Below are 57,671 nucleotides of genomic sequence, written 5' to 3'. Positions count from 1 at the left end.
GTGGCGTTGTCGAGCAGTTCGGCGAGCAGGTGGATCAGCGGCTCGGCGCCGGGGCCGATCACGGCCACCTCCGTCACCGACTGCAGCTTCACGCGGGGGAAGTCGACGATGCGGGACATGGCGCCGCGCAGCACGTCGTAGAGCGGGATCGCCCTCGACCACTGGCGCCCGGGCCGGGCGTCGCCCAGGACCGCGATGCTGGCGGCGAGGCGGCCGATCAGGGCGTTGCGGTGGTCGATGCCCTGCAGGCCGCGGGAGACCACGAGGTCCGTGCCGTGCTGGATCTGCATGGCGTGCAGGTCCTTGGCGAGCTGGTGCACGATCGCCTGCATCCGGCGGGCGACCGCCACCAGGGCCCGCTGGGACGAGTCCCGGGTGCTCTCCTCGGTCTCCACGGCTTCGAGGAGCACCCGCAGGGCCTCCCGGAGCGCCTCGGCGAAGTCGGGGTCGAGGTGTTCCCCGAACGCGGCCGAGTGCAGGATCTCCGAGGCGGGTTCGCCCTTCTTCAGGCGGGCGACGGCCGCCGGGAGGAGCGACTCGGCCATCCACACGGTGGTGGACCGCTGATCGGCCAGGCGCCCGAGCAGCGCGGCCTCGCGCCCCGCGTAGTACTCCTGGGTGTCGGCGGACGCCCGCGCGTACCGGACCGCCTCCGCCGACCGCAGCCGGTGCACGGTCGCGGCCGAGGTGACGACCGTCAGGGCGACCGCGGCGAGTCCGTACCAGGCGAGCGGTGACCGTATCTGCGCCGGGGAGAAGAGCAGCCCTATGGCGAGGGCGACAGCCAGGGTTCCGGGAGGGATGAGCCAAACCGGAGCCACTGCACGCGGCAGGGCTCTGGAAGTCGAACCTGCACGAACCATCAAGGGGGTCCCTAAACAGTCTGGAAATGAGCGGACTGCGGCGCCTGATTCAGCGTTCATGACTCGCTGTGAGCGCGGCGCAACACATGTGGGGAGCATAGTCAGTTCGGGTTTGACATGTGACCTCGATGGAGGGGAAGCCTCCATCAATCAATTCGGAATCACGAAGAGATGAATTGCGATCTGAAATGGAAAGAAACTGATCAGATTGCGACGCCTGACGGGTGATGATCGCGCGGGTCGGCGAGTGGCCGGGCCATCGCGCGAGGGGGCCCGGCCGATACTCCGGCCATGACACCAGCCCGCACCACCTCGCGGCCGCGCCGCGCCGTCGTCGCCGCACTCACCGCGCTCGTCGCCCTCACCGCCCCGGTCGCGAGTGCCGGCGGCGCGACGGGCGAGGGCGGCCACCACCACCGGCCCTGCACCGGTTCGCGACCGCCCCACGACGGCCGGGCCGCCGAGATCCTGCGGATCGCCGAGAAGGCCAGGAAGGACATGGACCTCAAGTCCGTCATCCTGCGGGTCTCCGTCGACGGCCACGAGGTGATCACCACCGCGCTCGGCGAGTCGATGACCGGGGTCCCGGCCGACCCCGCCATGCACTTCCGCAACGGCAACATCGCGATCAGCTACCTCGGCACGGCCCTCCTGCGCCTGGTCGACCAGGGCCGGGTCGGTCTCGACGACACGGTCGAGCGCTGGCTGCCCGGCCTCCCGCACGCCGAGAAGATCACCCTGCGCATGCTGGGCGCGTCCACCACCGGCCTCGTCGACTACGTCCGCCTCCCCGCGTTCCAGCAGGCCGTCGGCGCGAACCCGTTCCGCCAGTGGACCGCCGACGAGGTGGTGGACCTCGCGACCCACGAGGACCGGTGGTACGACCCCGGGACGAACTGGAGCTACTCCCACGCCAACTTCGTCCTCCTCGGCGCCGCGCTCGAGAAGATCACCGGGACCCGCCTCGACCGCCTGATCCGGCAGGAGGTCACCGGTCCGCTGGGGCTGCGCGAGACCCGCAACTCCTTCACGCCCGACATCCCGGAACCCGTCCTGCACGCCTTCGACTCCGACCGCGGGCTCTACGAGGAGTCCACCTTCTGGAACCCCTCCTGGACCACCGCCCCCGGCGCGGTCGAGACCACCGACATCTGCGACCTCGAACGCTCGGCCGGCGGCCTCGGCTCCGGCGAGCTGCTCTCCCCGTCCTCGTACCGGGAACTGCTGAACCCCGGGACGGTGGGCCTCGGCCACGCCACCAAGAAGTGCCCCGAGGAGGTGTGCCTGAAGCAGACCGAGGCCACCCACGACGGCCTGGGCATCCTCGTCCTCGGCGACTGGATCTCCCAGCACCCGCTGTTCTTCGGCTACTCCGCGTCCATGGCCTACCTGCCGTCCGAGCGCCTGTCCATCGCCGTCTCGACCACCCAGGGCCCCAAGAGCGGGGACGGCCACACCGCCCATCTGATCACCCAGCGCATCGCGGCCGCCCTGACCCCGGGACACCCGATCCCCGACTTCGGGTAGAGCGGGCCGGGACGCCCCCCTCCCGCGGCTGCGGCGCCCTACGGCTGCGGCGCGAGCCGCTGGACCGCGACGAGCGCCGCGTCGTCGCCGAGGTGGCCGCCCGCGTACGCCTGGAGGTCGGCCCGCAGACGGCTCAGCAGCGTCGGCGGGTCCTCCCCCGCCCAGGCCGTGAGCCGCTCCGCCAGCGGGTAGAAGGCGCGTGAGTGGTCGCGGGCCTCGATGACGCCGTCCGTGTAGAGCAGCAGCACGTCGCCGACGCCGAAGGGGAAGGTCTCCACCGTCACGTCGGGGGAGAGGACGTCGGAGAGCCCCAGCGGGGGGCTCGTGTCGGCCGAGTCGAGCGGAACCACCCGTCCGTCGCGCAGGAGCAGCGGCGGCGGGTGGCCGCAGTTCACGAGCCGCACCACCGGCTCCCGGTCCGGGATGTCGAGCACCAGCGCGGTGACGAACGCCTCGTTCGTACCGGCCGCCGCCCCGTCGGCCGCGGGTCCCGTCCCCGGCGCCCCGGCGTCCTCCTCCGCCGAGCCGACGCCCTCCTCCAGGTGCCCGATCAGGTCCGGCAGGCCGTGCTCGCGGCGGGCGGTGACCCGGAAGGCGCCGAGGACGAGGGACGCCTCGCTGATCGCGTCCATCCCCTTGCCCCTGGCGTCCCCGATCAGCAGCCGGGTCCCGTGCGCCGTACGGGCCGCCGCGTACAGGTCGCCGCCCATCTGCGCCTCCTCCTCGGCCGCCAGGTAGACCGAGGCGATCCGCAGCGGGCCGGACCGCTGGGGGAGCGGACGCAGGACGACGCTCTGAGCGGCGTGGGCGATGGACCGCAGCCGGGTCACCCGGCTCTCGTCCCGCTCCCGCAGATGGGCGAAGACGGTCGCGAGGACCGAGATCAGCACCAGCGCGACGATCTGGTACGTGTGGTTCAGGTCCGTGACGGTCGTCCGCGCGACCGCCACCACCGTCTGGGCGACGACCGCGACCGCACCGACGAAGGCCGTCATCCGTGGGCCCGCGAAGGACGCCGTCACCGCGGGCGCGGCGATCAGGAACGGTCCCAGGTGCACGTCCGGAGGGGCCAGGACGTCCACCACGGTGACCGCCACGATGAGCGCGAAGGCCGCGGCGAGCAGCAGCCGTCTGCGGCGCCGGGGAGGGCGGCCGGGAGCGGGGCCTCGCCGGTGGGGGTCCATGTGAAAGGCATACCTCAGGCGACGGGGCATGTCCTGTCGCCCGGTCCCGGGCGCGGCGCGGAGCACCCGGGGCGGCGGCGCCGGCACCGGCGCGCGGGCCGGTGCCGCGAGGCGGCTTTCCGTGTTCGGTTGACCACGCAATCGCGGGGCGGCAAGCTGAGCGCGAGTCAATTCGTGTGACGTGGGGGAGAATTGAGCGGGACAGCACATCACATCGGGCCCGACTCGGCGCCCGATCGTTACCGCCTGCTGCGTTCCATCGGCCGGGGCGGCGAGGCCGTGCTCTATCTCGCGGAGATCGAGCTGGCGGGCGGGACGGAGCCCGTCGTCGTCAAGGTGCTCGACTCGAAGACGACGATCACGCCCGAGCTCTTCGAGCGGGCGAGCCAGAAGTGGAACGAGCAGGCCGAGCTGCTGCGCTTCGTCCACCGGCCCGGCGTCGTCGGCGTACGGGAGCACTTCCAGGGACCGCCGATCCACCGGCCCGGCGAGGCGGGCACGCTCAGCGGGCGGGCGCTCGTCCTGGTCATGAACCACGTCGACGGCCTCGACCTGCGCGACTGGCGGGACGAGCGCACCCTCACCACCCCCGCCGAGCGCCGCGAGGTCATGCGTACGCTCGAACAGCTCGCCGACGTCCTCGACTGGCTGCACTCGGGCAAGGCCACCCCCTCCGGCCGCACCGTCGTCCACGGCGACCTCTCGCCCGGCAACGTGATGGTCGACCGGCACGGCCAGGCCACGCTCGTCGACTTCGGTCTGAGCAAGCTGACCGCCGACCACCAGACCGCCGAGGTCTGGTTCACCCCCGGGTACGCGGCGCCCGAGGTCTTCGAGGGCAAGCGGACGCCCGGCTCCGACCGGTACGCGTTCGGCGCGATCACCTACTTCCTGCTCAGCGGGCAGGCCCCGCCGCCCGCGCCCGAACAGCTGGCGCAGGCGTTCCTGGCCCTCCCGCAGATCGCCGCCCTGCCGGCCGAGCAGCAGGGCCGGATCACCGCCATCACCGCCGCCGATCCCGACCGGCGCCCGCTGAGCCTCTCGGCCTGGGTGAAGGACGTACGGCACGGGGTGGCGTCCACGACCACCGCGTCCCGCGCCGCGGGCGTCCAGGACGCGGTCCCGCCCGCCCCCGCGGCCGTACCGGCGCCGCCGCCCCCGGCCGGCCCGCCGCCGGTCGTCGCCGCGCCCCCGGCCGGCTTCGGACCGGCGTACGCGCCTCCGGAGCCGCCGGGCACCGGGGCTCCGGCCGCCGGGATGCCGACCGCGGGGTTGCCGCAGTACGGCGCGACCGCGGCCACGCCGACGCCCGCGACCGAGCCGCCGCGCCGCAAGCGCCGCGGGCTGCTCCTCGGAGCCGTCGCCGGGGTCGTGCTGATCGCCGTCGTCGCCGTGGTCGGCGTCCGGCTGCTCGGCGACAGGAAGAAGGACGACTCCGCCAAGCCCGGAGACACCCCGACCAGCTCGGCCCCGGCCACCACCGAGCCCACCCCCGATCCGACCAGTGAGAGCCCCACGTCGGAGCCCAGCGACAGCCCCGGCGACACGGGTAGCGCCGACCCGGACACGTCCGGCAGTCCGTCCTACGACCCGGGTTCGCTGCCCGACGTGCCCGTGGCGGACCTGACCACGCTGTCGTCGGTCAGCGAGCCCGACTCCTTCACGGTCGGCCCCGCCAAGATCAATACCAAGGAGTTCGGGGCGGCGCTGCTCGGCGACTGCTACAACGGCGCTTACGTCGAGTACGACCTCAACCGTGAGTGGCAGACCTTCGAGTTCACCGCCGGCATCGACGACGGATCGAAGATCGAGACGGCCCGCATCGTGGTCTCCGTGGACGACCAGCCGGCCCTCTTCAACGAGACCGTGCAGCTCGGCAAGCCGATCTCCCGCACCCTGAAGATCACCGGGGCGCTCCGGCTGCGCCTGAAGGTCGAGTCCTCGTCCTGCTCCGACGAGGGCAACGGCGTGATCGCCGCGCCGACGCTGCGCCGCTAGGGGGTGCCGTCACGGTGCGCCTCCGGACCGTGCCCGGACGCCTCCGGACCGTGCCCGGACCGGCGCAACCGCCGTCTCATATTTCGGCGCCGCAGGCTTGACCGATCGGCCTGCGGCGACGTACTTTCGGCGCACCGACTCGTGAGCCGTGGAAAGGGGGCGAAGTCGGATGTCGATCTTCTCCGACCTGCACCGCCTCGCTCTGCGAACCGCCTGGGTTCCGGGTCGCGTCGCGCATGGCTGCTGAGCAGCCCTTTTCCGGTGTGCCCTCTTGCGGCCCCGGCATTTTCTGATTTCTGTCATCTGATTTCTGGCATCTGACTTCTGTCACCGTTTCCGCACATCCATTCGCCTCCCCGCGTAGCGATGTGCGATCCGGGTTCTTGAGCTGCGCCAGCGAAATAGAAGGCTCCTTAAATGGCGACTAGGCTAATCCGATCGACCGTGCACCGAAATGGGGACATGTCATGGTAGAGGCACGGATCACGGTCAATGGGAAAGAAGCACCGATCTCACCGGCTTCGCCCCACACGACGGTCCTCGACTTCCTGCGCGACCGAGGACTCACCGGCACCAAGGAAGGCTGTGCCGAGGGCGAGTGCGGCGCCTGTTCGGTCCTGGTCGCCCGTCCGGGAGTGAACAAGCCCACCGACTGGGTGGCGGTCAACGCCTGTCTGGTGCCGGTGGCGGCGCTCGACGGCCAGGAGATCGTCACCGCCGAGGGCCTCGCCACGCCCGGCGAGGACGGCACGCCCCCCACGCTGCACCCGGTGCAGGAGGAGATGGCGGTCCGCGGCGGCTCCCAGTGCGGCTACTGCACGCCGGGATTCATCTGCAGCATGGCGTCGGAGTACTACCGGCCCGACCGCTGCGCGCACGGCGAGTCGGACGCGGACGCCGCCGACGGCGTCGACGCCGAGCACGGCCCGAACGGTTTCGACCTGCACTCGCTGAGCGGAAACCTCTGTCGCTGTACCGGCTACCGGCCGATCCGCGACGCCGCCTTCGCCGTCGGCGAGCCCGCCGAGGACGACCCCTTCGCGCAGCGTCGCGACCAGGAGCCGCCCGCCCCGGTCGCCACCGACTACACCCAGGACGGCAGCACGTTCCTGCGGCCCGCCACCCTGGGCGACGCGCTGCGGGTGCTGCGCGAGCGGCCCGACGCGGTGGTCGTCTCCGGCAGCACCGACTTCGGCGTCGAGGTGAACATCCGTTCCCGCCGCGCGGGTTGCGTGGTCGCCATCGACCGGCTGCCCGAACTGCGCGAGCTGCGCGTCGAGTCCGACCACATCGAGATCGGTGCGGCCGTGACGCTCACCGAGATCGAGCGCCGCCTGGACGGCGAAGTCCCGCTGCTCGCCGAGCTGTTCCCGCAGTTCGCCTCCCGGCTCATCCGCAACAGCGCCACCCTCGGCGGCAACCTCGGTACCGGCTCCCCGATCGGTGACAGCCCGCCGGTGCTGCTCGCGCTCGAGGCGTCGCTGGTGCTCGCCGACGCCGACGGCGAGCGCGTGGTCCCGCTGGCGGAGTACTTCACCGGCTACCGGCAGAGCGTGCGCCGTCCCGACGAGCTGATCCGCGCCGTGCGTATCCCGCTGCCGCTGTCGCCCGTCACGGCCTTCCACAAGATCGCCAAGCGGCGCTTCGACGACATCTCCAGCGTCGCGGTCGCCTTCGCGCTCGACATCGAGGACGGCATCGTCCGCAAGGCGCGCATCGGCCTGGGCGGCGTGGCCGCCACCCCGATCCGCGCGCTCGCCACCGAGGCCGCCCTGGAGGGCGAGCCGTGGTCGGCGGAGACCGTCGAGGCCGCGGCCCGTGCGCTGCGCTCCGAGGGCACGCCGATGGACGACCACCGCGCCAGCGCCCTCTACCGCTCCGCGATGCTCGGCCAGAGCCTGAAGAAGCTGTACGCCCAGACCACCGAGGCGGTGTCGTCATGAGTCATCTGTCCGAACGTCCCGAGAAGCCCGTCGTCGGCGTATCGATGCCGCACGAGAGCGCCAACCTGCACGTCACCGGCACCGCGCTCTACACCGACGACCTGGTCTACCGGACCAAGGACGTCCTGCACGCCTACCCGGTCCAGGTCTTCAAGGCGCACGGCCGGATCACCGCGCTGCGCACCGAGCCCGCGCTCGCCGTGCCCGGTGTGGTCCGCGTGCTGACCGGCGCCGACGTGCCCGGCGTCAACGACGCCGGCATGAAGCACGACGAGCCGCTCTTCCCCGACGAGGTCATGTTCCACGGCCACGCGGTGGCCTGGGTGCTCGGCGAGACCCTGGAGGCGGCCCGGCTCGGTGCGGCGGCCGTCGAGGTGGAGCTCGAAGAGCTGCCCTCGCTGATCACCCTGCAGGACGCGATCGAGGCCGAGAGCTTCCACGGCGCCCGGCCCCTGATGGAGACCGGCGACATCGACGCCGGCTTCGCCGACTCCGCGCACGTGATCACCGGCGAGTTCCAGTTCTCCGGCCAGGAGCACTTCTACCTGGAGACCCACGCGGCGCTGGCCCAGGTCGACGAGAACGGCCAGATCTTCATCCAGAGCAGCACCCAGCACCCGTCCGAGACGCAGGAGATCGTCTCGCACGTGCTCGGCGTCCCCTCACACGAGGTGACGGTGCAGTGCCTGCGCATGGGCGGCGGCTTCGGCGGCAAGGAGATGCAGCCGCACGGCTTCGCGGCCATCGCCGCGCTCGGCGCCAAGCTGACCGGCCGGCCCGTCCGCTTCCGGTTCAACCGGACCCAGGACCTGACCATGTCCGGCAAGCGGCACGGCTTCCACGCCACGTGGAAGATCGGCTTCGACGCCGAGGGCCGCATCCAGGCCCTCGACGCCACGCTGACCGCGGACGGCGGCTGGAGCCTGGACCTGTCCGAGCCGGTGCTCGCCCGCGCGCTGTGCCACATCGACAACACGTACTGGATCCCCAACGCGCGTGTCGCCGGTCGCATCGCGAAGACCAACACGGTCTCGAACACCGCCTTCCGCGGCTTCGGCGGACCCCAGGGCATGCTGGTCATCGAGGACATCCTCGGCCGTTGCGCGCCGCAGCTCGGCCTGGACCCCATGGAGCTGCGGGAGCGCAACTTCTACCAGCCGGGCCAGGGCCAGACGACGCCGTACGGCCAGCCGGTCACGCAGGCCGAGCGGATCTCCACCGTCTGGCAGCAGGTCCAGAACGACGCCGGCATCGCCGACCGCAAGCGCGAGATCGCGGCCTTCAACGCCGCGCACCCGAACACCAAGCGGGCGCTCGCGATCACCGGCATCAAGTTCGGCATCTCGTTCAACCTCACCGCCTTCAACCAGGGCGGCGCGCTGGTCCTGATCTACAAGGACGGCTCCGTCCTGATCAACCACGGCGGCACCGAGATGGGCCAGGGCCTGCACACCAAGATGATGCAGGTGGCCGCGACGACGCTGGGCATCCCGCTGCACAAGGTGCGCCTCGCCCCGACGCGTACCGACAAGGTGCCCAACACCTCCGCCACCGCGGCCAGCTCCGGCGCGGACCTCAACGGCGGGGCGATCAAGAACGCCTGTGAGCAGCTGCGCGAGCGCCTGCTGCAGGTGGCCGCCAGCCAGCTGGGCGGGAACGCCTCGGACGTCCGCATCGTCGACGGCGTCGCCCGCGTCCTCGGCAGCGACAAGGAGCTGGCCTGGGACGACCTCGTGCACACCGCGTACTTCCAGCGGGTGCAGCTGTCGGCGGCCGGTTACTACCGGACCGAGGGCCTGCACTGGGACGCGAAGAGCTTCCGCGGCTCCCCGTTCAAGTACTTCGCCCACGGCGCGGCCGCGACCGAGGTGGAGGTGGACGGCTTCACCGGCGCCTACCGCATCCGGCGGGTCGACATCGTGCACGACGTCGGCGACAGCCTGTCGCCGATGATCGACATCGGCCAGGTCGAGGGCGGTTTCGTGCAGGGCGCGGGCTGGCTGACGCTGGAGGACCTGCGCTGGGACACCAGCGACGGCCCGAACCGCGGCCGGCTGCTGACCCAGGCGGCGAGCACGTACAAGCTGCCGAGCTTCTCCGAGATGCCGGAGGAGTTCAACGTCACGCTGCTGGAGAACGCCACGGAAGAGGGCGCCGTGTACGGCTCCAAGGCCGTCGGTGAGCCTCCGCTGATGCTCGCGTTCTCGGTGCGGGAGGCGCTGCGGCAGGCCGCCGCGGCGTTCGGGCCCGCCGGCGTCAGCGTCGACCTCGCCTGCCCGGCGACGCCGGAGGCGGTGTACTGGGCCATCGAGGCGGCCCGTGAGAGCGACGTGCGGGGCGGCGAGCCCCGTACGGAAGCAAACGCCCTGAGCCATGCCTGACATGACCTGGGTCGCCGCGGTCGCGCGGTTGCGAGCTCGCCGGGAACCCGGCGTGCTCGTGACCGTCGCGACCGTGCGCGGTCACGCACCACGCAAGGCCGGCGCCAAGCTCGTCGTGGGCCGCACCGAGGCCTGGGGCTCCATCGGCGGCGGCAACATCGAGGCCGTCGCGATCGACCGCGCCCGCGAGCTGATCGAGAAGTCCGACGCGGAGCCGGAACTCATGGAGTTCGCCCTGAACGACAAGGTCACCGGCCGGCACGGCGTGCAGTGCTGCGGCGGCGCCGTCTCCGTCTTCCTCGAACCGCTGCCGGTGGTCCCGGCGGTGGCGATCTTCGGCATCGGGCACGTCGGCCTCGAACTGGCCCGCCTGCTGGCCCGCCACGACATCGACCTGCACCTGACGGACAGCCGGGCCGAGATGCTCGCCGAGGAGCGGCTCGCCGTGCTCACGGCGGACGCGGTCGCGCAGGTCCACGTGCACCACACCCCCCTCCTCCCGGAGGAGGTGCTCGAAGAGCTGGCACCCGGCACCCACGTCCTGATCATGACCCACGACCACGCCGAGGACGCCGCGCTCTGCGACGCCGCCCTGCGGACCCCGGGTCTCGGCTCGATCGGCCTGATCGGCTCGGCCGCCAAGTGGTCGCGCTTCCGCCAGCGCCTGGCCAACGAGGGCGGCCACGACGCGGCCACCATCGACCGGATCAAGACCCCGATCGGCCTCTCCGGGATCACCGGCAAGGAACCCGCCACGATCGCGGTGAGCGTCGCGGCCGACCTCCTCCTGACCTTCGAGCGCGAGAACCGCTGAACGCCCCCGGTCCGGGGCCGTTGAGCTCGCGGACCCATGGGGGAGGAGCGCCCGCTTCCGATACGCCCGCGGCGACGTCGCCGTGCCTGGCCCGCCTCCCGGAAGTACGCGACGGCGAAGTCGCCGAAGTCCCGGGCGGCCGGCCCGAGCTGACCGCCGAGGTGCTGCGCGACGGCTGGATCCGCACCGGGGACCTGGGGTGCGTGGACACCGACGGATTTCTGTACGCCGTCGACCGCGTCGGAGACATGGGCATCGTGGTCGGCGGTCACGTCCACCCGGCGGAGCTGGAGGAGCTCCTCCTCGGCCGTCCGGCCGTCCGGCCGTCGAGCGGTGCGCGGTGTTCGGCGTGCGCCGCGCGGACGGGACGGAGGAGGTCCACGCCGCGATCGTCGCCACGCCGGGGCACGGCGTGGAGCGCGGCGTGATCCGGGAGTACGTCACGGAGCACAAGGGGGCGATGTACGCGCCCCATGTCGTCCCCACCATGGACCGCATCCCGCTCACCGAGGCCGGCAAGCCCGACAAGAAGCTGCTGAGCGCGAGGCTCGCGCGAGCGACTCGTCTCTTGCCTCAACTGGTTTGTGATGCAAAGCTGACTGCATGACAGACGCCTCGGTGCCCTCGTCGGGTACCCCTCATGAAGTCCTCGCCGGACTCGGCGACTTGACCCGCCGGGTGCGCGCCGCCCAGCGCGGCGCCTGGTTCCCCCTGTTGCTGCTCGGCGCGCTCACGCTCAGCGGCATCCTGGTCAGCCGCCTCACCTTCCAGATCGAGATCGTTCCCTGCCAGAACGGTCCGGCGGGACCGGGCGGCCAGGCCGCCGCAGCCGCCGCATGCACCCTGATCAGGCAGGGGTCGCCGCTCTACTGGCCGATCGGGATCGCCCTCGCCTACGGTGCGACGGCGCTCTTCTACATCCGCCGCTCCCGCAACCGCGGCGTCGGCACCCCGGTCCGGCCCTACGTCCTCACCGGAATCGCCCTCCTGGGGCTCGTGGCCGCCACCGCCTTCTGGGCCACCCGCCACGGGATCCCGCAGCCGGGCGAACGGCTCGACTTCTGGGGCCTGCACCTCGACCCCGCCTCGGGGGCCACACAGTTCCTCGAACGGCTCACGGGGAACGCCACGGCCGTCGGGCTGCCGCTGCTCGTGCTGTCCTGGGTGGAACGCAGCCGCGCGCTGCTGCTGCTCACCGCGGCGTACCTGGCCGTCGAACTGGTGCCGCTCGGCACCGGCTGGGCGGGCATCGACGCCACCTCGCCGTGGTCGTCCCTGCCCCGCTTCGCCGTACCCGGCGCGCTCCTCCTGCTCGGCGCCCTCGGTTTCGGCCTGGCCGAGCGGACCCGGCGTCGTACCGAGCGACACACCGACGCGCGTACCGCGGCATGACCGATCAGCCCGACCCGCACCCCGTCACCGGCCTGGACGACGTCGTCCACCAGCGCGTCCGCCTCGGCATCCTCACGGTCGCCCACCAGGCCCGCCGCGTCGAGTTCGGCTTCCTGCGCACGGCCCTCGGCCTCACCGCCGGAAACCTCAGCCAGCACCTGTCCGTCCTGGAGAAGGCCGGACTGATCGAGATCGAAAAGGGCTACGAGGGCAGGCGCGCCCGCACCTGGCTCTCTCTCACCCCCTCCGGTGACCGCGCCCTCAAGGACGAGGTCACCCAGCTCAAGCGCCTCATCCAGCAGATCGAACAAGGCCCGTCCGAGCAAGCCCGGGAGGACTCGTGACCATCGCATCGGACACCTCGAAACCGTCACCCGGCCGGCGCCGCGTGCTCGCGGCACCGCCACCGCGCTCGCCCTCCTCGCCGACCCGCGCCTCCGCGCCGGGCTCGGCCTCGACGGCCCGAGCGCGGCCTACTCCGAGGTGAGGTTCATCCCGTGACGTCGTCGGAGACGTTCTCGGACCCCGGAGGGTGACCGTCGCCGGCCCGTACGGCTCAAGTCGCCTCGCCGGTCAGGTGAGTTCGCGCTTGAGGATCTTGCCGGTGGCGGTCATCGGGAGAGCCGTGACGATCTCCACCACGCGCGGGTACTTGTGGCCGGCCATCTGCTCCCTGCCCCACGCGACCAGCTCGGCGGGGGTCGTCTCCGCGCCAGGCTTCAGGATGACGAACGCCTTGACCTCCTCGCCGTGGCTCTCGTGGGGGATGCCGACGACCGCCGCCAGGCTGATCGCGGGGTGCGTCATCAGCACCTCCTCGACCTCGCGCGGGTACACGTTGAAGCCGCCACGGATGATCATGTCCTTGGAGCGGTCGACCACGTAGTAGAAGCCGTCCTCGTCCCTGCGGGCCAGGTCGCCGGTGCGGAACCAGCCGTCCTTGATCACCTCGGCGGTGGCCTCGGGGCGGTTGCAGTAGCCCTTCATGACGTTGTGACCCTTGACGGCGATCTCGCCGACCTCGCCCGCGCCGGTCACCTCGGACCAGTCGTCGTGGATCAGTTTCACCTGGACGCCCCAGATCGGGACGCCGATGGAGCCGGGCCGCGGCTCCCGGTGGGGGTCGCTGAAGGTGACCACCGGGCTCGTCTCGGAGAGCCCGTACCCCTCCAGGATCTGCACGCGCAGCCGGTCCTTGACCTGGTGGATGATCTCGACCGGCAGGGCCGCGCCGCCGGAGACGCCGATCCGCAGGTTGCCAGCGATCCGTTCCACGTCGACGTCGTCGGTGAGCGCGGACAGCAGGGCCCACCACATGGTGGGGACGCCGGCGAAGAAGGTGATCCTCTCGGTGTCCATCAGCCGCACGACCTGCTCCGCGTCGAACCGCGGCACCAGGTGGAGCGTGGCGGCCATCGAGAACCCGGCGTGCATCTGCACGGTCGCGCCGAAGGTGTGGAACAGCGGGAGGCAGAGCACATGGCTGTCGGTGGCCGGCCTGCTCTCGAACATGCGGTTGCAGGCCATCACGTTCATCATCGTGTTCGCGTGCGACAGCTCGGCGCCCTTGGCCTGCCCGGTGGTGCCCGAGGTGTAGAGGATGATCGCCGTGTCGTCGGCCCGGGTGACGACCGGGTCGAACACCGGGCTCCGGTCGGCGAGCGCGGCGCCCATCGTCTCGGCGCCCTCGACCGGGCTCGGCGCGGCCGGGTCCGCGGTCATCAGGAAGAAGTGCCGGACCGACCCGACCTCCTGGAACGCGGCGAATCCCGCCGCGCCCATCGGGAGATCGGCGGTGCCCTCGAAGCAGAAGTACGCCGTCACGCCGGCGTCCTGGAGGTGGTAGGCGATCTCGCGGCTCTTGAGCAGCACGTTGAGCGGCACGACGACCGCGCCCGCCTTCAGGATGCCGTAGTAGACGATCGGGAAGTACGGCAGATTCGGACAGCTGAGCGCCACCTTGTCGCCGGGGCCGACGCCACGCTCGACGAGCAGGTTCGCGACCTGGTTCGCGGCGGCGTCGACCTGCGCGTAGGTCAGCCGGGTCGAGCCGAGAACGACCGCGTCGCGGTCCGGGTACGTACGGGCGGAGTCCTCGAGCAGGACCGACAGGTTCAGCATGGGCGGCTTCCCGGGGTGTGGAGTGCGGACTCGTTGGCTATGTGCACGGCGTCATCTTCGTCGTCGTACGCGATCACGGCCAGCGGGTGGGCGCGATGCGCCCCGCCGCCGAGGGGAACAGGGGCGCGCGGCATGGCGGGCCGCACCCGCCACCGGGCCTCGAAATCGGCACCTGACCCCCGTTCGACGATTGGCCGGTTCTCGCCGGTCCCGGACGGGCTTCCTCCGGTGGATTCTGTAGCCCCGTGCACTTCCGGCGAATCGTAGGAGGTACCGCATGCCCGTCATCTCCCCCACCCGCGCGGACGAGATCGTCACCGCCTGGCTCCAGGGCGCCGAGTCGGCGCTCGGCGCCGACAACCCGGCCGGCCCGCTCTACGTGGGTGGTGCGGCCGGCGAGGCCGCGCTGACCGACGGCACCGAGGCGCTGCTCACCGGCTGCAGCAGCTGTACGGGCTCGCTGCACAGCTACTGCTGCTGACGAGCCGCCGTACGGCACCGGACGCACCACCCGGGGAGCCCCTTGAGGGGCTCCCCGGCCCGCACCCGGCCGGTCGGGCCCGGTGCGCGAAGACCGCCCCAGCCGTCAGGAGAGGACTCAGCATGGTGGAACCGGTGGCAGCGGCCGGAGCGGTCGGCGGACCGCCGCCCGAAGGATGGTTCGCCGGGCCGGTGGACGCCTTCGCGGCCCCCCTGTTCGCGGAGCTCGACGCCCGGCCGGGGCCGGCCGGCCTCGCCGCCGAGGAGCGGGAGGTCCTGCGCGGGGCGACGCACGAGGCCCTCCGCCGTACCCTCCAGCTCCGGCTCAACCGGGTGCTCCTGCTCGAACTGCGGGCCGCCGCGCTCGCCGGCGACCTGCCCGGCGCGGACCCGTCCGCGCGCTGGGACGCCTTCCTCCGGCACGCCTCCGACCCCGGGTTCGCCGAGACCCTGCACCGGCGCTACCCGGCGCTGCGCCGACGCGCCTTCGCGTCCGGACGCCTGCTGATCGAGGGCGCCATGGAGCTCGGTGCGCGGTTCGCCGCGGACCGGCGGGCCGTCGCGGGCCTGCTCGGCGGCGATCCCGGCCCGCTGCGCGCCCTGGAGCTCGCCCGCGGGGACACCCACCACGGCGGCCGGGCGGTCGCCCTGCTGGTCTTCGAGACCGCCTGTGTGATGTACAAGCCAAGGCCGGTCGAGGTGGACGCCGCACTGCGCTCCTTCGTCGCCGCCGTCCCCGGCGCCGCGGACCTGGGCGTGCCGCGCGTGGTGATCCGGGACGGCTACGGCTGGGCCGAGCACCTCGGCCACCGCTACTGCTCCGACGAGGCCGAACTCGCCCGCTTCTACCGCGCCCTGGGCGGATGGCTGGCCGTGATGCGACTCCTCGGCGGGACCGACCTGCACGCCGAGAACCTGGTGGCCCACGGCCCGGTGCCCGCCGTGGTCGACGCCGAGGCCCTGTTCACACCCGACGTCGAAGTGGCGCCGAGCGGGCGCGGTGACGCCGTGGACCGGGCGGCCCGGACGATCCGCACCACCGTGCTGCGCACCGGCATCCTCCCGCTCCGCACCGACGGCTACGCCCTCGCCGGCGTGGACCTCTCGGCCGCCGGCGGACTGCCGGGACAGCAGCCGCAGATCCGCGTCCCGCTCATCGTGGACGGCGGACGGGACACCGCCCGGATGGAGGTCGGCACGGTGGACCTGCCGCCGGCCCGCAACCACCCCAGCCCCGAGCCGGTGCTGATCCGCCACTGGGACCAGGTGCTCGCCGGCTTCGACGGCCTCACCGGCGCCCTGGCGAAGCTCGACGCGGGCGGCCGGCTCGACGAGCTGCTGCGGCTGTTCGACGGCTGCCGGGTCCGCAGGATCCGGCGCCCCACCCAGACGTACACGGACATCGGCCGGATGCTCTGGCACCCGGCCTCGCTGCACGATCCCGACGCCGCCCTGGCCCGGGCCCGCGACATCCTCCACCGCAACGCCCTCGCCGCCCCGGGCGCCCCCCTCGAACCGGCGGTGATCGACCAGGAGATCGCGGACCTCCTGGTCGGGGACATCCCCGCGTTCGGCGAACAGGTGGACGGACGGCGGCTCGACGCCTTCCTGACGGGGTGGCGGCAGGCGGACCTCACCCGTGAGCGCGACACCATCCGCAGCGCCCTGGTCGGCGCCTATCTGAACGAACGCCGCCTTCCCGACCGGGTACGCACACCCGCCCTCGCACCGCACGCCGAGGACCTGGACCGGCGCCGCCGTACGCTCGCGGCCGAGGCCGTACGGACGGTCTGCGCGGCGGCCGTGCGCGGCGCCGACGCCACCGCGACCTGGATCAGTCCGGTGCTCACGGACTACGGCTGGGCGATACGCCCGCTGGGCGCGGACCTCTACACCGGGCAGGGCGGCGTCGCCGTCGCCCTCGCGGAGTACCTGCGCGAGCAGCGCGCCGGGCGAGCCGATCCCGTGGACGGTGTCGAGCCCCTGCTGACCGGCACCGTCGAGGTGCTGGCCGCCACCGAGGACACCGTGCCGACCCGCCAGCTCGGCGGGTTCACCGGCATCGCCTCGCAGGTGTGGACCTGGGGCGCGCTGCACCGCCTCCTCGGCACGCCCGGCCTCCTCGACCGCGCCCGTGCCAGAGCCGCGCTGCTGACCCCCGAGCTCATCGCCGAGGACCGCGCGCTCGACGTGCTCGGCGGCGTGGCCGGCGCGGTCGTCCCGCTGCTCGACCTCGCCGGACTCACCGGCGAGGACCGGTGGCTGGGCGCCGCCGCGGAGGCCGGCCGGCACCTCGAACGAACCGCGGTCGTCGACGACCGCGGAGCACGCTGGTCCACCGTGATGTTCCCCGAGGGCATCGGCGGATTCGCCCACGGCGCGAGCGGCGCCGGGTGGGCGCTCACCCGGCTCGCCCTCTCCGCCGCCGGGAGCCCGGCCGACCGGCGCCGCTGGTTCGAACTCGGCGCCCTGGCCCACGACTTCGAGGAGTCGCTGTACGTGCCGGAGGTACGCGCCTGGGCCGACGCGCGGATCGGGGGAGACGTCGACCATCCCACCGCGTGGTGTCACGGCAGCACGGGCATCGGCCTCGCCGCCGTCGACCTCCACGGCCGCACGGGCGATCCCCGGCACCTGGACACCGCGCTCCGCTCGGGACCGGCCGGCCTGCGCGAGGGGTTCGGCTGGAGCCACACCCTCTGCCACGGCGACCTCGGCCTGTGGGAGCTCCTCCACCGCCTGCGCGGCCTGAAGGGATACGACGGCCCCTCCGCCGCACAGGCCGACGCCGAGCTGATCACCGGCATCGAGCAGCGCGGTCCGGTCGGCGGCCTCGCCAAGGAGGCGTTCGCACCGGGGCTGCTCCCCGGGCTGTCCGGGGTGGTGCACCAGCTGCTCCGGATGCACCCCGACGCCCGGCTGACCTCACCACTCCTGCTGGCGCACCCCGAGGAACCGGAGACCCCCTGACGCGCGGTGCTCGGCCTGTCGGTCAGACGCGGTGGACGCCGCCGCCGCGGGGCGGCGGCGCTCCGGGGGCGTTCCCACAAGATCGACGATCGGATAGATTGCCGGTACGTGACGATCAAGCCGCGGCCGGCCGGCCGCATATTCGAAGCCCTGCACTCCACGGCCGTACGGGACACGGCCGGGCTGCGCGAGATCTACGAGCAGCCCACCGACATGGCGATGCGCAAGGCGGTCGACCGCCTCCACGACGTCGCCCGCGCCTTCATCGCCCGCTCCTCGCTGCTGTTCGTCGCCAGCGCCGGCGCGGACGGAAGCTGCGACGTGACCCCGCGGGGCGGTCCGGCCGGCTTCGTCTCCGTCCTGGACGAGTTCACCCTGGCCATCCCCGACGCCACCGGCAACCGGCGCCTCGACACCCTGCACAACATCGTGGAGACGGGCCGGGCCGGCCTCATCTTCCTGGTCCCCGGGCAGGCGTCCACGCTGCGGGTGAACGGCCGCGCCTGCGTCTCCACCGATCCCCGCCTGCTCGACCAGCTCACCGCGGTCGGCAAGCCGCCGCGCAGCGCGATCGTGGTCGAGGCGGAGGACGTCTACCAGCACTGCCCGAAGGCGTTCCTGCGCGGCAACGCCTGGAAGCCCGGCGAATGGCTGCCCGCCGACACCGTGCCCAGCTCCGCCGCCATCACCCTCGCCCACCTGGACATTCCCGGCCTCACGATGGAGCAGGTCCGCGAGTACGAGCGCGAATCGCTGCTGCACCGGTACGAGTGACGCGGGGTGACGCGCGTCACACCCGGCTCCTGTCAGCAATCGGCCCGCCGTCCCGTTCAAGGGGCACGCGAACGAGACAGGAGCAACGCCATGAAGCACCGCATCGTCGTCCTGGGCGCCGGATACGCCGGGGCCTTCGCGGCCGGCAACCTGGCCCGCCGGCTCTCTCCCGACGACACGGAGATCACCGTCGTCAACGCCGCGCCCGACTTCGTCGAGCGGATGCGGCTCCACCAGCTCGCGATCGGCCAGGACCGCGCGTCCCGCAAGCTCGCCGACGTGTTCGCGGGCACCGGGGTGCGGCTGCGCCTGGCGCGCGTCACCGGCGTCGACCCGGAGCGCGGCACCGTCGCCCTGACCAGCGAGGACGGCGCCGACGGCATCGCGTACGACACGCTCCTCTACGCGCTCGGCAGCTCCGTGGACCACCACGGCGTCCCCGGCGTGGCCGAGCACGCCTTCGACGTGACCGGCCTGTCCTCGGCGCTGCGGCTGCGCGATCGGCTGGCCGGCCTCGGCGCCGGCGGCACCGTGCTGGTCGTCGGCGAGGGGCTGACCGGCATCGAGACCGCCACCGAGTTCGCCGAGTCGCGGCCCGACCTCTCGGTCGCGCTCGCCGCCCGTGGCGAGCTCGGCGCCTGGCTCTCCCCGAAGGCCCGCCGTCACCTGCGCCGGACCTTCGACCGGCTCGGCATCACCGTCCACGAGCACACCGGCATCGAGGCCGTCGAGCCGGCGCGGGCGCTCGCCGCCGACGGCAGGGCGATCCCGGCCGACGTGACCGTGTGGGCGGCCGGGTTCGCCGTGCACCCCATCGCGGCCGCGAGCGGCCTGGAGGTCGCCCAGACCGGCCAGATCGTCGTCGACCGCACCATGCGCTCGGTCTCGCACCCGGACGTCTACGCCGCCGGTGACAGCGCCTACGCGATCGGCGACAACGGCAGGCCGCTGCCGATGTCCTGTGCCTCGGCCGGCTTCACCACCATGCAGGCGACCGCCGCGATCATCGCGCGCCTGACGGGCGGCGAGGTCCCGACCACCGATCTGAAGTACTACGGCAACCACATCAGCCTCGGGCGCCGGGACGCGATCTTCCAGATGGTGGACGAGGACGTCCGGGCGAAGTCCTGGTACGTGGGCGGCCGGACCGCCGCCGTGCTGAAGGCGGGCGTACTCAAGGGGGCCGGGCTGAGCATCGCCCACCCGACCTTCGGCCTGCCGAAGCGCAGGCACCGCCTGTCGGCCGCGCAGGCCCGGAACAGCGTGCGGGCCACCGCATAGGCTGCTCCGCATGGACATCGCAGCCATCGACCGGTTCGAGGCCAGCCGCAGCCGGCTGGCCTCGCTCGCGTACCGTCTGCTCGGCTCGGCGGCCGACGCCGAGGACGCCGTGCAGGACGCCTTCCTGCGCTGGCAGGCCGCGGACCGGGACCGTGTCGAGGTGCCGGAGGCGTGGCTGACCAAGGTCGTCACCAACCTCTGCCTCGACCGGCTCCGCTCGGCACAGGCGCGCCACGAGCGCGCCGCCGGGGACTGGCTGCCCGAGCCGCTCCTGGAGGGCGACCCGATGCTCGGCCCCGCCGACACCTTCGAGCAGCGCGAGTCGGTGTCCCTGGCCGTGCTGACCCTCATGGAACGCCTCTCGCCCGTCGAGCGGGCCGCCTACGTCCTGCGCGAGGCGTTCGCCTACCCCCACGCCGAGATCGCCGGGATCCTCGACATCTCCGAGTCCGCGAGCCAGCAGCACGTCCACCGCGCCCGGCACCGCATCGCCGCCGAACGCCGCCGCGGCGACGAGGTGGACCCCGCGTCCGCCCGCCGGATCGTCGAGGAGTTCCTCGCCGCCGCCGTATCGGGGCGCACCGAACGGCTGGTGGCCCTGCTCACCGACGACGTGACGGCGGTCTCGGACGGCGCCGGACTGGCCAGGCGGCTGCTGCGGTACACGACGCGCGAGCGGGTCGCCTCCTTCGTACGGGCCGGCTTCAAGCCCACGCCGGCGAAGCGGCGGCTGGCCGGCGGCACGCCCGCGCTGCACGTCGTGTTCGCCAACGGCTCCCCGGCGGTCGTCGCCGTCCTCGACGACCAGGTCGTCGGCGCCGTGGTGTTCGAGGTCAGCGACGGCAGGATCGCGTCCCTGCGCGGCATCGCCGCCGCGGACCGGATCGCGCGCCTGAACGCGGCCTGGCCGCTCCACGAACCGGACGCGCCCGCCATCGACGCCTGGTGACCACGGACCGCCGCGGGGGAGGGGCGGTCCAGCGGCCCGCGCCCTAGCAGCCCGCGTCCGCGACGACGTAGTAGCCCGGCGCGGTCTGCTTGAGCGTGTGCGTGGTGAAGGTGTTCCACAGGCCCATGGGCTGCCGCGAGCCGGTGGCGTAGGTGGAGCCGCCGCTCTGGTAGGCGCGACCGGCCACCGTGTGGTCGTAGTTGCTCGCGGTGTGGCAGGTGGGCGTGAAGCCCGTCGTGGTCGCGGTCACCGCCGCGGAGACCGTCCCCGCCGTCCCCGACGCGTCCAGGGCCGTCACCGTGTAGCCGTACGCCGTGCCGGTGGCCAGCCCGGTGTCGGTCGCCGCGGTCGACGTGGTGGTGGCCACCCGCGTACCGTCTCGGTGGACGGCGTACGAGCTCGCGCCGGCGACCGCGTTCCACGTCAGGGAGACCGTGGTGTCGGTGGTCCCGGTGACCGTCAGCCCCGTCGGCGCGGGCAGGGAACCGGTGCCGGGGTCCTGGCCCTCGCCGTCGAGCCCCCAGAAGCGCGCGGTGTGATAGCTGGAACAGATCGTGTCCAGGTAGTACGTGCCGGTGCTGCCGCACTGCTCCGGGCCGCTGCCCGGGTCGACCGCGAGCCCGTGCGCCATGCCGGCGACGGAGTACACCTCGACGGCGGGCCGGCCGGCGGTGTCGTCGTAGACGCTCAGCGTGGTGCCCCCGCCGAGGCTCTCGGTGCGGGTGGGCGTCTGGCCGATGCCCCACACGTCGGTCCACTGGTCCCGCAGCTCGGTGGCGTTGGCGGGCTGCACCGTCGTGTCGGCGGTGCCCTGCCAGATCGCGACGCGGGGCCACGAGGTGGTGCCGGCGGGAGCGGCGGAGCGCACCAGGGCGCCCCACTGCGCGGGGCTCCTGTCCGGCGGGCTGTACATGCAGGTGTACGCCGTGGACAGGCTGTTCGCGCAGAAGGCCGGCAGCCCGGAGTCGATCGCGCCGCCCGCGAAGACGTCCGGGTAGGCGGCGAGCAGGTTCGCGGTCATGCCCGCTCCGGCGGACAGCCCGGTGACGTACACCCGCCGGCTGTCGCTGCCGTACTGCGCGACGGCCTTGTCGACCATCTGCCTGATCGACAGCGCCTCGCCCTGGCCGCGCGCGCTGTCGCCCGGCTCGTACCAGTTGAAGCAGGAGTTGGCGTTGTTGGCGCTGCTCGTCTGCGGGAAGACCAGCGCGAAGCCGTAGCGGTCGGCGAAGGCCGGCCAGCCGGAGTGCGCGTAGTAGTCGCCCGCGCTCTGGGTGCAGCCGTGCAGGGCGACCACGAGCGGGGCGCCGGCCGGCAGCGCGTCCGGCGCGTAGGTGTACATGGAGAGGTTTCCGGGATTGCTGCCGAACGCGGTGACCTGGGTCAGGCCCGCCGCGGACGCCTGCGGGCCGCCGGCGACGAGGCCGCCGGTCAGGGCCAGGGCTCCCGCGGCCGCGGTGACCCAGCGGCGGACGCCTCGGACGAGACGACGGCTCTTCGTGAAGCGGAACGGGGAGTGCGACTGTCCCATGGCGACTGCCTCCAGATGTCTCGACTCGTCCTGTGCCGGGGCCCCGATGAGGACTGGTGGCCGGTGTGGCGTGCATCATCGGGGCGCGTTCGCCGGCGTGGACATGGGCGGGACAGCCAGGCTTGCCGAAAGCCCTGTGTGACGGGCGTCCATGGCCCGGGGCCCGATCGGCCCGGTATGGCCGAGGCCCGCCGGGCGGCACACCACCCGTGCCCGTCGGGGTGATGGTGTGACGGGACATGAGCGGTCAGCGGACGGTGGGGTGCCGACCCATGTATCGAGACGCGGCGACGTCATAGCGTCCCGCGCATCCCCGTTGGCGATCCGCGATCCCGGAGGCATGCGCATGCGTCTCTTCCGTTCCCCACCACGTCCGCGACGACGAGCCGGCACGGCGGCCCTCGCCCTGGCCGCGCTCACGCTCACCCCCGTGCCCGCAACGGCGGACCAGGCGGACCCGGCCGGCTCGGCGCCGCCCGGTGGCCACTGTGCCCACCAGGGCCTGCTGCGGGTCCCGGGAGCCGAGCACCAACAGGCCGACTGTCTCGCCGAGTTGACCACGGTCGGCACCGTCGCCTCGGGCCACACCGACCCGGCCGACTGGGCCGGGCTGACGCCGAAGGACCTCGCCGTGCCCAGCGGGGTGCCCGGCATCCAGCTCGACGGCTACTTCCCCGACACCTCCACCACCAACACCGACCACGGCTGGAACCACGACGCCCAGTTCGTCATCCGGCTGCCCGACCGCTGGAACGGCGGCCTGGTCGTCGCCGGCACCCCCGGCAACCGCGAGCAGTACGCCAACGACCGGGCCATCGCCGACTGGGTGCTCTCCCGCGGCTACGCCTACGCCGCCACCGACAAGGGCAACACCGGCCTCGCCTTCTACCGGGACGGCACGGCGCCCGGCGACGCCGTCGCCGAATGGAACGAACGGGTCACCCAGCTCACCCACGCCGCCCGGGCCACGGTCGCCCAGCGCTACCACCGCCCGCCGGCGCGCACCCTGGTCACCGGCCTGTCCAACGCCGGCTACCTGGTGCGCTGGCAGCTGGAGAACCACCCCGAGCTCTACGACGGGGGAGTCGACTGGGAGGGCACGCTGTGGCGCGCCGACGGCCCCACCCTGCTGGACTTCCTGCCGAAGGCCCTGCGCGCCTACCCCGGGTACGCGGCGGGCGGCGCGGGCGCCGAGGAGGCGCGGCAGCAGATGTACGCGGCCGGCTTCCCGGCCGGGTCGGAGTTCCTCTGGCCGTACCACCACAAGGTCTACTGGGACCTGACCCAGCGCATCTACCGCGAGGAGTTCGACCCGGACTTCGACGGGCCGGCCGAGGCGGGCACGCCGTACTGCGCGACGGGCACGCCGGCCTGTGACACGGACTACGACTACGCGGGCCGGCCCGACGAGGTCCGGCAGGCCGTGGCGAGGATCGGGCTGACCGGGCGGATCGGCAAGCCGCTGCTCACCCTGCACGGCACCCTGGACGCCCTGCTGCCGATCAGCCAGGACTCCGACGTCTACGCCCGCATGGTGCGCGAGGCCGGCCGCGGCTCGCTGCACCGCTACTACCGGATCGAGGGCGGCACCCACACCGACTCCCTGACCGACGCCTTCCCGGGCCGGCTGCGTCCGCTCACGCCGTGCCACCGGGCGGCGTTCACGGCCCTCGAACGCTGGCTCGCGACCGGGCAGCAGCCGCCCGCCTCCGGCACCGTCGCCCGGCCCGCCGAGACGGATCCGGTCGCCCTCGCGAACAGCTGCTCACTGCGCTAGCCGGCCGGACCCCGCCCCGCCGGTCCTCAGCGCACGCCCTCCCAGAGCAGCCGCTCCCGCGCCCGCGGGTCACTGACCGGGCCGGTCCCGGGAGCGGCGCCGAAGGTCATCGTCGTCCGGGTCGTCCGGTCGTACGCCCGCCAGCCGGGGCTGCCGGTCCTCGCGAAGGAGACCCACGCCCCGTGCACGGCGTCCGCCAGGGCCTGCGGCGGGTGGGCGCCGAGCATCGGCGCGTACGACGGATCCTGGAGGCGGTCGAAGACGAAGGGCAGTTCCAGGGCGTGACAGGCGCCGAGGGCTCCGTCGAAGCGGGGGGAGCGCCAGGCGAACTCGTACAGGTAGGAGCCCGGGACGGACTCGGCGAGGCGGACGGCGGGGACGCGGTAGAACCAGTCGGTCGCCACCGCGTCGAGGAGTTCGCCCGGCGTGGCGTCCGGGCGGCCGGCCCGGTAGACGGGAAGGGCTTCGGCCGGGTCGAGGCCGTAGGCAGCGGTGACGGCGCGGAGTTTCGACTCGGGCAGGACGTCCAGGCGCCCGGTCGGCACCAGGAAGAGGCGGTACTCCTCCCGGTTGCTGCCGATCAGGAGGTCGACGCCGCACTCCGGCCCCGGAAGGGCGAGCCCCGGGCCGATCGGCTCGAAGGGCATCATGTTGAGCGCCGCCTCGCCCCAACGTGCCGGGTCGGGGCGGGCGTTGACCTCGGCGCGCAGTTCCGCTTGGACCGGCAGGAGGACCGGCAGGGGTACGGCGGCGAAGGCGTCCGGGGTCGGCTCGATGCCCAGCTTCTCCGCGAGCCGGGCCGCTATCAGCTCGGCGGACTTCGGGCGCAGGAAGTGGTGGCAGGCCCCGCTCTGCAGGATCGCCCGCCGGAACAGGCCCCGGGCCGCCTCCGTGGTCAGCAGCGCGCCGATGCTCATGGCGCCCGCCGACTCGCCGAAGACCGTCACCAGGTCCGGGTCGCCGCCGAAGCCGGCGATGTTGTCCCGGACCCAGCGGAGCGCGGCGATCTGGTCGAGCAGGCCCCGGTTGTCGGGGCGGCCGGGCAGGCGCAGGAACCCGTCCGCGCCCAGGCGGTAGTTGAGCGTGACGCAGACGACGCCGTCCCGGGCGAAGGCGCCTCCGTCGTACGCGGACGCCGAGCCCGAGCCGTTGGTGAACGCCCCGCCGTGCAGCCACACCATCACGGGCAGGCGGGCGCCCGGCTCCGGCGCCGGTGTCCAGATGTTGAGGTTCAGACAGTCCTCTCCCGGAATGTCGTTCTCCGGGATGAGGACGTCGAAGGGCGGGGCGTAGGGAGCGTGCGGCGCCGTCGGGCCGTACGCCGTGGCGTCGCGCGTCCCCGTCCAGGGCTCCGGCGGGGCCGGCTCCCGGAACCGCCGCGGGCCGAAGGGCGCGGCGGCGTACGGGACGCCGAGGAAGGACGTCACCCCGTCGCGGGAGGTACGGCCGCGGACGGGGCCCTGCCGCGTGGCGCACACCGTCATGCGGACAGCACCTCCAGGAGCGCCTTGCAGAACTCCTCGGGGCGTTCGAGGTGCACGGCGTGCCCGGCGCCGGCCGTCGCGACCTCCCGTACCGTGCCGCCCGCCGCGGCGTAACGGTCCAGGACGTGACGGGTCTGCGCCACCATCGGCTGCGCCGGAGTGCCGTCCCAGCCCGGCACGGCGCCGATCGCGCCCAGGTGCGCCAGGTCGAACATCGAGGTGTCCGAGACGACGACGTCGTCCTCGCCGCGTATCCACAGCACCGGCGGCTTGGGCTCGACCAGGTGCAGGTCGTCGACGCGGAAGCGCGTCGGGGCCATGCAGTTGAGCACGCCACGGGTACCGGGCGCGATGCCGGGCCAGGCGGCGGACGCCGTGCTGTCGCCCGGATAGTGGTCGTCGCCGGTGCGCGTGGTGAGCATGGACTCGACGTACGCGTCCTCGTCCTCGGGACGCCACGGCGGCTTGACGTAGACGGCCGCCAGGACGGAGCGCGGCGACAGCGGGGACTCCTCGCCGCGGTCGCCCTCGGCGAGCAGCCGCACGAAGTCCGGGTTGGCCGTGCCCCCGCCCGATCCGGCACCGTCCGCGGAGTTGAGGATCCCGTCCACTCCGTGCGTGCCGCCGAAGCCGTAGGGGGAGACCGGGTTGACCAGGGTCAGGGAGCGCACGGCGGCCGGACGGTCGCGCAGGTACTGCATGACCACGCCACCGCCCATGGACCAGCCGACCAGGTGCGCCCGGTCGATGCCGAGGGCCGCGAGCAGCGCGGCGAGGTCGTCGGCGTAGTCCCGCAGGCCCCGCGTGGCGTCGACGGGCAGCGGGTCGGTGCCGCCGAAGCCGCGCAGGTCGACGGCGACGGGACGGTAGCGGTCCGGCAGCGCGGTCATCGTGGTGTGCCAGAACACCGAGGAGGAGACGTTGCCGTGAACGAGGACGACGGGCTCGCCCTCGTCCCTGACCTCGGTGATCTGCTGGGTCAGCCGGGCGGTGGCGACGCGGCGGGTGCGGAGCGTGGTCATGTCCTCAGGTCCTTCAGGAGAGCCAGGTGGCGACCTGGGCGGCGGCCGTGCCGTTCCAGCCCAGTTCGAGGTGGTTGGCGGACGCGACGGTGGCCGTGCCGCCGACGGTGGGGATGCCGGTGGTGTCGAGCGCGCTGGAGATGAAGACGACACCGTCGCTGGGGCCGCGGTTCTCGTTGAAGATGCCGACGATGTCGGCGGAACCGCCGGCCAGCAGGTAGGTGGTGACGGAGGCGGGCACCCCGGCGCCGTGCAGGGTGCCGATGAGCGATCCGGCGTCGATGGCGGCCTGGATGCCGCCGCCGGCGGTGTAGAAGCCCTGGCCGCCGTAGTACGTCGTGTACCAGTCCTGGGCGGCGCCGTCGACTCCGTACACGCCGTCCCAGCGGGCCAGCATCTGACGCTGCCCGGGGTAGTTGTCCTGACCGCCGGAGGGCGTCATCGAGAACTCCGGGTGCGCGGTGTAGAGGCCGTAGCAGGTCATGTGGGAGTGCGGGGAGGGGGCGTTGACCTTGCCTCCGCACTCGGGCCAGATGGAGAAGTCGTGGGCCCAGCCGTGGGCGTACGGGTAGTCGTAGCCGCCGTTCGGACCGCCGAGGGTGATCAGCCTCCGTACGTCTCCGGCGTACGCCCGTCCCCAGCTCGGCCGGACCGACGACACGTACGCGCGGGTGGACATCTCGCCCTTGCTCCAGCCGACCAGGTCCACCTTGGCCACGCCCAGCTTCGCCTTGATGACGGCGATGGCGTCACCGACGATCTGCGCCTGCATGAGGTTGTCGCCCTGCTTGTGGGCGAAGCCGACGGCGAAGACGCGGTGACCGCGCGCGGACAGGTACTGCATCAGGCCGGTGGACGGGCAGGTGGCGGCGCCGCAGCCGTAGCCGCCCGACTCGCCGGGGTTGGCCCAGGCGCGGTCCGCCGTGTCGTTGGCCCCGTGCACGAGGAGGACGGGCGTGGTGCGGCTGCCGGTGTTCCAGCCGGGGGCCGAGTAGAGCAGGAAGCGGCCCGAGGAGGGCCGGGACACCCCGCCGAAGTACGTGACGCGCTTGCCGTCCTGGTCGCCGCGGCCGTCCGGCGGAAAACCCTCGGTGCGGAATCCGGTGGTCGTGTCGAGGTAGCGCTCGACGGACTCCCAGCCGTTGGTGACGGTGCCGGCCCCGTAGCTCGCCTCAAGGGTGAGGTACGCGGGCGGCGCGGCGGCGGCGGCCACCGCGGGCGGGCCGAGGAGGGACGCCGCGAGGGCACCCGCCACCGCCATGACCCGGGCGGCACACAGCCGCCACCGGCGCCCCGGACTCCGTCTGTCGGTCATGTCCCGGCCTCTCCCGCTCGTGCGCCCGTGGCGCGTCTGCGTGGTCGCGTGGTCGCGTGGTGGTCCGTTCCGGCACCGCGTGCGCACACGCTAGGGGGACGGGCAGGCGCCGGGGCATGTGGGCGGACCACACAAAGAGGTCTGCGCACATGGCGAGAGGAACCGGTGCGCGGCAGGTGCGTCAACGGGTGCGTCAGTCGAGGCGGGCGAGCCGGACCAGCCGGCTCGCGTAGTCGCCGGCGGGCAGGCGCAGGTCGATGCCGTACTGCCGGAGGGCGGCGCCGCTGTGCTCCTGGCCCGTGTCCAGGTCGCGGTAGCGGGCCCCGGCGTCCAGGGCGGGCAGGCGCAGCGGGGCCGCCCCGTGGCCGAAGCGGGTGGTGGGACGCCAGGCGAGCAGGGCGTGCGCGGAGCCGTCGGGCGCGGCGTAGTGGACGGCGGTGACGCCGCCGGGCCCGGTCAGACGGTAGGCGCGGCCGTGCTGCACGAGGGGCCGGATCTCCTTGTAGCGGGCCACCAGGGCGGCCGCCTCGTCCAGTTCCTCCTCCGTCCAGCGGGTGAGGTCGCCGCCGAGGCCGAGCGCGCCGGCCATCGCGACGTGGAACCGGAAGCGCAGCGGAGTGGCCCGGCCGGTGGCGGCGTTGGGGCTGTCGGTGACCCAGGCGGCCATGGCCTGCGCCGGCAGGAACCGGCCGAAGCCGTACTGGATGCCGAGCCGGTCGACCGGGTCGGTGTTGTCCGAGGCCCAGGCCTGGTCGGTGCGGGCGAGGACGGCGAGGTCGACCCGGCCGCCGCCGCCGGCGCAGGCCTCGATGCGGAGGCCCGGGTGGTCGGCGCGCAGCCGGTCCATGACGCGGTGCACGGCCCGGGTGTGGTCGATCCACAGCCGGTCGGGATCCGGATGGCCGGGCCGGCCGGCCTCGGTGAACGGGCGGTTGGCGTCCCACTTGAGCCAGTCCACGCCGTTCTCCGTGACCAGCCGGTCCAGGGTCCGGTGCGCCCACGCCTCGACCTCCGGCCGGGCGAGGTTCAGGACCAGCTGGTTGCGCAGCTCGGTGGCGTCGCGGGTCGGCGCGTGGAGCACCCAGTCGGGGTGGGCGCGGAAGAGGTCGCTGTCGCGGTTGACCATCTCCGGTTCGACCCACAGGCCGAAGGCCATGCCGAGGCGGTGGACCTCGTCGGCGAGGGGCCGCAGACCGTTCGGGAAGGCGTCGCGCCGGGGCGTCCAGTCGCCCAGGCCGGCGTGGTCGCCGGTGCGCGCGCCGAACCAGCCGTCGTCCAGGACGAAGAGCTCGACGCCCAGCCGGGCGGCGAGTCCGGCGAGGCGGAACTGGCCGGCCTCGTCGACGCCGAAGCCGGTGGCCTCCCAGGAGTTGTAGACCACGGGCCGCGGCCGGCCGGGCTCCGGCAGGACGTGGGAGCGGACGTGCTCGTGCCAGGCGCGGGCGGCCCCGCCGAAGCCGTGCGGGCTGTGGAGCCCGGCGAAGACCGGGGTGTGCAGGGTCTCGCCCGGGTTCAGTGTCCAGCTGAGGCCCTCGTGGCCGAAGCCGCCGGTCCAGGTGGTGCGACCGACCGGGGAGCGGAGCACGGTGACGCGCCAACTGCCGCTCCAGGCCAGGGCGGTGCTCCACACCCGGCCGTGCTCCTCGGTGGTGGTGCCGTCGTCGAGGGCGAGCCAGGGGCTCGCGTGGTGGCCGGTCAGACCGCGGCGGCTGGTGAGGACGGTCTCGGCGACGGGGAGGCGGTCGCGGTGCAGCTGGAACTCGCTGTTCCAGCCGCCGACGAGATGGCTGAGCCGGTAGTCGGGGAGCGGGGGGAGGGTCCAGGACGCCGAGTCGAGGCGGTCCACGGTGACCGGCCCGGCGTCGCCGCCCGGCTCGGCGGTGTGGGTGAGCTCCGTCCACCGCTCGATGACGTCGCTGCCCGGGCGCAGCCGGTAGCAGAGCTCCGCGGCCAGCGGGTAGTGGCGGTCGGTGAGGCGCAGCCGCAGTTCGCCGCCCTCGACGCGGTGGCCGGTGAAGTGCCACTGGGCGCCGCGGGTGCCGTCGGCGAACCGCACCTGGAGGCCGGCCGGTCCGAAGCGCGCGCCGGTCTGCGGGGCGAGTTCGTCGGCGGCCGCCTCGTCCTCGAAGCTGCTGGCCGCGGGGGAGACGGGGGCGGGCAGGGCCGCCAGGACGGCGTCGTCGAGCGCGGGCCCCCAGTGCAGATGGCGGGGGCTCCCGTCCGCGCCGACACGGAGTGCGTAGACGCTGTTCGGGGTGCGCAGGACGCCGAGCCCGAGAGCGGGATCGAAGGAGACGGAAGAGGTCACGGCGGAGATCCCTGGAGACGCGGCGGGCGGAAGGGCGGTCGTCGGGAAGCGGCCCGAGAGTAGGGCCGGGCGGGATCGGAAATCAATACTGGACGAAGTTATTTAATTGCCGGTACGTTGCCGCCGTGTTTCCCCACCACTCGCAGCCGCTCGTCACCGCACCGGCCGAAACGTCGGTGCTTGCCCTGCTGTTGGCCGAGGGCCCGCTCAGCCGGGTCGAACTGGCCCGCCGCACGGGCCTGTCGGCGACGGCGGTCACCAAGGCCGCGCGCCCGCTGATCGAGGACGGGTATCTGCACGAACTCCCCCCGGAGCGCACCGCCCCGGGGGCCGGACGGCCGGTCAACCCACTGGCCGTCACGGTGGACCGGGAGTTCTTCGTCGGGGTGAAGATCAGCGCCGACGCCGTGTTCGGCGCGGTCTGCGACCTGCGGGCCGGGATGCGGGCCACCGCCGACCGCCCGCTGGGCGCCGACCGCGGCCCGGCGGCGGTGTGCGCCCTGATCGGCGAACTCGTCGAGACGCTCCTCGACATGGACCCCGCCTTCCGGGAACGCACCCGCCACCTCGGGATCGCGGTCTCCGGCGACGTGGACCGCCCGGCCGGCCGGGTGCGCTACTCCGTGCTGCCCGGCTGGCGCGACGTCCCGCTCGCCGAGACGGTGGCGAAGGCGACCGGCCTGACCGTCACGGTGGAGAACGACGTCAAGGCGCTCACCGCCGCCGAGCACTGGTTCGGCGAGGGGATCGGCACCGAGTACTTCGCGCTGGTCACCATCGGCGCGGGCATCGGCTCCGGACTCGTCGTCAACGGGCAGCTGATCGCCGGTGCGTACGGTGTCGCCGGCGAGATGGGCCACATCAGCATCGACCCGGCCGGGCCGCGGTGCCACTGCGGTCAGACCGGCTGCGTGGAGGCCGCCGCCTCCAGCGACGCCATCCTCTCGGCGGTGCGGGAGGCCGCCGGCCGCCCGGACCTCGACTTCGACGGCGCCGTGCGGCTCGCGCGTGGCGGAGACCCCGCCGCACGCGAGGCGTTCGCCCGTGCCGGGCGCTCGATCGGCACCGGCATCGCCGTCCTGGTCAACCTGCTCGGCCCCGAGCGCGTCGTCGTCACCGGCGAAGGGCTCGACACGTACGACCTCTTCGGGACGCACATCAAGGAGGCCTACGCGGCCCACTGCTTCAAGGCCGCCGCGAAGTGCCCGCTGACCCTCCGTCCGCTGCCCTGGGAGGAGTGGGCCAGAGGAGCCGCCGCCCTGGGCGTCCAGGCGCTCTTCCCGTAGCCGAAGCCGCTACGACCGCACACCCCGCACCGCAGTACACACCGCACCACGGCACACCCCGCACACCAGTACAGCCAGCACCGTAGATCGCACCGCACCGCACCGCACCGCTCCGGCGGGACTCACCCCTGCCCTCACACCCCACCCTCTGAGGATGCGACATGCGCGCATACGGACCGCAGCTCAGCCGACGCGGATTTCTCGGCGGCTCCCTCCTGTTCGTCGCCGGCGCGGCCGTGGGCTGCACCACCAGCCCGACCGGCGGCGGTTCGGCCGACGCGAAGACCACGCTCGACGTGTGGTTCCACGCCTACGGCGAGACCGGCACCCAGCAGGCCGTCACCCGCTACGCCACCGCCTTCACCAAGGCCAACCCCGACATCGCGGTCAAGGTCACCTGGGTCCCCGGCGACTACACCAGCAAGGTCAACGCCACCCTGCTCACCGACGGGGCGCCCGACGTCTTCGAGATCGGCGACTTCAGCGAGGCGCTCGCGCGGCGCGGGCAGATCGCCCCGCTCGACGAGGTGTACGGCAGCGCCAAGGCCGACTTCAACCAGGGCGACCTGGACCTGGTGACCGTCGACGGCAGGCTCTACGGCGTCAAGACGCTCGACGACGTCATGATGCTGTACTACCGCAAGAGCGTCCTCGCCAAGGCGGGGATCGCGCCGCCCGCCACCTTCGACGACCTCGTCTCCACCGCCAGGGCCCTGACCACCGGGGACACCAAGGGCCTCTTCCTCGGCAACGACGGCGTGGGCGACAGCCCGATCGTGGCGGTGTGGTCCAACGGCGGCGAACTGGTCACCGACGGCAAGGCCGTCTTCGACTCCCCGCAGGCCGTGGCGGCGGTGACCGGCCTCAAGCGGCTGCACGACGACGGGTCCCTGCTGCTCGGCTTCACCACCGACTGGTGGGACCCGGCCGCGTTCGTCCAGAACGTGGTCCCGATGCAGTGGGGCGGCCTGTGGTCGATGCCCGCCGTCAAGACCGCGCTCGGCGACGACTTCGGCGTACTGCCCTGGCCGGCGTTCGCACCGGGCGGCACTCCCGCGCTGCGGGTCGGCGGCTGGACCAGCTGCGTCAACGCCAAGGGCCGGAACGTGGCCGCGGCGAAGAGGTTCGTCCAGTGGCTCTGGGTGGAGCAGACCGAGCTGCAGAAGGACTGGTCGGAGAGTTACGGCTTCCACATACCCCCGCGCAAGTCCGTCGCCGCCACCGCCGACAAGCTCTCCGGGGGCGCGGCCAAGGAGACCGTGCGGATCGCCGCCAGGTACGGCCGGGGCAACCCCGGCACCTGGGACACCGCCGTGAGCACCCCGTTCATCGCCGCCGCGACGAAGATCGTCGGTGGCCAGGGCGATGCCGCCCGACTGCTCGCGGACGCGGCCGCGCAGGCCCAGACCGCCCTGGACAAGCAGCGGCCCTGATGAACGCCACCTCGGACACCCTCTCGCGCCCCGAGCGCCCCGACCGCCGCGGGCGTGCCGGGCGCCCCGCGGCCACGACGCGGGGCCCCGCCCCGTACCGCCGGCGCGGCGCCGACCTCCGCGCCTGGGGAGCGTTCCTCCTGCTCACCGGGCCGATGCTGGTTGGCCTCGGCGTCTTCAAGTACGTCGCCATCGGCTGGAGCCTCCTGCTCAGCCTGAGCGACGCCCACGGCACCATCGGCCTCGGCCACTGGGCCGGCCTCGACAACTACCGGGAGCTGCTCTCCGACGCGGCCTTCCGCCGCTCGCTCGTCGAGATCGTGCTCTTCACGCTCGCCATCGTCCCGGTCACCTTCGCCGCCTCGCTGGGCCTGGCCCTGCTGGTGCACCGCGTCCGGCGCGGCCGGGCCCTGGTGCGCACCGCCTTCCTGATCCCCGCCGCCGTCTCGTACGTCGCGGCCTCGCTGCTCTGGAAGATGTGCCTGTTCAACGGCCTTCCGGCGGGCGTGGCCAACATGATCGGCGGCTGGTTCGGGATGGACGCCGTCCCCTGGCTCCAGACCACCTCGCCCCCGCTGTACTGGGTGGTCCTCGTGACGCTCCGGCTGTGGCTCCAGGTCGGCTTCTACATGGTCCTCTTCCTGGCCGGGCTGCAGGCCGTCCCGAAGGAGATCCACGAGGCCGCCGCGCTCGACGGCGCCACCGGCCGGCGGCTGCTGTGGCGGATCACCCTGCCGATGCTCCGCAACACCTCCGTCGCGGTCCTGATGCTGCTGTTCATCGCCGCCTTCCAGGCGTTCGACGAGTTCTACAACCTGTTCAACAGCGGTCTGAGCGGTTCGGGTTCGGCCCCCGTGCAGACCCCGCTGGTCCACCTCTACAACACCGCGATGGGCACCCAGAACTACGGCCTCGGATCAGCCGGAGCCTTCGTCCTCACCGCGCTGATCGTGGGCGTGACCCTGCTCCAGGGCAGGATCACCGGCTTCGGCAGGGGCGAGGAGTGAGCGGCATGAGGACGCCCCGCACCCTGCCGGGCACCCTGCGCCCGGGCGCGCGCGGCCTGTTGACCGGCCTGCTGACGGCGCTGTTCCTGGCGCCGTTCTACCTGATGCTGCGCAATGCCCTGATGGACGCGCAGAGCCTCACGGCACCGCACTGGACGTGGTGGCCGGCGACGCCGCACTGGGAGAACTTCTCCGCGCTCTTCACCGACCCGGCCCTGCACATGGGCGCGGCACTCGGGAACTCCCTGCTCGTCGCAGCCGTCACCGCCCCCGTGTCGACGCTGCTCGCCTCGGCCGCCGGATACGCCCTGGCCCGGATCCCCGTGCCGGGACGCGGCGTCGTGCTCGGCCTGGTGGTCGCCACGCTGATGATCCCCGGCTCGGTGACCTTCGTGCCGACGTTCGTCGTGGTCGGCTCCATGGGCGGCGTCAACACGCTGTGGGGCGTCATCGCCCCCGGCCTCTTCAACCCCTTCGCGGTCCTGCTGTTCCGGAACTTCTACCTTCAGTTCCCCCGCGAGATCGAGGAGGCCGGACGCCTCGACGGCCTCGGCCGGCTCGGCCTGTACCGCCGGATCGCCCTGCCCTCCTCCGGCGCCATGCTCGCCTCGCTCGGCGCGCTCGCCTTCATCGACAGCTGGAACTCCTTCCTCTGGCCCCTGGTGATCGGCCAGGACCCGTCCGCCTGGACCGCCCAGATCGCGCTGTCCACCTTCCTCACCTCCCAGACCATCAACCTTCCCGGCCTGTTCGCCGGGGCCGTGGTGACCATCGCCCCTCTGGTGGTCATGTTCCTCGTCGCACAGCGGTACATCGTCGAAGGCATCGCCACCAGCGGCCTCAAGGGCTGAGCAGCCCGCGAGGCCCCGTACCTCCTCCGTAACCTCCCCCTTCTTGGAGGACCAGCATGAGATCAGCCAGTCGCATGCCCGGACTCACGAAAGCCGTCGTCCGGGCGCTGGCCACGGCGCTGGCCACGGCCGGCCTGCTCCTCGGCACGCTTCCCGGCTCGGTCGCCGTCGCCGCCGACTCGGCGGCCGCCGGGGCCGGCGCCGCCGGCACCCTGACCGGCCCGCAGCTCGCGGCGTCCTGGACCGGCCCGCTGTCCACCCGGGGCCGCTACATCGTCGACGCGAACGGCGACCGGTTCAAGCTGAAGGCCAGCAACTGGGCCGGCGCACAGGGCACCTGGCAGGGCAGCGGCGACGTCAACGACGTCGCCAACCACCAGGCGAGGCAGAAGTCCGACAACATCCCGCTCGGCCTGGACCGGACGCCGATCGCGCAGATCATGGCCGACTTCCACGCCGTCGGCGTCAACAGCGTCCGGCTGCCCTTCGCCAACGCGCTGGTCCACGACACCGCGCCCGTGCCCGACTCCGCCGTCACCGCCAACCCGCAGCTCAAGGGCAAGACCCCGCTCCAGGTCCTCGACGCCGTCATCGACGCTCTCACGGCCGACGGGTTCGCCGTCATCCTCAACAACCACACCACCAGTTACCGCTTCTGCTGCGGCCTGGACGGCAACGAGCGGTGGAACAGCGGCCAGTCCACCGCCCAGTGGATCGACGACTGGGTGTCCCTGGTGAACCGCTACAAGGCCAACAAGCGCGTCGTCGGCGCAGACCTGCGCAACGAGGTCCGCCGCGACACCTGGGACAACCCCAACTGGGGCTGGGGCGACGGACACGACGAGTACGCCGCCTTCGAGGAGGCGGGCAACCGCATCCTCCAGGCCGACCCCGACATGCTCGTCGTCATGGAGGGCATCAACTGGTACGGCATCCCCGCAGCCCTGTTCGACCACGGCCGGCCGATGCTCACCCCGGTGCGCACCCTCTCGAACACCCTCATCGCCTCCGGCAAGCTGGTCTACGCGGCACACTTCTACGCCTACACCGGCCCGGCCAACACCGGTGCCGCCGACGGCACCATGGGATCCACCGGCGATCCGCGCTACCAGGACTTCACTCCCGAGCAGCTCGCCCAGGTCGTCGACGACGAGGCGCTGTTCGTCACCCGGTCGGGACAGCACTTCACCGCACCCGTGTGGATAAGCGAGTTCGGGGCCGGCGGACGCGGCTCCGACAACGCCGAGGAGCAGGCCTGGTGGCACGACTTCACCGACATCCTGGTGCGGAACGACACCGACTTCGCCCAGTGGCCGCTGGTCGGCTGGAGCGACGCCAACGGCACGCCGAACGACAACTGGGCGCTGATCTCGTACGACGCCACCGGCCGCAGGACGAGCGTCGACGACCCCGGTGACTGGCGGCTCACCGACTGGAACAAGCTGGTGAACGCCCCCTCGCGCACCGGGACCATCGCCCCGGTCGACCACTGGAACATGCTCGACCTCGACTTCGGCGACCAGAACGTCTCCGCCACCATGCGGGCCAAGGCCGACTGGAGCACCGGCAACCGCAAGGGGAACTGCCCCGACACCCAGCGCGTGGTGGCCCTGGCCCGCAGCTCCAACCGCGGCCTGTGCACCGACGCCCACCAGCCCGCGAAGTCCTCCGGCGGCTGGGTGACCGTCACCGACGAGCGCTACGTCACCCACGGCGACTGGGCGAGCGGCTACAACAAGCTCCAGTGCCCCGACAACACCTTCGCGGTCGGCTACAGCGTCCACGGCAACGCCATGGCCGCCCTGCTCTGCGCGCCGGCCGACCACCCGCTGCCGCTCACCGGCCGCAACGTCTGGTTCGACCACGGCGACAACCGGCCCGCGACCGGCGGCTCCGCCCAGAGCGACTGGGCGCCCGGCTACTACAAGGGGCAGTGCGCCGACGACGAGTACCTCGCCGGCGTCGCCTACACCTGGCAGTGGAGCCACGGCGGCGCCCCCGACGCCCTCCTCTGCCGCCCCCTCGCCTGACCGAACCCCGCACCGCCCCCACCCTGACCGGACCCCGCACCGACACCCAGGAGCACCCCGGTATGCCCCGACTGGAGATCACCCCCGACGGATTCCGGCTCGGCGACCGGCCGCTGCGCATCATCTCCGGCGGACTGCACTACTTCCGCGTCCACCCGGAGCAGTGGGCCGACCGGCTCCACAAGGCGCGCCTGCTGGGACTCAACACGGTCGAGACCTACGTCCCCTGGAACCTCCACGCCCCCCGTCCCGGTGTCTTCCACCGGGACGGGGGTCTCGACCTGCCCCGCTTCCTCGACCTGGCCGCGGCCGAGGGCCTGCACGTGCTGCTCCGCCCCGGCCCGTACATCTGCGCCGAATGGGAGGGCGGCGGCCTGCCCTCGTGGCTGCTCGCGGAGGACGGCATCACGCTGCGCAGCCGTGACCCTCGGTTCCTCGCGGCCGTCGACGGATACCTCGCCGCCCTCATGCGCCTCGTCAAGACGTACCTGTCCAGCAACGGCGGCCCCGTCCTCGCCGTGCAGCTGGAGAACGAGTACGGCGCCCACGGCGACGACACCGGCTACCTCGCCGAACTCGCCGGCCTGCTGCGCGCCCACGGCGTGGACGTCCCCCTCTTCACCTGCGACCAGCCCGCCGACCTGGAGCGCGGCGGACTCGACGGCGTACTGCGCACCGTCAATCTCGGCAGCCGGGTGGCGGCCGGGCTCGCCGAGCTGCGCCGCCACCAGCCGGCCGGACCGCTGATGTGCTCGGAGTTCTGGATCGGCTGGTTCGACCGCTGGGGGGCCGCCCACACGACCCGCGACGCCGCCGACGCGGCCGCCGACCTGGACCGGCTGCTCGCCGCCGGGGCCTCCGTCAACCTCTACATGTTCCACGGCGGCACCAACTTCGGCTTCACCAACGGCGCCAACGACAAGGGCACCTACCGGCCCACCGTCACCTCCTACGACTACGACGCGCTGCTCGACGAGGCCGGTGACCCCACCGCCAAGTACGCGGCCTTCCGCGAGGTCATCTCCCGGTACGCGCCCGTCCCCGCCGAACCGCTGCCCGCCCCCGCCCCGAAGCTCCAGCCGTCGACCGTCGAACTCCACACCTGCGCCGGCCTGTTGGAGCATGCCCGGGCGCTCGGCAGCGGCGTCGAGGCGGCGGGCCCGATCGGCATGGAGCAGCTAGGGCAGGACTTCGGCTTCGTGCTGTACGAGTCGGTGCTGCCGGCCGAGGGCCCGGCCGTGCTGCGGATCGCCGAAGTCCGGGACCGCGCCCAGGTGTTCGTGGACGGCCAGCCCGTCGGCGTACTGGAGCGGGAACGCCACGAGCACGCCGTCGCCTTCACCGTGCCCCGGCCCGGGGCGCGCCTGGAGGTCCTGGTCGAGAACCAGGGCCGGGTCAACTACGGGCCCGGCCTCCACGACCGCAAGGGCCTCCTCGGTCCGGTCACCGTCAACGACGCCGCACTCGCCCGCTGGACCAGCCGCCCGCTGCCCCTGGACACCCTCGACGCGATCCCCTTCGCCCCCGCAGCACCCCTGGCCGGCCCCGCCTTGCACCGCGGCTCCTTCGTACTCGACCGGCCCGCCGACGGCTACCTCGCCCTGCCCGGCTGGACCAAGGGCCTGGCCTGGATCAACGGGTTCCCGCTCGGCCGCTACTGGTCCCGGGGCCCGCAGACCACGCTCCACATCCCCGCGCCGGCGCTGCGCCCCGGCCGGAACGAGATCACCGTCCTCGAACTGCACGCCACCGTCACACGCTCCGTGGAACTGCGGGACAGGCCGGACCTGGGCCCGACCCAGGAGTGACACCACCGAGGCCGCCGGGTCGTTCTTGAAGGCGGTCTGGTACCCGGCCAGTGAGATCACGTCACCGGCGAAGAGCGGTGCGGGCGGGACCTTGACGAGGTCGTTCCGTACCGCGAACGCGTTCGACCGCTCGACGGCCCGCCCGTGTGACGCGGGATCGCCGACCAGGTGACGGTCGTCCTCGACGACGTCCTCGTAGTGCACGGCGTGCGCCGTGATCACTCCTCTCGACATGGGATTCGACCACGTCTTTCCGAGCGGGAGCGCGGAGCCGGTCGTCGCGCGCGGTGGGGACCACCGCCGGGCCCGTCCTGCCGTGTCGATTCGCAGGGGGCCGCGAAGGACGCGCGGGCGTCGACGAGCCGCCACGGAGGGGCCGTGTGCGCTCGCACATGCGCGAACCCCTACTCTGGTGCCCGCCAGTTGGCGGATTTCGAACAGTGCGACGAACGGGATGTGACACGTGACGGGGGCGAACGGCGCGGAACTGGTCGGCGAGGTGCTGGGCGGACGGTACCGCGTGACCGCGACGATCGGGCGTGGTGGCATGGGCGTGGTCGCCCGGGCGGTCGACCAGTTGCTGAACCGCGAGGTCGCCGTCAAGGTCCTGCGGGCCTACACCGACGCCTCCCCGGCAGAACTGGCCGATCTGCGGGTCCGGATGCAGCGGGAGGCACAGGCCGCCGCCCGCATCCGGCACAGCGGTGTGGTCACCGTCCACGACGTGGTCGAGGAGCGCGGACTGCCGGTCATCGTCATGGAACTGGTCGACGGGCCCTCCCTCGACGACGTCCTGGCGGAGCGCGGCTCGCTCGAACCGCGCGAGGCGGCCGCGATCGGCGCCAAGCTGATGGACGCGCTCGACGCGGCACACCGGGCCGGAGTCCTCCACCGGGACGTCAAGCCCGGCAACGTGCTCCTCGAGCGCGGAGGCCGGGTCGTGCTCACCGACTTCGGCATCGCCAGCATGGAGACCTCCGGCGACGAGGCCCTGGCCAAGCTGACCCAGAGCGGCCAGATCGTCGGCTCCCTCGACTACCTGCCGCCGGAGCGTGCCCAGGGCCAGGTCCCGGGCGCCGCGTCGGACATCTGGGCGCTCGGCATGACGCTGTACGCGGCCGTGGAGGGCGCCGCGCCCTTCCGCCGTACGTCGGTCTGGTCCACGCTGGCGGCGATCGTCGGCGAACCCCTGCCGGAGCCCCGGCGCGCCGGCCCCCTCACCCCGGTGCTGCGGGCGCTGATGGCCAAGGACCCGATGCAGCGGCCCGACGCCGCGCGGGCGCGCGAGATGCTGGAGGCGGTCGCCACGGGCATGACGGCGGACCTCCCGGCGGCAGCGTCGGCGCCCCAGCCGGGCACCATGGCGGCACCGATGCCCCAGCCCGGCACTATGGCGGCACCGGCACCGGCACCGGCACCCCAGCCCGGCCCCACGGCGGCACCCGTGCCCCCGCCCGTCACTCCGGCGGGCTTCGGTCCGGCCATGGCCGGACCGTTCTCCCAGCCCGTCCCGCAGCCCGGCGCCCCGCAGCCCGTCGCGTCCTACCCGCCGGCCGGTCCGTACGCCGCCCCGCAGCCCGCGGTCGTCCCGCCGCCGGGCACGGCGCCCACCGCCCCCGCCGGCCACCCCAGCCGTTCCGAGACCCGTGCCACGACGGTCCGCGCGCGTCGCCGCCGCACCCGTACGGTCGTCGCGGTGGCGGCCGCCACCGTCCTCCTGTGCGGCGGAGTCGCCTACGCGCTGATGGACCTGCGGGGCACCGGGGGCGGCGAAGGGCCGGACACGGCGCTGCCGGCGGCGAGCACCTCCGCCGACGGCGACATGTCCGGCGCGGGCGGTACGACCGACGGCCCGACCTCCCCGGGTGACCTGACGTCCGTCAACCCCGGCGAGACGCCGTCCGGCACCCCCTCCAAGCAGGACGAGGACCCGGGGACAGGCCCTACGTCGGCGCCGGGCGACGGAGCGGACAAGCCGGCCGGAAGCCCGTCGTCCGCTCCCAGGGCGACGCCCAGCGCCACGGTGAAGGAGCCCGTCCCGGTGTCGACGGCGTGCACCGGCTGGGCCCACTCGGACCGCAGCAGCGGCACCGGCCACGCGTCCCGGAACACCCACCTCTACACCGGTCCGTACGCGAAGTGCTCCTATGTGACCGCGATCGACACCGGCACGAAGGTCTCCTACGAGTGCTACGTCACCAACGCCGAGGCCAACAAGTGGATCTACGCCCGGATCGCGGGCACGGACACCGAGGGCTGGATCTTCGGCGACAAGTCGGCCCTGGACAGCGGCACGCTCGCCCGCTGCTGAGGCCGGCGCCGACTCGGGCCCGGCGGTGCGGCGCGTGATCAGCCCGTGATGACCTCCAGGCAGGGCTGGTCGGCGCTGCCGAGCCGGGTGGTCAGGACGGCCGCGAGGCCGGCCGCGCCGAGCGGTTCGAAGACGGCGAGCGAGGCGGTGCCGTTCCCGCCGGCGGAGGTCCGCGCGGCGGTGACGGCGGCGGCGACGGCGTCGGTGACGTCGAGGCCGACCCAGTCGCGGCCGGTGGAGACCTGCCCGGTGCCGAGCGCGCCCGCCAGGGCCGGGGCGCTGTTCCAGGTCACTCCGGTCTCGGTCCAGGCGCCGGAGGCGGTGGCGAAGGCCTGGAGGACGGTCTGGGCGCCGCCGGAGTCCTGGACGTTGCCGTGGAGCCACAGCACGGCCCGGGAGACCGTGCCGGTGAGCCCGGAGACGTCGAACGCGAGGAGGGACCTGCGGTTGTAGCCGCTGCCCGTGCTGTCGGTGTTCTTCACGACCATGGTGGTGGCGTTGCCGTAGTTGGTGTCGGCGTACGCGCCGTCGCGGACGTAGGTGGTGGCGGTGGCACCCAGGGCGGCCGCCGTCCGCGGCGCGGCGGCCGTGCCGGAGGCGCTGAGGGTGACGGTCCGGCCCGCGCCCTGGGTGCCCCCGGTCTCGGCGAGCAGGACGACCTGTCCGGAGGTGGTCAGCACGTTGACGCCGGAGGAGGCCGAGACGGCGGGGTAGGAGCTGCGGGCGATCGTGACCCGGACGGTGGCCGCGGACCGGGTGGGGTCGGAGACGACGACGGTCATGGTGCCGTTCTGCTCCCTCATGAGGACGGAAGAGGGCCCGGAGACGGTGATCGGCCCGGCGGTGCCGGCGGCGAAGAAGTTGGCCATGGTCAGGCCGAGCGACGGGCAGCTGACGGCCTGCGCGGTGACGCCGTTGGCGAGGACGGTGACATCCGGGGCGGCGGCCCGGGCCGCCGCGGCGGAGGCCGTGGCACCCGGCATGAGCTGGTAGCAGTAGCTCGCGCCGGTGGGGTCGGTGCCGTGGTCGAACCAGAGCGAGAGGTAGTTGCGGGTGAGCGGCGTGGTGGAGGACGAGGTGTTGACGGCGGACCAGGCGCCGGTCCGGGCGACCCGCTCGGCCTTGACGGTCGCGCCGCCCGGGAAGACCCAGGCGCCCATGCCGCCCACGGCCATGTACCGGCTGCCGGTGAAGGTCTGGCTCCAGCCGAGGGTGCTGGGCTGGACGGTGCCGTCGACCGTGAAGACCTGGTTGTTGTTCGCGCCGAGGTTGCGGTTGTCGACGGTGGTCCGCACGGTGACGCCGTCGGTGCAGGTGATGCCTGCGCCGAGGCAGTAGACCGAGTCGTCCAGGCAGAACCACGACTTCCGGCCGGTGAGGGTGGACTGCAGCCCGCGCACGTCCTGGCCGACGGCGGCGTAGGTGCCGTCGGTGGTTCCGCCCGCCCAGGTGTTCGTGGGCCGCGTCGCGTTCCACTGCCCGCCGGCCGCGTCGGCGAGCGGGAGCGTGGACACGGTGGTGCCGGGCAGCAGGTACGGGTCCACGGTGGCCCAGAAGGCGTCCGCGTACTGACCGTTGCCGTAGGTGTCGCCCCACCAGGAGAGCATGCCGCTGTTGGAGTGCCACGCGCGCAGGTTCTCGCCGTTGCCCGTCTCGTAGAAGGTGGTGCGGGCGGAACACATGCTGATCTGCGCGGCCCAGCCGGCCCGGCGGTGGACGGCGCGGTCCATGGCGAACAGGCGGTGCCCCACGGGCTCTGCGGCGGCGGTGACCGTCGTGTCGTCCAACAGTGCCTGGGCTGCGGCGAGTTCGGGAATCCCGACGCTCCTGTCGTTCAGCAGCGGTGCGTAGTGGTCGCGCTGGAGCCAGCCCTTCACCATCGCCTTCCAGGACGCCGACTGCGCCGCGGTGGGCGTTCCCGAGGCGGCGAGCCGGAGGATGTCCGAGACGACCGCGTGGCCCCGCGTGTGGTCGTCCTGCTGGATCCGCAGCGAGTCGCCGTTCTGCACGCCGCGGCTGATCGCCCGGCCCGAGACGCCGTCCATGACCAGGCCGTTGTAGACGAACGGCGCCCAGCCGGTGGCCACACCGGAACAGACGTTCTGTACTTGCGGGTCGGTGACGGCCCACGGGGTCCCGGCGAGCAGCGTGAACATCCTGCCGAGGCCGCCGAGCAGGACCGTGCCGTAGGTGCCGGCGTACGGGACGCAGGTGTGCTGGACGAAGCTGCCGTCGGCGTACAGGCCGTCACCGGTCAGGACGTACGGGAAGACCGGCGACAGCGCCTGCCGTGCGGTGCCGACGAGGCTCGGGCTCCTGCCGATCACTCCGCGCACGGCGAGCACCCGGCACAGGTCGACCCGGTTGGCGCCGGTGCTGTGCCCGCTGTAGGAGGCGAACTCGGACAGCGGCACGAAGTGGTCGATCGCGGCGCAGTTGTTCGCGATCTGCGTGGAGGTGAGCCGCGAGTACATCAGCGCGCAGACGTCGAGGAGCCGCTGGGGCGCCCCGATCTCCCAGTCCCACCAGTTGTCGTAGACGGTCGTCGACGGCGTGTAGGCGTGCGCGGACAGCCAGTCGAGGCCGGTGGAGACGGCCGAGGCGAGCGAGGCGCTGCCGGTGAGGCCGGTGCCCGGCTGGACGTACGCCAGAGCCATGGTCCGCAGCCGGGCGTAGCCGGCGGTGACGTTGGCGGAGACGGTGCCGACCGGCAGGTCCGGCCAGAGGGAGGAGGCGCCGGGTGCCATCGTGGACAGGTGGGTGTTCGCCTCGGCGCCGAGGGAGGACAGCGCGGAGGCGAACGGGGCGGCGGCCGGGTCGAAGCCGGTGCCGGTCAGCAGCCGCACCCAGGTGTCGCGCATGGCGTCGTACGTGTCGGCGGCCCGGGCCGGCGTCGGGCCGAGTACCTGGGCGGCGCCGGCGAGGGCGGCGGCCGCCCCGGCGAGCCGGAGCAGTCGGCGGCGGCTCACCGCCGCGGTGAGAGGCACAGCGAACTGCTCGGCTTCCATGAGCGCCCTCCTTGACGAGCCCGTGGTCGGAAACCCTGGTCGGATCCGTGATCGGAAACCCTGGCCTTGGTTCCTGGTCGGAGTCCCTGATCGGAGTCCCCGAGCGGAGTCCCTGATCGGAATGGCGAGGACGCTAGGTGCCGTGCCGAGGGAGGGGCAACGCGTCTGCGGCACATGACCGACCACATGTTTCGCGGGTGCGGCACGGCCGGACCGGTGGCGCGTGGGCGCGGACGGTGAATTCATGCGGTCGAACGGGCGTTGACCTCGCATGACTCGTGCCAAATCCTTGGGAGGCGTGAGTGACCAGGGAGTGCACATGACCGGCTCGGTGTACCGCGGGACGGATGCCGGCGGACCCGGCGGCCGGGAGCTGAAGTTCAGGAGGCTCGCCGACCGGCTGCGCCGGGAGATCGCCGAGGGCGTCTGGCCGCCGGGGAGCCGGCTGCCGACGGAACCCGAACTCGCGCGGGCCAACGACGCCTCCATCAGCACCGTCCGCCGGGCGGTCGCCGACCTGGTCGCCGAGCGGCTCGTGGTGCGCCGCCAAGGAGCGGGCACCTACGTCCTCGCCCCGGACAGCGGTGAGCGCCGCGCCGAACTGATCGGCGTCGTCGTGCCGGACACCGCCTTCTACTACCCGCGGGTGCTGACCGGCATCGAGGAGGAGCTCACGGCGGCCGGCGCACGGTTCGCGATCGTCTGCTCCGACTACGACCAGGCACGCGAACTGCGCGCCCTCGGGGAGCTGCTCGACGCCGGCGCCGACGGCCTGCTCCTGGTGCCCACCCTGGACGGGCCCGAGCGGCCCGAGGCGTATCTGCGCCGACTGGCCGGACTGCCGGTGCCGGCCGTGCTGATGGAGCGCCGGGGCAGCACGCTCGGCGACACCACGGAGAACGTCTGCACCCACCACGAGGCCGGCGGCTACGACGCCGTCCACCACCTCGCCCGGCTCGGCCACCGGGCCATCGGCCTGGTACTGCGGGCCCCCAGCCCGACGGCCGGGCCGGTGAGCCGGGGCTTTCGCCAGGCCGTACGCGAACTCGGCTGCCGTACGGCCGAGTTCAGCGCCGCGCTACAGGAGTGGAGTCCGGCCGCCGCCGACCGCTGCCTGGCGCGGCTGCGGGCCGCGGGCGCCACGGCGGCGGTCTGCTTCGGCGACCGGCAGGCGGCCCTGCTGGCGGCCGCCGCCCGCCGGGCGGGCCTCACGGTGCCCGGGGACCTCGCGCTGATCGCGTACGACGACGAGATCGCCGACCTGGCCGAGATCCCGCTCACCGCGGTGGCGCCGCCCAAGCACCAGCTGGGCCGCACCGCGGCGGGACTGCTGCTGCAGCGGCTGCGGAATCCGGACCAGCCCCGGCGCCAGGTGCTGCTGCGTCCCGCCATCACCGTGCGCGACTCCTGCGGCGGCAGGCCGGAGACGGGCCTGCCGGACTGATCCGGGGCGGGCGAAGCGACCCGGGCGGTCCGGAGCCTCGCCGGGCCTGGTGCACCCGCAGCTGCAGCGTCGCCAGGTCGAGCAGCGGCGTGGGCACGCCGAGGGCCCGGGCCCGGGCCGTCCTCAGAGAGTCGCGACGGCACCGTTCCAGCGAGGGGCCTTCAGTACGCCGAGGAGCCGCGTCACCTCGGCCGTCACGGCGGCCCGCCCCGCCCCGAGGTAGCGCCGGGTGTCGACGAGCCGTTCGTCGCCCCGGAGCGTCTCCCGGACGGCGCGGGTGAAGACCTTGTTGAGGTGGGTGGCGATGTTGACCTTGGTCATGCCGTGCTCGACCGCCGCGGTCAGGTGCGCGTCGGCGACGCCCGAGGAGCCGTGCAGCACCAGCGGCACCGGAACGGCTGTGTGCAGGGCCGCGATCAGGCCGAAGTCGAGCGCGGCGTCCCGGGTGAGCATCGCGTGGGACGTGCCCACCGCGACCGCCAGGGCGTCCACACCCGTCGCGGCCACGAAGGCGGCCGCCTCCGCCGGATCCGTACGCGCGCCGGGCGCGTGCACCCCGTCCTTGCCGCCCACCGCGCCGAGCTCGGCCTCGACCCACACCCCCTCGTCGTGGCAGCGGGCCACGACCTCCGCGGTGGTGCGGACGTTCTCCGCGCAGTCCAGCGCCGAGGCGTCGAACATGACGGAGGTGAAGCCCAGTTCCACGGCCTGCCGGACCAGGTCGGCGGAGGTCGCGTGGTCCAGGTGTACGGAGACGGGCACCGTGGCGGCCTCGGCGACGGCCAGCGCGGCGGCGCCGACGGCGGCCAGACCGCCGTGGTACCGGGCGGCGTTCTCGCTGATCTGGAGGACGACGGGCGTGCCGGCCGCCTCGGCCCCGGCGGTGATCGCCTGCGCGTGTTCGAGCTGGATGACGTTGAACGCTCCGACTCCGCCCCGGGCCGCGGTGGCGGCGGCGGTGATCGTGCCCGTACCGGTCAGTGGCATGCCAAGGCTCCTTCGGATGTGGTGAGCGGGACGACGTCGACCCGGCGCAGCGGGCGCCGGTGGACGGCCGGGGCGACGTCGCAGGCCGGCGGTGCGGCGACGGCGGCGGCGGACAGCGCCACCGCCCGGGTGAGCCGGTCCGGCCGGCACCCGGCGGTGAAGCGCTCGATCACCGGCCGGATGGCGTCCCGGCGTTCGCTCACGGCTGCGTCAGGATGATCGACCGCGTGAGGTTGCGCGGCTGGTCGGGGTCGAGCCCGCGCGCCCCGGCCAGCTCCACGGCCAGCCGCTGGGCGCGGATCAGATCGGCCAGCGGGTCGAGGGACGACACCGAGGCGGTCGCGCCCGTCGCGACGACCTGGTCCGGCAGGCCGGCCGGCGGCTGTCCGAAGAACCACACCAGGCTCTCCGGACCGGTGACGCTGATCGGACCGTGCCGGTACTCCATCCCCGGGTACGACTCGGTCCACGCGCCGGCGGCCTCACGCAGCTTGAGCGCCGCCTCGTTGGCCAGACCGATCGTCCAGCCGGCGCCGAGGAACGTGAACTGCCGGGCCTGGACGGCGCCCTGGGGGAGCGGTGCGCCGACGGCCTGCCGCGCCTGCTCCGGGAGATCGGCCGGGGCCAGACCGAGGTGCGCGCGCAGCAGCACGAGCGCGGTGGTGGCGAACCGGGTCTGCACGACGGACTTCTCGTCGGCGAACTCCAGGTCGATCACCGTGTCGGCGGCCTCGCCGACCGGCGTCGCCGGGTCTCCGGTGAGGGCGACGGCCGGGACGCCGGCCGACCGGCCGAGCGCGTCGAGGACCTCCGTCGTGGTGCCGGAGCGGGTGACGGCCACGATCCGGTCGTAGCGCCGCGCCGAGGGGAACTCGGAGGCGGCGAAGGCGTCGGTCTCGCCCTGACCGGCCGACTCACGCAGGGCGGCGTACGCCTGCGCGATGTAGAGCGAGGTGCCGCAGCCGAGCACCGCCACCCGCTCGCCGGGCTCGGGCAGGCCGAGCGGGCTCAGCTCCATGGCGCGGCGCCAGCACTCGGGCTGGCTGGCGATCTCCTCGGCCACGTGACTCATGCGTGTACCTCCTGCGGATGGAGCATCTGATCTAAGGTGCTCTAGAGATACCGGCTGCAATCAGAAGCGTGCAAGGGTGATCGCAGAGTGATCAGGCGGTGGTCCTGGAGGCAGCCCTCACGCCTCCTCTGGCGTGAGCCAGCCGCGCAGGAGCCTGCTCACGGTGGGCATCGCCACGTACGTCATGAGCACGTTGAAGACGCAGGCCATGACCGCGCTGCTGAGGAGGACGGGGAGCGCGGTCAGGTGCGGCACGAGGAAGAGGCTGCCGAGCACGGAGATCGGATAGATCGCCAGAGTCGCGCTGATCGCCATCTTCCACCGGGGCGGCGCGGGCCGGGTCGAGCCCGGCTTGGCGAACCAGGTCTCCATGCCGGTCAGTTGCCGTCGGGCGATCTCGGTGTGATGGTGTCCGTCGCAGTCGGCGAACCAGGCCGCCCGCTCCGGCGAGTCCTGCCAGGCCCGGCACGCCTCCTGGTCGCGGAAACGGTGGACGAGGAACCAGGGGGCGTCGCCGCCGGAGGAGCGGAAGAGCCCGTAACCGAGGTGGCCGGGGAACGTCGCCGCGGTGTCGAGGATGCCCTTGGCCCACCGCTCGAAGGCGGCCTCGTATCCGGGCTCCACCCGGCGGGCTATCAGCAGCGTCACCTCGCCGCTGTCGGCGGGAACGGTGGTGTGCTCAAGGCTGACCGCGGTCACACGAACTCCTCATGATCTCACCGCGCCCGACCACACTGTACGCGCCGCACGCCGCCGCGCGGGTGCCCCGGTCAGATCCCAGGTCGGGGCGACCGCCTGGAGTCGGGGGCGACCTCCGGGAAATTTTCGTTCAAGAGTGCTCGTCACAGGCCTCGGTGCAGTTGATCGCATCTAGGGTTCACGCGATCAACTTCCTTCGAGACAAGGGCGTTTCATGTCGATTGCGCGCAGGACATTACTGACCGGCTCGACGGCCGGTGCGGCCGCCGCCGCCGTCGGCGGTGCGGGAAGTGCCGAGGCCGCCGGGCGGCCGGGGGCCGCGACATCGCCGCTGCTGCAGCGCACACCCAGCCGCATCGGAGTGCCGGGCGTGGCCGGGCTGCACCTCCAGTTCGGCGCCGATCCCGCCACCGAGATGACCGTTTCCTGGATCAGCCCGCAGTCCGTCCGGCGGCCGCGGGTGCACCTCGGGTCGCCGGACGGGGGCACCGGGCGGGTCGTCGAGGCCGAGACCCGCACCTACCGGGACGGACTCTCCCAGCAGGAGGTGTACGTCCACCACGCCCGCGTCAGCGGACTGCGGCCGGACACCACCTACCTCTACTCGGCCGGGCACGACGGCGCCGCGCACGAGACCGGGTCGTTCACCACGGCGCCGCGCGGCCGCACCGCGTTCACCTTCACCAGCTTCGGCGACCAGGGCACGCCCAACCTGCGCCGTACCCTCACGTGGCCCACGCCGGACACCCCGCCGCCGCTCGGTCACTTCCTGCTCCACACCAGCACCCAGGGCGGCACCGAGGCCTCCGCCGACATCGTGGCCGCGGTGGAGCGGGTGGCCCCGCTGTTCAACCTGGTCAACGGCGACCTGTGCTACGCGGGCGTGGCCGGTGCCATCGGCGAGGACCGGGTGGCGACCTGGGCCGACTGGTTCATCAGCAACAGCCGCTCGGCGCGGCTGCGCCCCTGGATGCCCTGCGCCGGCAACGGCGAGACCGAGAAGGGCAACGGCCCGCTGGGCGTCACCGGCTACCAGACCTACTTCTCGCTGCCGGACGCGACGACCGCCACCGACCCCGAGACCAGCGGCCTGTGGTACGCCTTCACCGTCGGCGCGGTCCGGTTCGTCAGCCTGGCCAACGACGACGTGGCGATCGTGGACAGCGGCGACATCTATCTGCGCGGATACTCCGGCGGTGCGCAGCGCCGCTGGCTGGAACGGGAGCTGAAGGCGGCGCGGGCCAGCAGCGACATCGACTGGATCGTCGTCTTCATGCACCACCCGATGATCTCCAGCCACCGCAGCGGCGGCGGCGACCTCGGCGTCCGCGAGGAATGGGGCCCGCTCTTCGACGCGTACGGGGTCGACCTGGTGCTCTGCGGCCACGAGCACTACTACGAGCGCTCGCTGCCGCTCCGCGGCACCCTGCCGAACGACGTCCGCACCCCGATCCCGGTCTCCACCCGGACCGATGTCGCCGACACCGGCAACGGCACCGTCCACATGATCATCGGTGGCGGCGGCAACTTCGCCACCACCCAGGACGACCTGTTCGAGGAGCCCAAGGGCCGCGTCGTGGTCGACGTGGGCAAGGTGCCCGAGGGCCGCCACCGCAAGCCGGTCTACGTCACCGAGGACGCCCCCTGGCGCGCGGTCCAGGACCGCGTCCACACCCACGGCTTCGCCGCCTTCGACGTCGACCCCGGCACCCGCGGCAGCGGACGCACCCGGATGCACGTCACGTACTACACCTTCGACGGTCCGTACGGAGAACTGACCCCGGTCGACACCTTCACCCTGGAACGCCCCCGCGCCGACGCCCGGCACTGACGCCGGGCCTTCGTCCGGTCGTCCGGCGGAGCACCTCTGCGTAGCTGCAGGGGCACGGGGCGTCGGGCGGCGAGGTGGGTGATCACGTGGCGGGGCCCCTCGGCCAGGGAGCGGCCACAGCGGTGGGCACGTTCCGGTACGGGGGGCGTCGGCGTGAGCTGGAGCTGCTGACGGCCGCCCTGCGCCGCCCGCCGCCGGTCACGTCGAGGGCGGGGTCAGGACCACGAAGTCGGCGTCGTTCGGGTCGACGCAGACGGCGAGGCGGCCCACGCCCTCGGTGTCGACCGGGCCCATCTGGACGCTGCCTCCGTGCTCGGTGACCTTGGCGATCGCGGCGTCGCAGTCGGCGACGTCGAAGACCGGGTGCCAGTACGGGCGGCCGCCCGTGAGGACGAGATTCTCCCGGGAGAGCTCCAGGAGGCCGCCCTGCATGCGCTCCTGAGGCAGGCCCGCCGGCGTGATCAGGGTGTACGTACCCTCGCCGCCCGGCATCTCCATGTCGCTGTACTGCCAGCCGAAGACGCTGCCGTAGAACTCCCGGGCGGCCGCGGCGTCGCTGGTGTAGAGCTCCGTCCAGGAGAGTGAGCCCGGCGCGTCCACCAGCTCGACGCCGCTGTCCTTGCCGGGCTGCCAGACGGCGAACTCTCCTCCCAGCGGGTCGCTGTACTGGGCCATGCGTCCCCACTCGCCGAGATCCCGCGGGGCGACCCGCACGGTCCCGCCGCCGCGCTCCACGGCCTCGGTGGTGGCGTCCGCGTCCTCGACTCTGTAGTAGATCATCCAGGCGGAGCGGGCGCCCTGCTCGGTGAGCTTGCCCAGACCGGCGACGACCTTGCCGTCCTTGCGGAACATGCCGCCTTCCATGTCCTCCCCGCCGTCGCTCATGGGCTCGTAGTCCCAGCCGAGCACCGCGCCGTAGAAGGCCGCGGCGGCGGGCAGGTCGGGAGCCCCGAGGTCGAGCCAGCAGGGGGAGCCGGGGACGAAGTCGGTGGTGATCATGGGCATTTCCCTTTCGGATTCAGAGCTCCCGTCAGCACAACGGGCCGGGGAGCTTCGCGATGACGCCGGGGCGGGAGCGGTTCGGCCGGGTCCAGGACCCTCAGGCCGGGTTCGCCGCGAACAGGCGTTGCGCCTGCGGCGTGGCGCCGGTCAGGTCAAGCGGGATGCCCAGGCTCGCGCACATGCGGCGGGCCCGGCCCACGGCGCTGAGCGTGGCGGGCGTCGGTTCTCCCGAAGGGATCCGGAGGACGAGGCCGCGGGGCTTGTGCGCGCGGACGAGGACCTCGATCGCCAAGGTCGCCGCGGCGCGGGTGGTGACGTCGAGATTCCGGTGCAGCGTCACGCGCAGGGCGTCGCCTTCGACCCTGTGGCTGATCAGCATGAATGGCCTCCGCTCGGCGGGGTCCTCGCACCGTGCCCCGGCCCCGGGCTCCAGAGTGGCAGGCAAGACGTGGCATCGCATTCCAGGCCGGGCGCGCCGTCCTCCGACGGCCTGACGCGTGCGCGCGGCGTTCCGGGGTAGCCGCAGACCTGTCCGTCCGCAGCGCGGGGCGGGCGCCCCGCCCTGCGCGGAGCGCCCTGCACCCGCCCCGCTGCCGGCACCCAGGAGGTCTTCATGCGCGGTGACAACACGCTCCCCCTGCTGGTGAAGGGCTACACATGGCTGCCTGGGGCCGGCCGGCGCCAGGACGGCGACGGCCCCGTGAAGACGCGTCTGCTCGGACGCCCGGTGCGCGTGCTCCGGGGCCCCGGAGCCGTCGCGTTCTTCTACGACGAGAGGCACGCACGCCGGAGCGGAGCGCTGCCGGGCCCGGTGCTCGACACCCTGTTCGGCCGGGGCGCGGTCCACACCCTCGACGGCCCGGAGCACCGCACCCGCAAGGCGCTCTTCCTCTCGCAGCTCACCGAGACGGCAAGGGTGCGGGCGCTCACCGCGTGCGTGTGCGCGGAGTTCCGGGAGACGTTCGACGGCCTTCGCGGACGGGAGGTCACGCTCTTCGACGAGGGCGCGCTCGTCCTCGCCCGCGCGGTGAGCCGGTGGGCCGGCCTGCCCGGGTACCGCGCCGCCGACGCCGAGCGGCTCGCCCGCGACTGCGTGGCGATGGTCGACGGCTTCGCCACGCCGGGGCCGCGCCACCTCCGCGCCCGCCGGGCCCGGGCCCGTCAGGAGGAGCTGCTGCGCAGGGCCGTCGTACGGGCTCGTGGAACGCGTGAGGCGGGACCGCGGGACAGCGGACGCCGAGCGGCGGGAGAACCGCGGGAGCCGGGCGACGCCGCGCGGACCGCCTTCGAGGCGGTCCTGGCCCATCGGGAGGCCGACGGGTCGCTGCTGGATCCCGCCACGGCCGCCGTGGAGCTGCTCAACATCCTGCGGCCCACGGTGGCGATCACCTGGTTCACGACCTTCGCCGCCTACGCGATGCGCGACGCCCCCGAGCTGCGGCGGCGCCTGGCGGACGACGAGCCCGCCGGCCTCGCCACCTCCTTCGCCCACGAGGTACGCCGCTTCTACCCGTTCGTGCCGTTCCTCGCCGCGCTCGCTCCCGACGGTCTGGAGGTCCAGGGAGAGCGCGTACCGCACGGCACGATGCTGCTGCTCGACGTGTACGGACAGAACCACGACCCGGAGCTGTGGGACGAGCCCTTCCGCTTCGTGCCCGACCGGTTCCTCGGCGCCGCGCCCCACCCCGACGCGCTGATCCCGCAGGGAGGCGGCCCGCGCGAGGGCCATCGCTGCCCGGGCGAGGACATCACGATCGCCGTGCTGGCCGCACTGACCCGCGAACTCGCGCGGCTCGACTTCACGGTGCCGGACCAGGACCTGCGCATTCCGCTGCACCGGATCCCGACCCGGCCTCGCGACGGCTTCCGGATGCGCGTCCCCGAGGAGCAGTGACCCTCCGCACCCTCAGGCCGCGCGGCGCGTTCCCGGCTCCGTCCGCTCGCGCGTGCCGGGCGCGCGTTCCTGGAGCGTGTGGACGACGGCCGCGCAGAACGCGTCCAGGTCGCCGGGTCTGCGGGAGGTGATCAGAGGGAAGCCGCCGGTGGTGTCGACGACGACCTCCTCGTCCCGCCAGCTGCCGCCGCTGTTCTCGATGTCGGTGCGCAGTGAGGGGTACGACGTCAGCCGACGTCCCCGGGCGACGTCGCTCTCGACGAGGAGCCACGGGCCGTGACAGATCGCGGCCACCGTCTTGCCCGCCTTGGCGAAGGCGCTGACCAGTTGCTGGGCGTCCTTCTCGATGCGCAGCCGGTCGGCGTTGAGCGTGCCGCCCGGGACGAACACCGCGTCGTACTCCTGGGCCGTGACGTCGTCCATGGCGGTGTCGGCGACGACGACGGTGCCGGGCCGCCGGTCCGAGACCAGGGTCAGGACCGGCGCGGCCTGCTGGGCGGCGACGGTGACGGTCGCGCCGGCTTCGCGCAGGGCCGCCATGGGCCGTGTGAGTTCGTCCTGCTCCACTCCGTAGTTGGTGGTGAGGACGAGAACGTTCGTTCCGTGGAGGGTCACGATGAGATGCTCCTTCCGGTTTTCGAGCTCCTTCGACTCCGCGGAGAGCTTCAACGGCCACCAAGGGAGCGCTCGGGTTGCCTGGCACTCCTCTCGTCGGGTGCAAAGGCCCTCCACCAGCCGCTGCCCCTGCCGTGGGGGTTCATGCGGGCGGTGCGCGGAATCGGCGCACAGCGCTCTCGCGCCGGACACCGACCACCTCGGCCACACCGGTCCACCCGGCACGTTTTCCCCCCGGTCACCCGGGCAGGCGCCGTGACGGAAGCCGATCGCACGGTGCGGCCCGGGCCGCCCTTGGAGGTGCCATGACCGAGTTCGGATACTTCCTCTCCTGCGAGGAATTCGACCCCGCCGACCTCGTCGAACAGGCGCGCATGGCCGAGGACGCGGGCTTCCGCTCGCTGTGGATCTCCGACCACTACCATCCGTGGAACGACGAGCAGGGCCACAGCCCCTTCGTCTGGTCCGTCATCGGCGCGCTCTCGCAGTGTTGCGGACTGCCCGTAGAGACCGCCGTGACCTGCCCGACCGTGCGTCTCCACCCCGCGCTCGTGGCCCAGGCCGCCGCCACCTCCCAGATCATGCTCGACGGACGCTTCCGGCTCGGGCTCGGCAGCGGCGAGGCCCTCAACGAGCACATCCTCGGTGACACCTGGCCGTCCGCCGACGTACGCCTCGACATGCTGGAAGAGGCCGTCGAGGTCATCCGGAAGCTGTTCACCGGCGACCAGGTCACGCACCGCGGCACCCACTACACCGTCGAGAACGCCCGCCTCTACACCCTTCCCGACACCCCGCCGCCGATCGACATCTCCGCCTTCGGGCCCAAGGCCGCCGAACTCGCCGCGCGGATCGGCGACGGCTTCGTCACCACCACCCCGGACCAGGACCTGATCGACTCCTTCCGGGCCGGCGACGCGGCGCGCCCGGTGTACGCCTCGACCAAGGTCTGCTGGTCCCGCTCGCGTGACGACGCCGTCCGCACCGCCCACCGGCTCTGGCCCACCGAGCACCTGCCCGGCGAACTGAACCAGATCCTGCCCACACCGAGCCACTTCGAGCAGGCCGCGCAGCTCGTGACGGAGGACACGGTGTCCGACGCGGTGCCCTGCGGCCCCGACCCGGAGGAACACGTCCGGCGGCTGCGGGAGTACGTCGACGCCGGCGTCGACCGCCTCCACATCGGGCAGATCGGGCCCGAGCAGCGCGGCTTCTTCGACTTCTACCGCACCGAGGTCCTGCCCCTGCTCGACGGCGGCGGCCCCGACCGTACGAACGGAGGCGAGCGGTCATGACCAGCGCGACCGTCGGCGACCACCTGCTCGACCGGCTCCGCGCCTGGGGAGTCAGCCATGTCTTCGGCTACCCGGGAGACGGCATCAGCGGCCTGCTCGCCGCCTGGTCCCGGGCGGACGACGACCCACGGTTCATCCAGGCCCGGCACGAGGAGATGGCGGCCTTCGAAGCCGTCGGCCACGCCAAGTTCTCCGGCCACGTCGGCGTGTGCGTCGCGACCTCCGGGCCCGGCGCCGTCCACCTCCTCAACGGCCTCTACGACGCCAAGCTCGACCACGTGCCCGTCGTCGCCGTCGTCGGCCAGACCGACCGCAGCGCGATGGGCGGTTCCTACCAGCAGGAGATCGACCTGCACAGCCTGTTCAAGGACGTGGCCGCCGCCTACCTGGAGACCGTCAACGTCCCCGAACAGCTCCCCAACGTGCTCGACCGGGCCGTGCGCACCGCCTACGCCCGGCGCGCCCCGACCGCCCTGATCATTCCGGCGGACGTCCAGGAACTGCCGTACTCCGCGCCGGAACACGCCCACAAGATGGTGCCCTCCAGCCTCGACGTGAGCGGCTGGGCCCCGGTCCCGGACGACGCCTCGCTCGCCCGCGCCGCCGAGATCCTCAACGCCGGCAGCCGGGTGGCCATGCTGATCGGGCAGGGCGCGGCCGGCGCCGCCCGCGAGGTCGAACAGGCCGCCGAGCTGCTCGGCGCGGGCGTCGCCAAGGCCCTCCTCGGCAAGGACGCGCTGAGCGACGAACTCCCCTACGTGACGGGCGCGATCGGCCTGCTCGGCACCCGCCCCTCGTACGAGCTGATGCGCGACTGCGACACCCTGCTCACCGTCGGCTCCAACTTCCCGTACTCCGAGTTCCTGCCGCCGTACGGGCAGGCCCGCGCCGTCCAGATCGACATCGACGCCCACATGGTGGGGCTGCGCTACCCGTACGAGGTCAACCTGGTCGGAGACGCCGCCGCCACCCTCGGCCGGCTGCTGCCGCTGCTCACCCGCAAGGAGGACCGCTCGTGGCAGGAGACCGTGTCCTCCGGCGTGCTCCGCTGGCGGTCCGTGATGGACCGCCGGGCCGCGCTGTCCGCCGATCCCGTCAACCCCGAGCTGGTGGCCCGCGCACTCGACCCGCTGCTCCCCGACGAGGCCATGATCACCTGTGACTCCGGTTCCGTGGCCAACTGGTACGCCCGGCACCTCACCATGCGCCGCGGCATGCGCGCTTCCCTCTCGGGCACCCTCGCCACCATGGGCAGCGGCGTCCCGTACGCCATCGGCGCCAAGTTCGCCCACCCCGACCGGCCCGCGATCGCCCTCGTCGGCGACGGGGCGATGCAGATGAACGGTCTGGCCGAGCTGGTGACCGTCGCCAAGTACGCCAGCGAGTGGACCGACCCGCGGCTCGTCGTCGCCGTGTGGAACAACCAGGACCTCAACCAGGTCAGCTGGGAGCTGCGGGCCATGGCCCACACCGCCCCGTTCGCGGCGTCCCAGATCATCCCCGACGTGCCGTACGCCGACTTCGCCCGCTCCCTCGGCATGGACGGGCGCCGGGTCACCGACCCGGGCGACGTCGAGGACGCCTGGCGCCAGGCCCTGGCCGCCGACGGACCCACCGTCCTGGACTTCCGCACCGACCCGGACGTGCCGCCGATCCCGCCGCACTCCACCTGGGACCAGATCGAGTCCACCCTCGCCTCGCTGGCCCACGGCGACGGCCACCGCGGCCACCTCGTCGTCCAGGGCCTCAAGGCCAAGGCACAGGAGCTGCTGCCGCGCCGGCCCGGCGGGCGGTGAACGGCCGTGCGGACGCTGCTCGCCTCGCTGCGTGAGGGGCGCCTCCAGCGCACCCTCTCGCTCGCCACCGGCCTCGGCGCCGCCGTCTCGGGCGCCGAGATCTACCTGGAACACGACCGGGCCTCCTTCGGGAACCGCGTGATGTGGTGGCCGGTATGGCTCGGTCCGCTCGGGCTCGGCGCGGGCATCGCCGGCTGGGCCGACCCGAGGGCCGCGCGCACCGTGCTGCCGGTCGTCTCCGCCGCGCTCGTCGCCAACGGTCTGCAGGGCGCCTGGCTGCACGTGCGCGGCATCGCCGCCAAGCCCGGCGGCTGGCGCATGGTCCGCTACAACCTGGAGCTCGGCCCGCCGCTGTTCGCGCCGCTCATGGTGAGCGGCGTCGGCGGGCTCGGCCTGCTCGCCGCCCTGCTCCGGAGGGAACTCCCCGGCGCCCTCCGGAGCGGACGATGACGGGCAGCCGCCCCGACCGGCCCCGGATCCTGCGGCAGGCCGGTTCCTGGGACCCGGTGACACGCGCCGTGGTGCTCGCCCGGCTGCACCCGCCGCCGTGCCGGTTCCACACCCCCGCCGAGCAGGCCGTCGCAGGGCCCCTGCTGGACCTGCTCGTCGGCCAGGCGCACACCCCTGGCCGCCTGCCGCTGCTCGAACTCGTCGACCAGCGGATCGCCGCGGGCGACAGCGACGGCGGAGGCGGCGAGGGCTGGCACCACGCCGATCTGCCCGAGGACGGCCCCGCCTGGCGGCTCTCGCTCGCGGCACTCGACGCCGAGGCCCGGCTCCGCCACGACGGAACGGGGTTCGCCGGCCTGAGCGTCGGCGACCGGCACCGGCTGCTGAGCGTGCTGGCCCGCCGGGCCCGTGAACCCGGACCCGCGCCCCGCTGGCACGGCCTCCCCCTGGCCCACGTCTGGGAGCTGTGGCTGCGCCAGGCCTGTGCCGGCTACTACTCCCACCCGCTGGCCTGGGACGAGACCGGCTTCGGCGGACCGGCCTTCCCGCGCGGCTACGTACGCCTCGGCCGTGGCATGCGCGAGGCCTGGGAGGACCCGCACCCGGTCCCGCCCCCCGACGGACGGGAACCGGTCCCCGGCCCGGCGAAGACCGGCCCGGACCCCGGGCCCGCGAAGCTCCGCCCGGCTCAGGGCCCCGCCCCGCCCGCCTCCGCCGCTGCCCGCCGCACCAGTTGGC

Annotated in this window: 44 protein-coding genes (1 of these 44 running past the window's edge); 28 read left to right on the top strand and 16 right to left on the bottom strand. The window is 73.2% G+C overall.

Annotated features, from left to right (window positions below; all coding sequences use genetic code 11):
- Positions 1-821: the 5' portion of a sensor histidine kinase gene (locus ACWEJX_RS20095; RefSeq protein ID WP_451608780.1), read on the bottom strand. Its footprint begins 706 nt before the window's first position; the window shows 821 of its 1,527 coding nt (coding positions 1-821); the start codon lies at positions 819-821; its stop codon lies off the left edge, out of view.
- Positions 822-1,154: 333 nt separating this feature from the next.
- On the opposite strand from ACWEJX_RS20095, the gene ACWEJX_RS20090 reads away from it, so the two are divergent.
- Complete coding sequence (locus tag ACWEJX_RS20090) at positions 1,155-2,390, top strand: serine hydrolase domain-containing protein (protein WP_451608779.1); 1,236 nt, start codon at positions 1,155-1,157, stop codon at positions 2,388-2,390.
- Between the two features lie 38 nt (positions 2,391-2,428).
- On the opposite strand, the gene ACWEJX_RS20085 is transcribed toward ACWEJX_RS20090, so the two are convergent.
- Positions 2,429-3,574, bottom strand: coding sequence for a PP2C family protein-serine/threonine phosphatase (locus ACWEJX_RS20085; protein WP_451608778.1), 1,146 nt, complete (start codon positions 3,572-3,574; stop codon positions 2,429-2,431).
- Positions 3,575-3,766: 192 nt separating this feature from the next.
- Between ACWEJX_RS20085 and ACWEJX_RS20080 the strand changes: the two genes are divergently transcribed.
- From ACWEJX_RS20080 to ACWEJX_RS20050, 7 genes are all read left to right on the top strand, one after another.
- Entirely contained in the window at positions 3,767-5,572 is a 1,806-nt protein-coding gene (locus ACWEJX_RS20080; protein ID WP_451608777.1) for a protein kinase domain-containing protein, read from the top strand.
- A 467-nt stretch (positions 5,573-6,039) separates the two neighbouring features.
- Positions 6,040-7,515: a xanthine dehydrogenase small subunit gene (locus ACWEJX_RS20075; protein WP_451608776.1), complete on the top strand. Its 1,476-nt coding sequence runs from the start codon at positions 6,040-6,042 to the stop codon at positions 7,513-7,515.
- Positions 7,512-9,896, top strand: a complete 2,385-nt coding sequence (gene xdhB, locus ACWEJX_RS20070; RefSeq protein WP_451608775.1) for a xanthine dehydrogenase molybdopterin binding subunit — start codon at positions 7,512-7,514, stop codon at positions 9,894-9,896. Before ACWEJX_RS20075 ends, xdhB begins: the two co-directional genes overlap by 4 nt.
- Before the next feature lies 1 nt (position 9,897).
- Entirely contained in the window at positions 9,898-10,710 is an 813-nt protein-coding gene (gene xdhC, locus ACWEJX_RS20065) for a xanthine dehydrogenase accessory protein XdhC (RefSeq protein ID WP_451608785.1), read from the top strand.
- Between the two features lie 349 nt (positions 10,711-11,059).
- Positions 11,060-11,317: a hypothetical protein gene (locus tag ACWEJX_RS20060; RefSeq protein WP_451608774.1), complete on the top strand. Its 258-nt coding sequence runs from the start codon at positions 11,060-11,062 to the stop codon at positions 11,315-11,317.
- A complete protein-coding gene (locus ACWEJX_RS20055; RefSeq protein WP_451608773.1) occupies positions 11,314-12,102 on the top strand; it encodes a hypothetical protein in 789 nt (262 codons plus the stop codon). The genes ACWEJX_RS20060 and ACWEJX_RS20055 overlap by 4 nt, the downstream gene beginning before the upstream one ends.
- Positions 12,099-12,446: a winged helix-turn-helix domain-containing protein gene (locus ACWEJX_RS20050; protein ID WP_451608772.1), complete on the top strand. Its 348-nt coding sequence runs from the start codon at positions 12,099-12,101 to the stop codon at positions 12,444-12,446. The genes ACWEJX_RS20055 and ACWEJX_RS20050 overlap by 4 nt, the downstream gene beginning before the upstream one ends.
- A gap of 229 nt (positions 12,447-12,675) precedes the next feature.
- Here the strand turns inward: ACWEJX_RS20050 and ACWEJX_RS20045 are convergent, their stop codons facing one another.
- Complete coding sequence (locus ACWEJX_RS20045) at positions 12,676-14,223, bottom strand: long-chain-fatty-acid--CoA ligase (RefSeq protein ID WP_451608771.1); 1,548 nt, start codon at positions 14,221-14,223, stop codon at positions 12,676-12,678.
- A 277-nt stretch (positions 14,224-14,500) separates the two neighbouring features.
- On the opposite strand from ACWEJX_RS20045, the gene ACWEJX_RS20040 reads away from it, so the two are divergent.
- The 5 genes from ACWEJX_RS20040 to ACWEJX_RS20020 all read left to right on the top strand — a co-directional run bounded on the left by ACWEJX_RS20040 (position 14,501) and on the right by ACWEJX_RS20020 (position 20,677).
- Positions 14,501-14,704, top strand: coding sequence for a DUF6229 family protein (locus ACWEJX_RS20040; RefSeq protein ID WP_451608770.1), 204 nt, complete (start codon positions 14,501-14,503; stop codon positions 14,702-14,704).
- A gap of 122 nt (positions 14,705-14,826) precedes the next feature.
- A complete protein-coding gene (locus ACWEJX_RS20035; RefSeq protein WP_451608769.1) occupies positions 14,827-17,673 on the top strand; it encodes a type 2 lanthipeptide synthetase LanM family protein in 2,847 nt (948 codons plus the stop codon).
- 108 nt (positions 17,674-17,781) lie between these two features.
- On the top strand, positions 17,782-18,447 hold the full coding sequence (locus ACWEJX_RS20030) for an MSMEG_1061 family FMN-dependent PPOX-type flavoprotein (protein WP_451608768.1): 666 nt from the start codon (positions 17,782-17,784) through the stop codon (positions 18,445-18,447).
- A 90-nt stretch (positions 18,448-18,537) separates the two neighbouring features.
- On the top strand, positions 18,538-19,728 hold the full coding sequence (locus ACWEJX_RS20025) for an NAD(P)/FAD-dependent oxidoreductase (RefSeq protein ID WP_451608767.1): 1,191 nt from the start codon (positions 18,538-18,540) through the stop codon (positions 19,726-19,728).
- 10 nt (positions 19,729-19,738) lie between these two features.
- Complete coding sequence (locus ACWEJX_RS20020; RefSeq protein ID WP_451608766.1) at positions 19,739-20,677, top strand: sigma-70 family RNA polymerase sigma factor; 939 nt, start codon at positions 19,739-19,741, stop codon at positions 20,675-20,677.
- 43 nt (positions 20,678-20,720) lie between these two features.
- Here ACWEJX_RS20020 and ACWEJX_RS20015 read toward each other — a convergent pair whose 3' ends face one another.
- Positions 20,721-22,208, bottom strand: a complete 1,488-nt coding sequence (locus ACWEJX_RS20015; RefSeq protein ID WP_451608765.1) for an extracellular catalytic domain type 1 short-chain-length polyhydroxyalkanoate depolymerase — start codon at positions 22,206-22,208, stop codon at positions 20,721-20,723.
- A 346-nt stretch (positions 22,209-22,554) separates the two neighbouring features.
- Between ACWEJX_RS20015 and ACWEJX_RS20010 the strand changes: the two genes are divergently transcribed.
- Positions 22,555-23,985 carry a 3-hydroxybutyrate oligomer hydrolase family protein gene (locus tag ACWEJX_RS20010; protein WP_451608764.1) on the top strand — a complete coding sequence of 477 codons (1,431 nt, stop codon included), beginning with the start codon at positions 22,555-22,557 and terminating at the stop codon, positions 23,983-23,985.
- 26 nt (positions 23,986-24,011) lie between these two features.
- Here ACWEJX_RS20010 and ACWEJX_RS20005 read toward each other — a convergent pair whose 3' ends face one another.
- The 4 genes from ACWEJX_RS20005 to ACWEJX_RS19990 all read right to left on the bottom strand — a co-directional run bounded on the left by ACWEJX_RS20005 (position 24,012) and on the right by ACWEJX_RS19990 (position 30,114).
- Positions 24,012-25,469, bottom strand: a complete 1,458-nt coding sequence (locus tag ACWEJX_RS20005) for a carboxylesterase/lipase family protein (protein ID WP_451608763.1) — start codon at positions 25,467-25,469, stop codon at positions 24,012-24,014.
- The gene (locus ACWEJX_RS20000; protein ID WP_451608762.1) at positions 25,466-26,491 is read right to left on the bottom strand and encodes an alpha/beta fold hydrolase; all 1,026 of its coding nucleotides are present in this window, start codon (positions 26,489-26,491) and stop codon (positions 25,466-25,468) included. The genes ACWEJX_RS20005 and ACWEJX_RS20000 overlap by 4 nt, the downstream gene beginning before the upstream one ends.
- A 13-nt stretch (positions 26,492-26,504) precedes the next feature.
- Positions 26,505-27,806, bottom strand: a complete 1,302-nt coding sequence (locus ACWEJX_RS19995) for an esterase/lipase family protein (RefSeq protein ID WP_451608761.1) — start codon at positions 27,804-27,806, stop codon at positions 26,505-26,507.
- Between the two features lie 193 nt (positions 27,807-27,999).
- The gene (locus ACWEJX_RS19990) at positions 28,000-30,114 is read right to left on the bottom strand and encodes an alpha-galactosidase (RefSeq protein ID WP_451608760.1); all 2,115 of its coding nucleotides are present in this window, start codon (positions 30,112-30,114) and stop codon (positions 28,000-28,002) included.
- Positions 30,115-30,239: 125 nt separating this feature from the next.
- Here ACWEJX_RS19990 and ACWEJX_RS19985 point away from each other — a divergent pair, with 125 nt between their 5' ends.
- From ACWEJX_RS19985 to ACWEJX_RS19955, 7 genes are all read left to right on the top strand, one after another.
- Complete coding sequence (locus tag ACWEJX_RS19985; RefSeq protein ID WP_451608759.1) at positions 30,240-31,400, top strand: ROK family protein; 1,161 nt, start codon at positions 30,240-30,242, stop codon at positions 31,398-31,400.
- Between the two features lie 161 nt (positions 31,401-31,561).
- Complete coding sequence (locus ACWEJX_RS19980; protein ID WP_451608758.1) at positions 31,562-32,833, top strand: ABC transporter substrate-binding protein; 1,272 nt, start codon at positions 31,562-31,564, stop codon at positions 32,831-32,833.
- Entirely contained in the window at positions 32,833-33,840 is a 1,008-nt protein-coding gene (locus ACWEJX_RS19975) for a carbohydrate ABC transporter permease (protein WP_451608757.1), read from the top strand. The genes ACWEJX_RS19980 and ACWEJX_RS19975 overlap by 1 nt, the downstream gene beginning before the upstream one ends.
- A 5-nt stretch (positions 33,841-33,845) precedes the next feature.
- Positions 33,846-34,691: a carbohydrate ABC transporter permease gene (locus ACWEJX_RS19970; RefSeq protein ID WP_451608756.1), complete on the top strand. Its 846-nt coding sequence runs from the start codon at positions 33,846-33,848 to the stop codon at positions 34,689-34,691.
- A 56-nt stretch (positions 34,692-34,747) separates the two neighbouring features.
- Positions 34,748-36,721, top strand: a complete 1,974-nt coding sequence (locus tag ACWEJX_RS19965; protein WP_451608755.1) for a glycoside hydrolase family 5 protein — start codon at positions 34,748-34,750, stop codon at positions 36,719-36,721.
- A gap of 62 nt (positions 36,722-36,783) precedes the next feature.
- Positions 36,784-38,529, top strand: coding sequence for a beta-galactosidase (locus ACWEJX_RS19960; RefSeq protein WP_451608754.1), 1,746 nt, complete (start codon positions 36,784-36,786; stop codon positions 38,527-38,529).
- A 463-nt stretch (positions 38,530-38,992) separates the two neighbouring features.
- The gene (locus tag ACWEJX_RS19955) at positions 38,993-40,840 is read left to right on the top strand and encodes a serine/threonine-protein kinase (RefSeq protein ID WP_451608753.1); all 1,848 of its coding nucleotides are present in this window, start codon (positions 38,993-38,995) and stop codon (positions 40,838-40,840) included.
- Between the two features lie 38 nt (positions 40,841-40,878).
- Here ACWEJX_RS19955 and ACWEJX_RS19950 read toward each other — a convergent pair whose 3' ends face one another.
- Positions 40,879-43,848 carry a polysaccharide lyase family 8 super-sandwich domain-containing protein gene (locus ACWEJX_RS19950; RefSeq protein ID WP_451608752.1) on the bottom strand — a complete coding sequence of 990 codons (2,970 nt, stop codon included), beginning with the start codon at positions 43,846-43,848 and terminating at the stop codon, positions 40,879-40,881.
- A gap of 298 nt (positions 43,849-44,146) precedes the next feature.
- Between ACWEJX_RS19950 and ACWEJX_RS19945 the strand changes: the two genes are divergently transcribed.
- Positions 44,147-45,292 (top strand): GntR family transcriptional regulator, encoded by a 1,146-nt coding sequence (locus ACWEJX_RS19945; RefSeq protein WP_451608751.1) that lies wholly within the window; start codon positions 44,147-44,149, stop codon positions 45,290-45,292.
- A gap of 123 nt (positions 45,293-45,415) precedes the next feature.
- On the opposite strand, the gene ACWEJX_RS19940 is transcribed toward ACWEJX_RS19945, so the two are convergent.
- From ACWEJX_RS19940 to ACWEJX_RS19925, 4 genes are all read right to left on the bottom strand, one after another.
- A complete protein-coding gene (locus ACWEJX_RS19940; RefSeq protein WP_451608750.1) occupies positions 45,416-46,279 on the bottom strand; it encodes a class II fructose-bisphosphate aldolase in 864 nt (287 codons plus the stop codon).
- Complete coding sequence (locus tag ACWEJX_RS19935) at positions 46,270-46,482, bottom strand: hypothetical protein (RefSeq protein ID WP_451608749.1); 213 nt, start codon at positions 46,480-46,482, stop codon at positions 46,270-46,272. Before ACWEJX_RS19935 ends, ACWEJX_RS19940 begins: the two co-directional genes overlap by 10 nt.
- The gene (locus tag ACWEJX_RS19930) at positions 46,479-47,351 is read right to left on the bottom strand and encodes an SIS domain-containing protein (protein WP_451608748.1); all 873 of its coding nucleotides are present in this window, start codon (positions 47,349-47,351) and stop codon (positions 46,479-46,481) included. Before ACWEJX_RS19930 ends, ACWEJX_RS19935 begins: the two co-directional genes overlap by 4 nt.
- 117 nt (positions 47,352-47,468) lie before the next feature.
- Positions 47,469-48,050, bottom strand: coding sequence for an antibiotic biosynthesis monooxygenase (locus ACWEJX_RS19925; protein WP_451608747.1), 582 nt, complete (start codon positions 48,048-48,050; stop codon positions 47,469-47,471).
- A 214-nt stretch (positions 48,051-48,264) separates the two neighbouring features.
- Here ACWEJX_RS19925 and ACWEJX_RS19920 point away from each other — a divergent pair, with 214 nt between their 5' ends.
- Entirely contained in the window at positions 48,265-49,881 is a 1,617-nt protein-coding gene (locus ACWEJX_RS19920; RefSeq protein WP_451608746.1) for a purple acid phosphatase family protein, read from the top strand.
- 198 nt (positions 49,882-50,079) lie between these two features.
- Here ACWEJX_RS19920 and ACWEJX_RS19915 read toward each other — a convergent pair whose 3' ends face one another.
- Both ACWEJX_RS19915 and ACWEJX_RS19910 read right to left on the bottom strand, forming a co-directional pair.
- Entirely contained in the window at positions 50,080-50,880 is an 801-nt protein-coding gene (locus ACWEJX_RS19915; protein WP_451608745.1) for a VOC family protein, read from the bottom strand.
- 100 nt (positions 50,881-50,980) lie between these two features.
- Positions 50,981-51,262 (bottom strand): hypothetical protein, encoded by a 282-nt coding sequence (locus ACWEJX_RS19910; RefSeq protein WP_451608744.1) that lies wholly within the window; start codon positions 51,260-51,262, stop codon positions 50,981-50,983.
- A gap of 234 nt (positions 51,263-51,496) precedes the next feature.
- On the opposite strand from ACWEJX_RS19910, the gene ACWEJX_RS19905 reads away from it, so the two are divergent.
- Positions 51,497-52,777, top strand: a complete 1,281-nt coding sequence (locus ACWEJX_RS19905) for a cytochrome P450 (protein ID WP_451608743.1) — start codon at positions 51,497-51,499, stop codon at positions 52,775-52,777.
- Positions 52,778-52,789: 12 nt separating this feature from the next.
- Here the strand turns inward: ACWEJX_RS19905 and ACWEJX_RS19900 are convergent, their stop codons facing one another.
- Positions 52,790-53,392 (bottom strand): type 1 glutamine amidotransferase domain-containing protein, encoded by a 603-nt coding sequence (locus ACWEJX_RS19900; RefSeq protein ID WP_451608742.1) that lies wholly within the window; start codon positions 53,390-53,392, stop codon positions 52,790-52,792.
- Positions 53,393-53,697: 305 nt separating this feature from the next.
- On the opposite strand from ACWEJX_RS19900, the gene ACWEJX_RS19895 reads away from it, so the two are divergent.
- From ACWEJX_RS19895 to ACWEJX_RS19880, 4 genes are all read left to right on the top strand, one after another.
- Complete coding sequence (locus ACWEJX_RS19895; protein WP_451608741.1) at positions 53,698-54,687, top strand: LLM class F420-dependent oxidoreductase; 990 nt, start codon at positions 53,698-53,700, stop codon at positions 54,685-54,687.
- Positions 54,684-56,483 carry a thiamine pyrophosphate-requiring protein gene (locus ACWEJX_RS19890; protein ID WP_451608740.1) on the top strand — a complete coding sequence of 600 codons (1,800 nt, stop codon included), beginning with the start codon at positions 54,684-54,686 and terminating at the stop codon, positions 56,481-56,483. Before ACWEJX_RS19895 ends, ACWEJX_RS19890 begins: the two co-directional genes overlap by 4 nt.
- Positions 56,484-56,489: 6 nt before the next feature.
- Complete coding sequence (locus ACWEJX_RS19885) at positions 56,490-56,933, top strand: hypothetical protein (protein ID WP_451608739.1); 444 nt, start codon at positions 56,490-56,492, stop codon at positions 56,931-56,933.
- Positions 56,930-57,671 (top strand): gluconate 2-dehydrogenase subunit 3 family protein (locus ACWEJX_RS19880; protein ID WP_451608738.1); only part of this gene is annotated, 742 nt, incomplete at its 3' end. The genes ACWEJX_RS19885 and ACWEJX_RS19880, both read left to right, overlap by 4 nt.

It is taken from the genome of Streptomyces sp. NPDC004788, assembly GCF_053601115.1.
The sequence above is the reverse complement of the archived record's forward strand: the minus strand, read 5'-3'. Positions and strand labels throughout refer to the sequence as shown.

What these genes read in the sequence shown, in the direction of transcription:
- ACWEJX_RS19940 (WP_451608750.1), bottom strand. Translation starts at nt 46,279, where the DNA reads ATGCCACTGACCGGTACGGGCACGATCACCGCCGCCGCCACCGCGGCC.
- ACWEJX_RS19970 (WP_451608756.1), top strand. Translation starts at nt 33,846, where the DNA reads ATGAGGACGCCCCGCACCCTGCCGGGCACCCTGCGCCCGGGCGCGCGC.
- ACWEJX_RS20055 (WP_451608773.1), top strand. Translation starts at nt 11,314, where the DNA reads ATGACAGACGCCTCGGTGCCCTCGTCGGGTACCCCTCATGAAGTCCTC.
- ACWEJX_RS20040 (WP_451608770.1), top strand. Translation starts at nt 14,501, where the DNA reads ATGCCCGTCATCTCCCCCACCCGCGCGGACGAGATCGTCACCGCCTGG.
- ACWEJX_RS20015 (WP_451608765.1), bottom strand. Translation starts at nt 22,208, where the DNA reads ATGGGACAGTCGCACTCCCCGTTCCGCTTCACGAAGAGCCGTCGTCTC.
- ACWEJX_RS20010 (WP_451608764.1), top strand. Translation starts at nt 22,555, where the DNA reads ATGCGTCTCTTCCGTTCCCCACCACGTCCGCGACGACGAGCCGGCACG.
- ACWEJX_RS19915 (WP_451608745.1), bottom strand. Translation starts at nt 50,880, where the DNA reads ATGATCACCACCGACTTCGTCCCCGGCTCCCCCTGCTGGCTCGACCTC.
- ACWEJX_RS19930 (WP_451608748.1), bottom strand. Translation starts at nt 47,351, where the DNA reads ATGAGTCACGTGGCCGAGGAGATCGCCAGCCAGCCCGAGTGCTGGCGC.
- ACWEJX_RS19905 (WP_451608743.1), top strand. Translation starts at nt 51,497, where the DNA reads ATGCGCGGTGACAACACGCTCCCCCTGCTGGTGAAGGGCTACACATGG.
- ACWEJX_RS19950 (WP_451608752.1), bottom strand. Translation starts at nt 43,848, where the DNA reads ATGGAAGCCGAGCAGTTCGCTGTGCCTCTCACCGCGGCGGTGAGCCGC.
- ACWEJX_RS19965 (WP_451608755.1), top strand. Translation starts at nt 34,748, where the DNA reads ATGAGATCAGCCAGTCGCATGCCCGGACTCACGAAAGCCGTCGTCCGG.
- ACWEJX_RS19995 (WP_451608761.1), bottom strand. Translation starts at nt 27,806, where the DNA reads ATGACCGACAGACGGAGTCCGGGGCGCCGGTGGCGGCTGTGTGCCGCC.
- ACWEJX_RS20090 (WP_451608779.1), top strand. Translation starts at nt 1,155, where the DNA reads ATGACACCAGCCCGCACCACCTCGCGGCCGCGCCGCGCCGTCGTCGCC.
- ACWEJX_RS19920 (WP_451608746.1), top strand. Translation starts at nt 48,265, where the DNA reads ATGTCGATTGCGCGCAGGACATTACTGACCGGCTCGACGGCCGGTGCG.
- ACWEJX_RS19890 (WP_451608740.1), top strand. Translation starts at nt 54,684, where the DNA reads ATGACCAGCGCGACCGTCGGCGACCACCTGCTCGACCGGCTCCGCGCC.
- ACWEJX_RS19975 (WP_451608757.1), top strand. Translation starts at nt 32,833, where the DNA reads ATGAACGCCACCTCGGACACCCTCTCGCGCCCCGAGCGCCCCGACCGC.
- ACWEJX_RS19895 (WP_451608741.1), top strand. Translation starts at nt 53,698, where the DNA reads ATGACCGAGTTCGGATACTTCCTCTCCTGCGAGGAATTCGACCCCGCC.
- ACWEJX_RS20050 (WP_451608772.1), top strand. Translation starts at nt 12,099, where the DNA reads ATGACCGATCAGCCCGACCCGCACCCCGTCACCGGCCTGGACGACGTC.
- ACWEJX_RS19960 (WP_451608754.1), top strand. Translation starts at nt 36,784, where the DNA reads ATGCCCCGACTGGAGATCACCCCCGACGGATTCCGGCTCGGCGACCGG.
- xdhB (WP_451608775.1), top strand. Translation starts at nt 7,512, where the DNA reads ATGAGTCATCTGTCCGAACGTCCCGAGAAGCCCGTCGTCGGCGTATCG.
- ACWEJX_RS20025 (WP_451608767.1), top strand. Translation starts at nt 18,538, where the DNA reads ATGAAGCACCGCATCGTCGTCCTGGGCGCCGGATACGCCGGGGCCTTC.
- ACWEJX_RS20005 (WP_451608763.1), bottom strand. Translation starts at nt 25,469, where the DNA reads ATGACGGTGTGCGCCACGCGGCAGGGCCCCGTCCGCGGCCGTACCTCC.
- ACWEJX_RS20035 (WP_451608769.1), top strand. Translation starts at nt 14,827, where the DNA reads ATGGTGGAACCGGTGGCAGCGGCCGGAGCGGTCGGCGGACCGCCGCCC.
- ACWEJX_RS20000 (WP_451608762.1), bottom strand. Translation starts at nt 26,491, where the DNA reads ATGACCACGCTCCGCACCCGCCGCGTCGCCACCGCCCGGCTGACCCAG.
- ACWEJX_RS20075 (WP_451608776.1), top strand. Translation starts at nt 6,040, where the DNA reads ATGGTAGAGGCACGGATCACGGTCAATGGGAAAGAAGCACCGATCTCA.
- ACWEJX_RS20020 (WP_451608766.1), top strand. Translation starts at nt 19,739, where the DNA reads ATGGACATCGCAGCCATCGACCGGTTCGAGGCCAGCCGCAGCCGGCTG.
- ACWEJX_RS20085 (WP_451608778.1), bottom strand. Translation starts at nt 3,574, where the DNA reads ATGGACCCCCACCGGCGAGGCCCCGCTCCCGGCCGCCCTCCCCGGCGC.
- xdhC (WP_451608785.1), top strand. Translation starts at nt 9,898, where the DNA reads ATGACCTGGGTCGCCGCGGTCGCGCGGTTGCGAGCTCGCCGGGAACCC.
- ACWEJX_RS19980 (WP_451608758.1), top strand. Translation starts at nt 31,562, where the DNA reads ATGCGCGCATACGGACCGCAGCTCAGCCGACGCGGATTTCTCGGCGGC.
- ACWEJX_RS20045 (WP_451608771.1), bottom strand. Translation starts at nt 14,223, where the DNA reads ATGCTGAACCTGTCGGTCCTGCTCGAGGACTCCGCCCGTACGTACCCG.
- ACWEJX_RS19910 (WP_451608744.1), bottom strand. Translation starts at nt 51,262, where the DNA reads ATGCTGATCAGCCACAGGGTCGAAGGCGACGCCCTGCGCGTGACGCTG.